47 protein-coding genes and 1 pseudogene (2 of these 48 cut by a window edge) are annotated in these 57,671 nt (G+C 62.0%); 27 read left to right on the forward strand and 21 right to left on the reverse strand.

What is annotated here, in order from left to right; all coding sequences use genetic code 11:
* On the forward strand, positions 1-499 hold the 3' portion of the coding sequence (locus VGN46_RS04510) for a LysR family transcriptional regulator (protein ID WP_331641072.1). It extends 338 nt beyond the left edge of the window; the window shows 499 of its 837 coding nt (coding positions 339-837); its start codon lies beyond the left edge, outside the window; its stop codon occupies positions 497-499.
* A gap of 9 nt (positions 500-508) precedes the next feature.
* Here VGN46_RS04510 and VGN46_RS04515 read toward each other — a convergent pair whose 3' ends face one another.
* Entirely contained in the window at positions 509-1,426 is a 918-nt protein-coding gene (locus VGN46_RS04515; protein ID WP_331641074.1) for an NADP-dependent oxidoreductase, read from the reverse strand.
* Positions 1,427-1,702: 276 nt separating this feature from the next.
* On the opposite strand from VGN46_RS04515, the gene VGN46_RS04520 reads away from it, so the two are divergent.
* Together VGN46_RS04520 and VGN46_RS20320 are read left to right on the forward strand one after the other, a co-directional pair.
* The gene (locus VGN46_RS04520; RefSeq protein ID WP_331641076.1) at positions 1,703-2,149 is read left to right on the forward strand and encodes a DUF3788 domain-containing protein; all 447 of its coding nucleotides are present in this window, start codon (positions 1,703-1,705) and stop codon (positions 2,147-2,149) included.
* Between the two features lie 232 nt (positions 2,150-2,381).
* Positions 2,382-2,687, forward strand: a complete 306-nt coding sequence (locus tag VGN46_RS20320) for a DUF6968 family protein (protein ID WP_414675217.1) — start codon at positions 2,382-2,384, stop codon at positions 2,685-2,687.
* A 272-nt stretch (positions 2,688-2,959) separates the two neighbouring features.
* Here VGN46_RS20320 and VGN46_RS04525 read toward each other — a convergent pair whose 3' ends face one another.
* Complete coding sequence (locus VGN46_RS04525) at positions 2,960-4,024, reverse strand: PA0069 family radical SAM protein (protein WP_331641078.1); 1,065 nt, start codon at positions 4,022-4,024, stop codon at positions 2,960-2,962.
* Positions 4,025-4,411: 387 nt separating this feature from the next.
* Between VGN46_RS04525 and VGN46_RS04530 the strand changes: the two are divergent.
* Positions 4,412-8,131 (forward strand): annotated as a pseudogene (locus VGN46_RS04530) (autotransporter-associated beta strand repeat-containing protein); the annotation flags it as partial.
* 1,675 nt (positions 8,132-9,806) lie between these two features.
* On the opposite strand, the gene VGN46_RS04535 reads toward VGN46_RS04530, so the two are convergent.
* The gene (locus VGN46_RS04535) at positions 9,807-10,847 is read right to left on the reverse strand and encodes an AraC family transcriptional regulator (protein ID WP_331641082.1); all 1,041 of its coding nucleotides are present in this window, start codon (positions 10,845-10,847) and stop codon (positions 9,807-9,809) included.
* 213 nt (positions 10,848-11,060) lie between these two features.
* Positions 11,061-11,633, reverse strand: coding sequence for an OsmC family protein (locus VGN46_RS04540; protein WP_331641083.1), 573 nt, complete (start codon positions 11,631-11,633; stop codon positions 11,061-11,063).
* A gap of 243 nt (positions 11,634-11,876) precedes the next feature.
* Here VGN46_RS04540 and VGN46_RS04545 point away from each other — a divergent pair, with 243 nt between their 5' ends.
* The 8 genes from VGN46_RS04545 (at position 11,877) to VGN46_RS04580 (ending at position 18,361) form a co-directional block, all read left to right on the forward strand.
* Entirely contained in the window at positions 11,877-12,929 is a 1,053-nt protein-coding gene (locus VGN46_RS04545) for a DUF1993 domain-containing protein (RefSeq protein WP_331641085.1), read from the forward strand.
* A 65-nt stretch (positions 12,930-12,994) separates the two neighbouring features.
* Positions 12,995-13,957 carry an AraC family transcriptional regulator gene (locus VGN46_RS04550; RefSeq protein WP_331641087.1) on the forward strand — a complete coding sequence of 321 codons (963 nt, stop codon included), beginning with the start codon at positions 12,995-12,997 and terminating at the stop codon, positions 13,955-13,957.
* 119 nt (positions 13,958-14,076) lie between these two features.
* Positions 14,077-14,694: a nitroreductase family protein gene (locus VGN46_RS04555; RefSeq protein ID WP_331641089.1), complete on the forward strand. Its 618-nt coding sequence runs from the start codon at positions 14,077-14,079 to the stop codon at positions 14,692-14,694.
* 38 nt (positions 14,695-14,732) lie between these two features.
* A complete protein-coding gene (locus VGN46_RS04560; protein ID WP_331641091.1) occupies positions 14,733-15,275 on the forward strand; it encodes a carboxymuconolactone decarboxylase family protein in 543 nt (180 codons plus the stop codon).
* A 27-nt stretch (positions 15,276-15,302) separates the two neighbouring features.
* Entirely contained in the window at positions 15,303-16,220 is a 918-nt protein-coding gene (locus tag VGN46_RS04565; RefSeq protein WP_331641094.1) for an NADP-dependent oxidoreductase, read from the forward strand.
* Between the two features lie 54 nt (positions 16,221-16,274).
* Entirely contained in the window at positions 16,275-16,880 is a 606-nt protein-coding gene (locus VGN46_RS04570) for a response regulator transcription factor (RefSeq protein ID WP_331641391.1), read from the forward strand.
* A gap of 66 nt (positions 16,881-16,946) precedes the next feature.
* A complete protein-coding gene (locus tag VGN46_RS04575) occupies positions 16,947-17,513 on the forward strand; it encodes a cytochrome P460 family protein (protein ID WP_331641096.1) in 567 nt (188 codons plus the stop codon).
* A 209-nt stretch (positions 17,514-17,722) separates the two neighbouring features.
* Entirely contained in the window at positions 17,723-18,361 is a 639-nt protein-coding gene (locus VGN46_RS04580; RefSeq protein WP_331641098.1) for a sensor histidine kinase, read from the forward strand.
* A gap of 103 nt (positions 18,362-18,464) precedes the next feature.
* Here the strand turns inward: VGN46_RS04580 and VGN46_RS04585 are convergent, their stop codons facing one another.
* Together VGN46_RS04585 and VGN46_RS04590 are read right to left on the reverse strand one after the other, a co-directional pair.
* A complete protein-coding gene (locus VGN46_RS04585; RefSeq protein ID WP_331641100.1) occupies positions 18,465-20,129 on the reverse strand; it encodes an MFS transporter in 1,665 nt (554 codons plus the stop codon).
* A gap of 12 nt (positions 20,130-20,141) precedes the next feature.
* A complete protein-coding gene (locus tag VGN46_RS04590) occupies positions 20,142-21,617 on the reverse strand; it encodes a hypothetical protein (protein ID WP_331641102.1) in 1,476 nt (491 codons plus the stop codon).
* Positions 21,618-21,788: 171 nt separating this feature from the next.
* Between VGN46_RS04590 and acs the strand changes: the two genes are divergently transcribed.
* Positions 21,789-23,729: an acetate--CoA ligase gene (gene acs, locus VGN46_RS04595; RefSeq protein ID WP_331641104.1), complete on the forward strand. Its 1,941-nt coding sequence runs from the start codon at positions 21,789-21,791 to the stop codon at positions 23,727-23,729.
* Complete coding sequence (locus VGN46_RS04600; protein WP_331641105.1) at positions 23,726-24,373, forward strand: response regulator transcription factor; 648 nt, start codon at positions 23,726-23,728, stop codon at positions 24,371-24,373. The genes acs and VGN46_RS04600 overlap by 4 nt, the downstream gene beginning before the upstream one ends.
* Before the next feature lie 65 nt (positions 24,374-24,438).
* Here the strand turns inward: VGN46_RS04600 and VGN46_RS04605 are convergent, their stop codons facing one another.
* Entirely contained in the window at positions 24,439-27,918 is a 3,480-nt protein-coding gene (locus VGN46_RS04605) for a PAS domain-containing hybrid sensor histidine kinase/response regulator (protein ID WP_331641107.1), read from the reverse strand.
* 45 nt (positions 27,919-27,963) lie between these two features.
* Here VGN46_RS04605 and VGN46_RS04610 point away from each other — a divergent pair, with 45 nt between their 5' ends.
* Together VGN46_RS04610 and VGN46_RS04615 are read left to right on the forward strand one after the other, a co-directional pair.
* On the forward strand, positions 27,964-28,587 hold the full coding sequence (locus VGN46_RS04610; protein ID WP_331641109.1) for a 4'-phosphopantetheinyl transferase family protein: 624 nt from the start codon (positions 27,964-27,966) through the stop codon (positions 28,585-28,587).
* Between the two features lie 141 nt (positions 28,588-28,728).
* On the forward strand, positions 28,729-29,472 hold the full coding sequence (locus VGN46_RS04615; protein ID WP_331641111.1) for a pyridoxine 5'-phosphate synthase: 744 nt from the start codon (positions 28,729-28,731) through the stop codon (positions 29,470-29,472).
* Positions 29,473-29,624: 152 nt separating this feature from the next.
* Here the strand turns inward: VGN46_RS04615 and VGN46_RS04620 are convergent, their stop codons facing one another.
* The 9 genes from VGN46_RS04620 to dnaA form a co-directional block, all read right to left on the reverse strand.
* Positions 29,625-30,032, reverse strand: coding sequence for a biopolymer transporter ExbD (locus tag VGN46_RS04620; RefSeq protein ID WP_331641113.1), 408 nt, complete (start codon positions 30,030-30,032; stop codon positions 29,625-29,627).
* A 4-nt stretch (positions 30,033-30,036) separates the two neighbouring features.
* Positions 30,037-30,450, reverse strand: coding sequence for a biopolymer transporter ExbD (locus VGN46_RS04625; RefSeq protein WP_331641115.1), 414 nt, complete (start codon positions 30,448-30,450; stop codon positions 30,037-30,039).
* Between the two features lie 19 nt (positions 30,451-30,469).
* Positions 30,470-31,216 carry a MotA/TolQ/ExbB proton channel family protein gene (locus VGN46_RS04630; RefSeq protein WP_331641117.1) on the reverse strand — a complete coding sequence of 249 codons (747 nt, stop codon included), beginning with the start codon at positions 31,214-31,216 and terminating at the stop codon, positions 30,470-30,472.
* Positions 31,217-31,270: 54 nt separating this feature from the next.
* Entirely contained in the window at positions 31,271-31,873 is a 603-nt protein-coding gene (locus VGN46_RS04635; RefSeq protein ID WP_414675219.1) for an energy transducer TonB, read from the reverse strand.
* A gap of 252 nt (positions 31,874-32,125) precedes the next feature.
* The gene (locus VGN46_RS04640; protein WP_331641121.1) at positions 32,126-33,424 is read right to left on the reverse strand and encodes a tetratricopeptide repeat protein; all 1,299 of its coding nucleotides are present in this window, start codon (positions 33,422-33,424) and stop codon (positions 32,126-32,128) included.
* Between the two features lie 287 nt (positions 33,425-33,711).
* A complete protein-coding gene (gene gyrB, locus VGN46_RS04645) occupies positions 33,712-36,153 on the reverse strand; it encodes a DNA topoisomerase (ATP-hydrolyzing) subunit B (protein WP_331641122.1) in 2,442 nt (813 codons plus the stop codon).
* 67 nt (positions 36,154-36,220) lie between these two features.
* The gene (gene recF, locus VGN46_RS04650) at positions 36,221-37,300 is read right to left on the reverse strand and encodes a DNA replication/repair protein RecF (protein ID WP_331641123.1); all 1,080 of its coding nucleotides are present in this window, start codon (positions 37,298-37,300) and stop codon (positions 36,221-36,223) included.
* Positions 37,301-37,390: 90 nt separating this feature from the next.
* Positions 37,391-38,491 (reverse strand): DNA polymerase III subunit beta, encoded by a 1,101-nt coding sequence (gene dnaN / locus VGN46_RS04655; protein ID WP_331641124.1) that lies wholly within the window; start codon positions 38,489-38,491, stop codon positions 37,391-37,393.
* A 213-nt stretch (positions 38,492-38,704) separates the two neighbouring features.
* Positions 38,705-40,075, reverse strand: coding sequence for a chromosomal replication initiator protein DnaA (gene dnaA, locus VGN46_RS04660; RefSeq protein ID WP_331641125.1), 1,371 nt, complete (start codon positions 40,073-40,075; stop codon positions 38,705-38,707).
* Positions 40,076-40,270: 195 nt separating this feature from the next.
* Between dnaA and rpmH the strand changes: the two genes are divergently transcribed.
* The 4 genes from rpmH to mnmE all read left to right on the forward strand — a co-directional run bounded on the left by rpmH (position 40,271) and on the right by mnmE (position 43,911).
* Positions 40,271-40,405, forward strand: a complete 135-nt coding sequence (gene rpmH / locus VGN46_RS04665) for a 50S ribosomal protein L34 (protein ID WP_008211413.1) — start codon at positions 40,271-40,273, stop codon at positions 40,403-40,405.
* Positions 40,406-40,419: 14 nt separating this feature from the next.
* A complete protein-coding gene (gene rnpA, locus VGN46_RS04670) occupies positions 40,420-40,800 on the forward strand; it encodes a ribonuclease P protein component (protein ID WP_331641140.1) in 381 nt (126 codons plus the stop codon).
* A 66-nt stretch (positions 40,801-40,866) separates the two neighbouring features.
* Positions 40,867-42,561: a membrane protein insertase YidC gene (gene yidC, locus VGN46_RS04675; protein ID WP_331641142.1), complete on the forward strand. Its 1,695-nt coding sequence runs from the start codon at positions 40,867-40,869 to the stop codon at positions 42,559-42,561.
* Between the two features lie 6 nt (positions 42,562-42,567).
* Positions 42,568-43,911, forward strand: coding sequence for a tRNA uridine-5-carboxymethylaminomethyl(34) synthesis GTPase MnmE (mnmE, locus tag VGN46_RS04680; RefSeq protein ID WP_331641144.1), 1,344 nt, complete (start codon positions 42,568-42,570; stop codon positions 43,909-43,911).
* Between the two features lie 62 nt (positions 43,912-43,973).
* Here the strand turns inward: mnmE and VGN46_RS04685 are convergent, their stop codons facing one another.
* The gene (locus tag VGN46_RS04685; RefSeq protein WP_331641146.1) at positions 43,974-45,200 is read right to left on the reverse strand and encodes an MFS transporter; all 1,227 of its coding nucleotides are present in this window, start codon (positions 45,198-45,200) and stop codon (positions 43,974-43,976) included.
* Positions 45,201-45,358: 158 nt separating this feature from the next.
* The gene (locus VGN46_RS04690) at positions 45,359-46,249 is read right to left on the reverse strand and encodes a LysR family transcriptional regulator (protein WP_331641148.1); all 891 of its coding nucleotides are present in this window, start codon (positions 46,247-46,249) and stop codon (positions 45,359-45,361) included.
* Positions 46,250-46,357: 108 nt separating this feature from the next.
* Here VGN46_RS04690 and VGN46_RS04695 point away from each other — a divergent pair, with 108 nt between their 5' ends.
* The 3 genes from VGN46_RS04695 to VGN46_RS04705 all read left to right on the forward strand — a co-directional run bounded on the left by VGN46_RS04695 (position 46,358) and on the right by VGN46_RS04705 (position 49,534).
* Positions 46,358-47,410 carry an NAD(P)-dependent alcohol dehydrogenase gene (locus tag VGN46_RS04695; protein WP_331641150.1) on the forward strand — a complete coding sequence of 351 codons (1,053 nt, stop codon included), beginning with the start codon at positions 46,358-46,360 and terminating at the stop codon, positions 47,408-47,410.
* 149 nt (positions 47,411-47,559) lie between these two features.
* On the forward strand, positions 47,560-48,750 hold the full coding sequence (locus VGN46_RS04700; RefSeq protein ID WP_331641152.1) for an MBL fold metallo-hydrolase: 1,191 nt from the start codon (positions 47,560-47,562) through the stop codon (positions 48,748-48,750).
* Between the two features lie 22 nt (positions 48,751-48,772).
* A complete protein-coding gene (locus tag VGN46_RS04705; protein WP_331641154.1) occupies positions 48,773-49,534 on the forward strand; it encodes a DUF6624 domain-containing protein in 762 nt (253 codons plus the stop codon).
* A 13-nt stretch (positions 49,535-49,547) separates the two neighbouring features.
* On the opposite strand, the gene rtcR is transcribed toward VGN46_RS04705, so the two are convergent.
* On the reverse strand, positions 49,548-51,140 hold the full coding sequence (gene rtcR / locus VGN46_RS04710; protein ID WP_331641157.1) for an RNA repair transcriptional activator RtcR: 1,593 nt from the start codon (positions 51,138-51,140) through the stop codon (positions 49,548-49,550).
* A gap of 269 nt (positions 51,141-51,409) precedes the next feature.
* Between rtcR and VGN46_RS04715 the strand changes: the two genes are divergently transcribed.
* Positions 51,410-52,630, forward strand: a complete 1,221-nt coding sequence (locus tag VGN46_RS04715) for an RtcB family protein (protein ID WP_331641159.1) — start codon at positions 51,410-51,412, stop codon at positions 52,628-52,630.
* A 21-nt stretch (positions 52,631-52,651) separates the two neighbouring features.
* Entirely contained in the window at positions 52,652-53,665 is a 1,014-nt protein-coding gene (rtcA, locus tag VGN46_RS04720; protein WP_331641160.1) for an RNA 3'-terminal phosphate cyclase, read from the forward strand.
* Here the strand turns inward: rtcA and VGN46_RS04725 are convergent.
* The gene (locus tag VGN46_RS04725) at positions 53,662-54,099 is read right to left on the reverse strand and encodes a helix-turn-helix domain-containing protein (protein ID WP_331641162.1); all 438 of its coding nucleotides are present in this window, start codon (positions 54,097-54,099) and stop codon (positions 53,662-53,664) included. The genes rtcA and VGN46_RS04725 overlap by 4 nt on opposite strands.
* 79 nt (positions 54,100-54,178) lie before the next feature.
* On the opposite strand from VGN46_RS04725, the gene VGN46_RS04730 reads away from it, so the two are divergent.
* Positions 54,179-54,973 (forward strand): SDR family oxidoreductase, encoded by a 795-nt coding sequence (locus tag VGN46_RS04730; RefSeq protein WP_331641165.1) that lies wholly within the window; start codon positions 54,179-54,181, stop codon positions 54,971-54,973.
* 61 nt (positions 54,974-55,034) lie between these two features.
* Positions 55,035-57,497 carry a DNA translocase FtsK gene (locus VGN46_RS04735; RefSeq protein WP_331641168.1) on the forward strand — a complete coding sequence of 821 codons (2,463 nt, stop codon included), beginning with the start codon at positions 55,035-55,037 and terminating at the stop codon, positions 57,495-57,497.
* 125 nt (positions 57,498-57,622) lie between these two features.
* Here VGN46_RS04735 and rbsB read toward each other — a convergent pair whose 3' ends face one another.
* On the reverse strand, positions 57,623-57,671 hold the final stretch of the coding sequence (gene rbsB / locus VGN46_RS04740; protein WP_331641170.1) for a ribose ABC transporter substrate-binding protein RbsB. 887 nt of this gene lie beyond the right edge of the window; 49 of the gene's 936 nt are visible here — the last part of the coding sequence; its start codon lies off the right edge, out of view; it ends in the stop codon at positions 57,623-57,625.

Raw genomic sequence — 57,671 nt, forward strand, 5'->3', positions numbered from 1 at the left:
AGGCGTACGGCACCCGGGCGTTGTCATCGAACTCATCACCGATGCGCGTCTCCTGAGCCTCGCCCGCCGCGAAGCCGACCTGGTCTTTCGCATCACACCCTTCGAAGAACCTGACATCGCGCAACGACGCCTGATGACGATGCCCTATGCGGCCTACCTGGCGGAGGGCCAGACGTCGCTCGACCGCGTGGTAACGATGGATACGGCTTTCGGTGGCATGCCCGACGTTGCGTGGTTACGACAGCGGCTGCCAGACGCCAGGGTTGCCTTCCGTAGTAACAGCCGTGAAGCGCAGGCACGTGCTTGTGCAGAGGGGATGGGTATTGCCGTGTTGCCATGCCCACTCGGGGACGCGACGCGCGGTATCGCACGGATCGATCTTGGTGAGCCGCCACCTGAGCGTGATGTGTGGCTCGGCTATCACCGCGATCTGCGCCATTTGCCGCGACTGCGTGCCTTTGTCGACGAAGTACTTGCGCTCGTTACCGGGGCAGCCTAGAGCGGTCCATCACGGAACGACACGGATGACGGTCTTTCCCTTGGGGCGCTCGGCGGCATTGAATGTGGCGATCGCATCGTCAAGAGACGCGACGCGCCCGATATTCATACGCAGGCGTCCATCGCGCACTCGCTTGACGATCTCACTCAGTTGGGTGCAGTTCGCCTCGACAACGAAGTCGATGGTCCGGCCGTTGGACGGCTGGGCCGCGATCGGCCCGGCGGCGGTTACCAGGGTTCCTCCCGATCGGATGATCCCCACGGAGCGCGCCGCAATATCACCTCCAAGGACGTCGAAAACCAGGTCAACACGACTTATTTCCTCGAGTGTGTCGCTGTCGAGGTCAAGGTACTCCTGCGCACCGAATTCAAGCGCTGCCTGGCGACCTGAAGCGCGTCCGGTACCGATCACATAGGCTCCGGCCTCGCGCGCGAGTTGCGTTGCCATGGAGCCAACCACACCGGCTGCGCCATGCACAAGGACCGTTTGCCCTGCGCGAACACGACCGTGCTCGAATAATCCCTGCCATGCGGTAAGGCCAGACATAACGAGGGCGGAACCCGTGGTAAAGTCGACATCACCCGGAAGCGGCACGAGATTGCGTGCTTCGACGGCGATGTATTCCGCTAGCGTTCCATCGCGATACCAGTCTGTAAGGCCAAACACTCTCTGCCCGATCGATACGCCCGTCGTCCCGTAGCCAAGATCCGTAACGATGCCGGCCAGCTCGTGACCAGGGATAGACGGGACTCGAGACCGTCCGGCGCGATCGGTCCAGGTCGGGGGCCACGTCAGCTCATCGGCAGTGAAGCCCGACGCGTGAACCTGCACGATGACGTCGTTAATCGCTGCCTGCGGCTGCGGACGGTCCACCAACGTCATTCCGGCCGTTCCGGCCGCCTGGTCTGTTACCACGAGTGCTTTCATTTGATGCACCTCTCGATTCACCGACCCGGGCATCGGCATCAAGCATGCCGGCGGCGATGATGACCTCTCCGTTGACACAGAGTCCTAGGCCACATCATGCGCCACCGCAGGTCTATTAATAAGGACCAGAATGTAATTTTTTCGATGGTATTAGATCGGCGAGAAGATGCGGTGTTTGGTACATCGAACGTTGTCGTTCTTGGTACTTTTTTTGCGGACCTTGGCTGGTGGAAGATCACCCGTTATTACCGTTGCTTGAACTGCCAGGAGAGTCCCATGGAACCATCATTCCAAATCGGTGACAGAATCTCCGATAAATCAGCCTCTCCCGACGAAAGCGCCGTTCATCAGTGGCTCGGTTCAAAAGCGTTTGCGCATTGGGAAGCATTGCGAAAGTGGATAGACGCGAACTATCCGGGCGTCTTTTCGCCAGAATGGCTCTATGGTGGCAAGAAGCGCGGTTGGTCCTTGCGGTACAAGAAGACCAAGGCGTTCTGCACACTGCTGCCAGAATACAAACAGCTGTCGGTGCTGGTGGTCTTCGGTGCGGCAGAACGAGCGAAGTTCGAGGAGAGGCGTTACACCTGGCGTGACACCTTGGTCGAGCAATACGACGCCGCACCGAGTTATCCCGATGGCAAGTGGCTGACCATGACCCTTTCTTCGGTGGCGGATCGTCGTGACGTGATGGAGCTTTTGGCCATGAAGCGTCCTCCGAACTGAAATCTATCGCTTGCTCTTGAAGTCGACGTATGGCTTGAGGAAGAGCTGAGCAGACAGATTCCCCGGCTGGTGACTTGGTTGAGCGTGCCTCATCCCGATCCCCGATCACAGCCCGAGCCAGCTGCGCCTCCTCGCCGCCCATTGTATGTGCCACCATTGGTACCCGCCCCAATGCCATTGCCTGCACTCACCCCGATAGTCGAACCGATCCTTGTTCCGCTGTAGAGGCTTTATGACCGAAACGTTAAACAAACCGACGATCACCTTCGAGTTCGCGAATGCCTTGGGAGCGGATGTACACCTGAAGATCGGCACACCCATTTGCGTTGGGGACGATGAATGGCGCTGTCCCTTCATGTTTACTGGCGTAAGCAACTCGAGGGTTCGGTGGACAACAGGAGCTAGCGCCGCTCAGGCCCTTGAACTTTCCCTGCGCGTGGCGAGCGATGTTTTCTCCACGCTTGAAGAGGTCGCAAACGGCGCCGTCACCTGGCTCGACGGGAGCTCGTTCGAGCTAATGCGCAGATCTGACGCGTAGGGCCGCCGGTTCAAGCGTTCGGCTTTCGCCTACGGGGCGCCGTTTGGCAGGACGCGCCTTGGGCACTGCTGTAACAAAACTCGCCGAGTACGTCTCTAAATCGCGATCGAAGTGTTCAAGGTCGCTATTGTGCGCACGGAAACACGTCCAGAGCGAAGTGTGTCATCGCTGGAGCTACCCCATCGTGACTTTTTCGCACCATGATCGTTCATCCAACAACTGAACACGAGACGGAATAACCCCAAGTAGCTCCAGTTGCGGACTCGACGTTACTAGAACAGCTCCCCCTGCGGCGAATGCACCCGAGGTGCCACGAACTTCGACGTATCCAACACCGTATCCCAGGCCCGGTGCAGCCCCGCCTTTCGCGAAGCCACCTGCGCCCGCTTCCGAATGATGTCCGCAAAGATCCTCTGCCCGCGCATCCGCGTGGCGAAGTTACTGTCGTAGTCCTTCCCACCATTCATCTGCTGGATGAGGCTGATGATGTGCGACGCCTTATCGGGATAGTGCACGTCGAGCCATTCGCGAAAGAGCTGCTTCAGTTCGTGCGGTAAACGGATACACGTGTAGCCAATCGAATTCGCACCATTGGCGGCAGCACGTTCGATAATCCCTTCCACATCCTTCTCGTTCAACGCCGGAATGATCGGCGCGACCAGCACCCCCACGGGAACGCCCGCGTCGCGCAACGCCTTCACCGCCTGCAGCCTGCGATGCGGTGCCGACGCACGCGGCTCGAGCTTCGAAGCAAGCTTGTTGTCCAGCGAGTTGATCGAGATAAACACCTGCACCAGGTTGCGCTCGGCCATCGGCGCGAGGATGTCGATATCCCGTTCGATCAACGCGTTCTTGGTAACGATGGTGCACGGGTGGTTGCACTCGTTGAGTAGCGCCAGCGCCGCGCGGGTAAGGCGCCACTGCTTCTCGATCGGCTGGTAGGGATCGGTGTTGCTCCCGATGTTGATCGGCTTGCAGGTGTAGTTCTTCTTGGCCAGTTCATCGCGGAGGATCTCGGCGAGGTTGGTCTTGGCGAAGAGCTTCGTCTCGAAGTCCAGGCCGGCCGAGAGGTTGAGGTAGCCGTGCGAGGGGCGGGCGTAGCAGTAGATGCACCCGTGCTCGCAACCCCGGTAAGGATTGATCGCCTGATCAAACCCTACATCAGGCGAGTCATTTCGTGACACGACGCTGCGGGCGACTTCCTGACTCACGGAGGTCGCTGGGCGGCGATCATCTTCCTCGCGGTACCAGCCATCGTCTTCAGTCTGGTACCGGGTCGACTCGAACCGGCCCTCCGGGTTGGAAGCGGCGCCACGGCCCTTATGCGGGCGGATCATAGAAATCGGCTGCGTCATTGTACAAATGTACAACATACCGATCTCACGACACGCGATCCAAAGCCAGGGCTTCAGTGTTCTCGCTTCGAGTCCAATACCGTCTGTTGGCATTCCCTATGGCTGAGATTTGGCCATTTCTTCATGTTGTGCCGAAAATTCATAACCGGTTTCGGTCATCACGAATGTGAACCACGTCACATTTGGCCGTCGATCGTCACCCGTCACCAGACCGATCCCTGCCTAAGCAGCTGTAACACAGTCTTCACATCTCATGGCACGGCTCTTGCTGATACGCCCTCGCTCCTGCCCCGGGCAGCTGCCATCGATCAGGGAGGACCAGAGCGATCGGCAGGGGGGCGCCTACCATTGACAGGACTTCGTACACTCATGAATAGAATTTTTCGCATCGTCTGGAACAAGACGATCGGTCAGCTCGTCGTCGTTTCCGAGAACAGCCGTTCCGCAGGTAAGGGCGGCCGCTCCGCCGCCGGTGGTTCGGTCGCGTCGGCGCTGTTGAAGCGCGCCGCGCTCGGTACCGCTATCGCGATCTGCGGTGTGCCCTTCGCGAGCGCACATACGATTTCCGTCGGCTACACGAACAGCGGTAGCGGCAACCTCACGTTCTGGTATGGCACCTACCACGATCCGTCGGAAGCCAGCACGTTCGAAGGCCAGTTCAAGCTCATGGGCCCGAATGGCTACGAGGAGCTGGTGAATTTCTCCGAGTACGCGACCTCGCAGCCGACCGGGCTCGAAGACGGCGTCAACAACTTCTACGCCGCCGCGTCGACGGGCACCACGCTCACACCGACCAACCAGACGGGCAACGGCCCGGTGCGCACCTGGGAGGGCGTTTCGTTCGCGGGCCTGGTTCCGGGGACCTACACGTATATGTACGTCCCCATCGCGAACCCCTCGCAGGCGTGGAGCCCCTGGGCACCCGTGTTGTCGAACACGCTGATCATCACCGGCGCCGACCTGAACGGCTTTCCGATGGAAAACGGCCAGACCTACACCGAGCTCGACCCGCAGCTCAACGACCCGAATTCGATCCTGTTCAATGACGGCATCTTCAAGCCGACCACCGATGTCACCAAGGGCCAGGACGTTACCGTCCGCAGCGGCGGCGGCACGGTCGATACCACGAACGGCGATGTCACCTTCACCGGCGGCGTCGACGGCAACGGCACGCTGACCAAGACCGGTGAAGGCACGCTCGTCCTCACTGGGCCAAGCACCTACACGGGCGGCACCGTCGTCAACGAAGGCACGCTGCAGGGCGATACCACCAGCCTGCAGGGCCAGATCACCAACGACGGTACCGTGGCATTCGTCCAACCGACTGACGGCACCTTTGACGGCACGATCAGCGGCACTGGCGATGTGGTGAAGGACGGTAGCGGCAAGCTGACGATCGACCAGGCCAACACCTACACCGGCACGACTTCCATTGATGACGGCACGCTTGCGCTGGACGGCAACGGCAGCATCGGCACCGGCGCCATCGTCGTCAGCGGCGGCGGTACGCTCGATACGACGGACGCAAACCATGCGACGACCGGCACCGGCCTCGCGGGTACCGGCCACGTAGAGCTCGGCGCGAACGACCTCAACCTGACCGATTCGAGCCAGTCCTTCGGCGGTACGATCAGCGGCACCAGCGGCCTGAACGTGACGGGCGGCACGCAGGCATTGACGGGCAGCAGCACCTACAGCGGCGGCACGTCCGTCAGCAACGGCGCGACCGTATCCATCACCAACGGTGTTGCGCTGGGCACAGGCGACGTGTCGCTCAACGATGGCACGTTGAATGTCGCCAACAGCATCACGTTGGACAACAACATCGACGTGACCGGCCAGGGCACCATGGACGTCAACGCAGGCCGTGGCCTCACGAACGTCGGCACGGTCAGTGGCACCGGTGATTTCATCAAGTCGGGCGATGGCCTGATGACCCAGGACGGCGTGCTGTCCCAGGCAGGCAAAACTATCGTCAATGGCGGCACCCTGGTGCTGGACGCGACTAACACCTACACGGGCGGCACCGTACTCAACGGCGGCCTGCTCCAGATCGCGAATGACGGCAATCTCGGCGATGCCTCCAGCGACCTGACGCTTAACGGTGGCACGTTGCTCACCACCGGCGCTATCGATACCTCGCGCGACGTGCACCTTGGCAATGCAGGTGGCACCATCGCGACGCTGGGTGATCCGCTCACCTTCGAGAACACGATCGATGGCGCGGGCAAGCTGAACGTTGAACAGGGCACCGTGGTGCTCAAGGGCAACAACAGCTACGACGGCGGCACGATCATCGGCGGCACGGTTCAGATCGCCGACGACAGCAACCTCGGTGCTGCGTCGGGCGGCATCACACTCGATGGCGGCACGCTGGTGACCACCGGTAACATCCAGTCGGCCCGCGACATCACGGTGACGGCGAACAACGGCGAGCTCGACACCCAGGCCAACACGGCGTTCGCGACCAGCGGCGGTGTGTCGGGCGATGGCACCATCATCAAGAATGGCGCGGGTTCCGCGCAGATCGATGGCAACGCAAACCAGCTCGGCGGCGTCACCGTCAACCAGGGCACGCTCGTGCTCAACGGTGACAACGGCTATCTCGGTACCACCATCGTCAACAGCGGTTCGACCCTGCAGGTGAACAGTGAGAAGGCACTCGGCTCCACGTCCGGCAATGGCCTGATCCTGTCGAACGGCACGCTCGCCACCACCGGCGATGTCGATACCCAGAAGAGCATCTTCATCAACACCAGCGCCACGCTCGATGTCGGCACCGGCACGACGATGACCAGCGGCGGCACGATCGCCGGCGCGGGCGCGCTCGTGAAGTCCGGCAGCGGCACGCTGGTGCTCGACCATGCCAACCAGTACGCCGGCGACACCTACATCGAAAATGGCACGCTGCAGATCGCCAACGACGCGAACCTTGGTTCCGGTGCAAACGTGATCTTCGACGGTGGCCTGCTGCACACCACCGGTAATGTCGAGTCCTCGCGCAACCTCGTCGCCAACAACGGCAACGCCTTCGTCGCCTCCGACGCGGGCACGCACATGACCACCACCGGCACGGTGACCGGCAACGGCGCCCTTGCGCAGGTCGGTCCGGGCACGCTGGAAGTGGGTGGCATCGTGTCGAACACAGGTGGCGTCGGCGTACTCGATGGCACCCTGGTGCTTACGGGTAACAACACGTACACCGGCGGCACGCACATTTATAACGGCACCGTGCAGGTCGCTTCGGACGCGAACCTCGGTAACGCCGCCGGCGGCATCGACATCAACAGTGGTACGCTGCACACCACCGCCAGCTTCGATACCGCGCGTGACATCACGCTGGGCGGTACCGGTACGTTCCATACCGATGCAGGCACCAAGCTCACCGCGACCGGCACGGTCAGCGGCATCTCGGGCCTGGTGAAGAACGGTGAAGGCACGCTTGAGATCGACGGCGTGGCCTCGCACAGCGGTGGCACCACCGTGAACGATGGCACGCTGATCCTGGGCGGCAATAACACCTACACCGGCGGCAACGTGATCAATGGTGGCACCCTCCAGGTGTCGTCCGACGCGAACCTCGGCGCGGCGGCGAACAACGTTGCGATCAACGGCGGCAACCTCACCGTCACCCAGACGATGACGACCGATCGCGAGCTCATCATCGGGTCGAAGGGTGCCAGCATCACGACGCTCAGCGGCGTCACGCTGAACCAGCAGGGCGACATGAGCGGCACCGGTGGTCTGGTCAAGCTCGGTGGCGGCACGCTCGTTGTCAGCGGCAACAATTCGTTCACGGGTGGCACGCTCATCCAGGGCGGTGTGATCCGTATCGATTCCGGCTCGTCGCTCGGTACCGGCCAGATCCTGCTGAAGGGCGGCATGCTGCAGACCGTCGCCACGCTTGGTACGGGCCAGCAGGTCATCATCAGCGGCAACTCCGGCGTAAACGTCGACACCGGCACGACCACGGTGCTCTCGGGCAACCTCACCGCCGCCGCGGGCGATGCCTGCTTCGTGAAGTCGGGTGAGGGCAAGCTGAGCCTTACCGGTTCGGCCAACCTCGGTAGCGGCACCTGCGTGCAGGGCGGCATCCTCAGCGCCAACGGCAACCTCACCAGCTCGTATGTGCAGGTGGACACGGCCGGTACACTCCGCGGCACCGGCCTGATCAACGGCCCGGTGAATGTTACAGGCCGCCTTGCGGCGGGTAATTCGCCGGGTACGCTGACTGTCGCGGGCACGGTGACCATGCAGGCGGGCGCCACGCTCCAGGTCGATATCGATGGTCAGGGCACGGGGAACGGCGCGGGTAACTACTCGCGCGTGCTGGTCACGGGTGCGGGCAACCAGTTCATCGCGAACGGTACGCTGGCTCCGACGCTTCGCGGCATCACCGGCGACGCCAGCAACACCTACACGGCAGCGATGGGCACGACCTATCGCATTGTCGAAGCCGAAGGCGGCGTCACCGGCCAGTTCACCTCGATCACTCAGCCGACCGCTGGCCTCGCTGCGAACACCCGCTTCCTCGCGTTCTACGGCGTAGAGGGTGGTCATGCGATCGACCTGCGAGTGACCCCAGTGTCGTACGCACAGCTGCTCGGTGCCTCGGCCAAGCGTAATGGCCTGGCTGCCGCGGGCGCACTCGATGGTGCCGTGCTCGCACAGGATGCCAACACCGCCACGGCGGCGCAGAGCACCTTGCTCTACGCCGTGTCTTCGCTGGGCGCCGACCAGGTCGGTACCTTGGTGAAGAGCCTTTCCGGCGAAGTGCATGCCGACGAAGCCGCCGCGGCACGCAACGCAGGCCTCGGCATGCAGCGTGACGTGGCCGACCACCTCGGTACCGACGTCGAGTCGGCCGACGCAGCTCACCGCGTCTGGGCGAACCTGACCCGTGACGGCAACCGTTCGATCGCGGATGGGCAGGGTAGCGGCTTCGAGACCGGCACCGACCGCAGCATCGTCGGTATCGATCTCTACGCCGAGAACGGGACGGTACTCGGCGTTGCCGGTACGCATCACGATACCAACGTGATCGCGCAGGGCGGTTCGGGTTCGATCCGCGGCAACTCGGGCATCGTGTACGCCCAGCAGTCGCTTGGCGGATTCGTGCTCGATGGCATGGCGGCCCGTGGCACCACCGACTGGACGACGCGTCGTGCCGATCCGATGGGTGGTTCGCAGCTGGAATCGCACACCTCGGGCAAGGACACCATGGCCAGCGCCACGCTGCGTATGCCGATGCAGACGGCGGGTGGCAATCGCATCGAACCGTATGTCACCGCCGTGTGGCAGAAGGTGGAGCGTGATGCCTCGGCCGAACGCGGCACCTCGGTCGCCGCGCTCTCGCTGGATAAGCTGTCCGAAACCGGTACGCGCGTCCTCGCAGGCGTGACGCTGGGTTCGAAGGCCGCCGATCCGCTCGCATCGACGCTGACCTGGCGCGCCGGCGTCGCGGTGGGTGCCGACTCTGGCAACCTGCTCGATCCGACCGTGCACAACACGCTGGCCGGCCAGCGTTTCGACACCGCCGCACCGGGTGTCGGTCGTGGCTTCGTGCAGCTGAGTGCCAATGGCACGATGCGCCTGGCGAAGAGCACGTACCTCTACGGCGGCATCACCGCTGAAGACGGCGCGCGGCGCTCGGCGTACGGTGTCACGGCGGGTGTTCGCGTCGCGTTCTAACGCTACTTGCGTGTGTAACGACAAAGGCCCGCCAGGATGACTGGCGGGCCTTTTTTTAGCGAGTGTGCCGCGCCTAACTGAACTCGGGCGCTACATACCTCGCAGGCGCTTCGTCCACGCAATCCACATGCAGGCCAAGCGTGGTGCTGGTCGGGGCCGTTCCGGCATCGGCCGCGCTTCGGTACTCCGACGGGTCCATGTTGAACGCTTTGCGGAATGCGCGAGCGAAGCTGCTCCGGCTCTCATAGCCTGAGTTACGCACCACTTGCTCGATCGGTATCTGGCCTGTGCGCAATTGCTCCGCGGCTTGCCGCATGCGCAGGTCACGCAAGACATTCATGGGCGGCTGGCCAACGACCTCGACGAACCGGGCCATGAACGCGGAGCGACTCAGGTACGCGTTCTGGGCCAGCGAGTTCACGGTGTGTTGCCCGCCGGGGTTGCTTGCCATTTCCGCGAACACACGCGCGATCTGGGGATCCCTGAGCAACGAAAAACGTTCAACCCAGAGATTGTTCGAGTGCAGCGAACGGCGCAGGATGTGGACGATGACCAGCTTCAATAAGGTCGCGCTCATCGCCCCCGCACCGACTTCCTGGCTGACCAGCTCGGAAAGCGCGTCGCGCAACGTCGTATCCAGGCGGTCCTGTTCGGCGAACTGTTCGACAATCGGCGCGGTCAGCGCGCCAAAAAGATCAACCGCTGAGCCATAGCATGCGTCGAAGTAACCGCAGATCAGGACGATCTCGGGCTCGCCATCGCCAGCCGAAACGTAATGGATCGTGTCCTTGGCCACCGCGACCAGATCGCCGTCGACGGTCCGCAGGTTCTGCTGACCGCGGTGGAAGCCCTCTGCCTCGATCCGAAACGCGGACTTCGGTGGCACGATGACGAGCGTGTGCGGCTTCAACTCAATCGGCGGGTGCCCCTTGATCACCAGGCGACCTGAGCCGGATATGTTGTAGTGAATCCCGGGGGCATTGACCGTGCCCATCTCGAGGCAATACCCCTCGCTCACCAGGCACTCGGAAAGGACCACGAACTTGACCTCAAGGCTGATGAGCAGCCGATTGAGGTCGGTCGGGGAGATTCGTACGGCGGGTCCGGTAACCACTGCATCACCTGCGAAAGCGTTGGGAGGCAAAAAGCGCGCGTCGGACCGTACCGATCGAGGCCCACGGATCCACGTCCGGGGCTATCGGCGGTAGCGCGACCTATTCTTAGACCGGTTCAGCCCGGCTGTCCATTAAATGGTAGCGGCCGGGCTTGGCGTGGACTAACGGACGCTTTCAGTGGACTTCTCGTCGCGCGCTCCGGTGCGACCGACCTATCCGGCCTTGCAGGCTTCAAGCATGCCGCGCATATGCGAAGCGCGGCTGACGGCGCTTTCGCTAACGTCGCTGTCATCGAGCAACCGCGTCTCCACGTCAGACCCCCGTGCCACGGTCAGGTGGATCGGACAACGCATAGCCACCTCCAGCAGCGCTGAACGCTGTAGGTTGGTCAGATCACCGACGATCTGGATCTCCTTCAGAAATTTATCGCGAGACGCGAGAGTCGGGCGATCATGGCTTACGCGTACGACCAGCCGCTCAAGGGGCCAGACGCGCTCCGTCGCGTACAAGCGCATGGTCATCAATGCGCATGAGCCAAGCGCGGCCGAAAGCAGATCGAACGGCGAAGGGCCCGCACCGAGCCCGCCCGCACCGATGGGCTCGTCGACGACGAAGGTGGAGGTGCCCGAGCGCACCATCACCTGGTGCGGCCCGTACTTGCCTTCGCTGAGGTGGATGGTCTCCGGGCCGCTACCGTGCAACGGCGTGGCTCCCGTGATGCCGGTCGATGCAGGGGCCTCAGGCAACCGGGTCGGTTCTTCTTGGTGGCTCAGGATTCTGTTCATGCCACCACCTTAATAAGGGCGAGGCCCTAAGGGGTCCGGTGACTGGGTCCAATCATCCGATGTTTTTCCAAGACCACCGTTGAGCGCCCTCTGCGGCGTTTCGACCCTTAGGACGAACGGAACCCTTTTGAGGACGTACGGGTGGTTGGGGCGGCGCAAGATGCTTAGCGAAGCCTGCCGAAGTCCCTCCACGAGTGGCAACGGTGGCGACCCTTTCACATTCCCCGACCGAGACGTCGTGCCATGACTAATACCTTTCATGCCAGCCTTATCCCCGCCCTGATGCGCGGCCTGACCGTCCTGGAGGGCTATCTAAAGAAGGCCGCTGCGTTTGCGCGCGATCGTAACGAAGGCGAGGACTACTACCTTCATGCGCGCCTGGCTCCCGATATGCTCCCTCTTTCAGCACAGGTCCGCATTGCAACAGACACGGCCAGGGCCGCGGCGGGCTGGTTGGCCAACGTACCCGTGCCCATGTACGAAGGCGACGAACTCAGCGTCAACGAACTCCATGGTCGTATCACCAAGACGATCGCGTTTGTGCGAAGCATCGCACCGGCAGAACTTGAAGGCGCCGAAGTGCGCATGATCGATCAACGCTTCAGGGGCGCGTCCTATGCGATGCAGGGTGCCGATTTCGTCAGCGGTTTCGTCCTTCCGAACTTCTATTTCCATGTAGCTATCGCACACGGGATTCTCCGGCAGCACGGCATCGAGATCGGCAAGGCTGATTATCTGGGCCATCTGAAGGGCTATTCCGTCAATGCGGATGCACAGGCGAATCCACGGGCACGCTTTCTCACTCCCGAGCAGGGTGCCGACTGGCTTTCCGCTTACGGCCTGACCCCGGACCCTGACTCGTTGCTACCAAAGAACCAGTCGCTTGGCTTCGTGACGGATACGCGCCATCTGGATTCGTCCGAGGTCATCTCGGCCTTACTTGATGACGAAGATACGTTCCGCCTTGGTGCACTTATCAGGATAACGGACTGGATCTGGGATGATGAGTACGACACCGACCCCACGGCCGCCAGCCGTGTAGCCGCGGGTGAACACCGTTCTCTTGAAGAGGTTCCGGTGACGGCCTTCGGCGCGGAGCATCGTGAGAAAGCGATACACCTGATGGACATCATTCTTGAGCACAACTGGAAGGCCGACCTTTACTTGCCTGGACTGCGGGCGACGGTTCGCTTCCTGGGTGACGGGCGCGCGGAAGTCCATACCTGCGACACGGATGCGGAAACCACCTTGCGTTTCCGTTTGATCGAGCTGGGCGCCGAATGCGAGATCGCGTGAGCCCTGTTCCGGGCCGGTGAACGAAGGTTCGAAATAGACTCCATGGAGGCTAGGCCCGGCAGCCGATGACCTTGAAACTTTCTCGAATGGCATCGAGAGGGCGCTTGCACATGAAACGATCGACTCAGGCGAACCGAATAGCCCGGGCATTCGGCGTGGAGAGCATCGCTTCGATCTCAGGCTTCACGCCACGTGGCCTGACCATGACCGCCGCGGCGATCAGTGCACCCGGTCATACCTCCGGGCATGGGACCTGCTCGTTCGCCGATGATGCCTTCCTGATACTTCTTGGTACGGAGAAGGCGCAGGATATCGCCGTTCGTGCACGCGACCGGCAGATTGCCCCCGTGCATTTGGGGGAGAACCAGGGTCTCGTCATCGACCTGGCGACGGTGTCGGATATCCATTGGCGTGGACCTCTGGACGTCCTTGTCGCCTACCTGCCGCGTCACGCGGTCTTTGAAGGTCACAGCGCCGCACTGGCGGACACCGCTATCCGCAGTGGCGTGATGCCGCAGTGTCGCTTCCTTGTGTCCATCGACACGTGCCTGCGTCATGCGCTTGCCTGTCCACGCTTTCCCTATGCGAATGCGCTGGGTCGGCAAATGCTACTCGCGCTTGCCGCGTGCATCGCCAGCAAAGAGCACCTGCGCGTGGATCGGTCCTTCGTACGCGAGGTCAGCTTATCCATAGATCAGAGGGCGCTCGCGACCAGCTATGTATCGACGCATCCCGACCTGGACATTTCCGCCTCTGATCTTGCGGACGCCTGCGGGATACCCTTCGCGACGTTCGTCCGCGCGTTCCGGCACTCGGTCGGCACCACGCCGCACGATTGGCTCATGGCGAGGCGCCTGGAACGGGCGAAGCACATGATGGCCGAGACCGAGCTTCGCCTCAGTGATATCGCCGCCACGGTGGGGTTCTGCGACCAAAGCCATTTCAATCGGGTCTTTACCCGGCACACCGGATACACGCCCGGCGAATGGCGAAAGTTGTTCGCGGCCGTTGTTGAAGTACAGGACTAATCGTCGCTTACGGTGGACTCCCGGTTGCGAGCCCGGATCTATTCTGACTGTGTCGTCTGTCCCACAACAAACGCACTTTCATTCCCCACTTTATGTCTTGTCATCGCACCGGAATACTCATGAACAACCCAGTCATTGAATGCATCCTCAGTCGTAGTTCTTCCAAGTATTACGACCCATCGGCCACTTTAAGCGATGACCAGATCAGCGAGCTGGTGCGGATCGGTACCGCTGCACCCACGTCCTTCCATATGCAGAACTGGCGCTTCATCGCGGTACGTTCGACCGAAGCGAAGGCTCGACTGAGCCCGATCGCATGGAGTCAGCCTGCGATCACCGACGCAGCAGTCACGTTCATCATCTGCGGCCAGCTAGCCGATTCCAGCGTGATTCCCGATCGCCTCGCACCGCTCGTCGAGGCGGGCATCATGCCGGCGAACATGGTCCCGGAGTGGGAGATTCCCGCGCGTGATTTGTATATGGAATTCCCGCAGCGACAGCGTGATGAGGCCGTTCGATCCGGTGCCATCGGCGCGACCGCCATGATGTATGCAGCTCGTTCGCTTGGCTTGGGCTCAACGCCGATGATCGGTTTCGATGCCGAAGCCGTTTCCCGTGAGTTCGCGCTGACCAAGGATGAAGTGCCGGTCATGTTGCTGTCCGTCGGCGCAGAGCGTCCTGGGAACTGGGCGCAGAAGCCGCGCCGCCCGGTCGCCGACGTACTCGACTTCGTATAAAAGCCGCGACATTCACTATCACATGACAGAGACCTACCATGCCAAGAATCACAGCGTTAAATCCGGAACATATTCCCGTCGACTCGAAGCCGACTCTCGACACATTCACGAAGAACATCGGGTTCACTCCAAACATGATGGCGAACTTCGCCCATAGCCCGATCGCATTCAACGCATGGAATACCTTGCGCGGCGCACTTGGAAAAGTGCTTGACGTGAAGACGCGCGACAGCATTGGCCTCGCCGTATCTGAAGTCAATGGATGCAATTACTGCCTCGGCGTTCATAGCTTCACCGCAACCATGGCCAAGCTGCCGGACGACGAAATCATACTGGCACGCCGGGGCCATGCCAGCGAGCCAAAGCGCGATGCCGCTGTCCAGTTCGCTCACAAAGTGATCCAGTCCCGCGGCCACATCCATGATGCTGATCTGGAAGCGGTGCGCTCCGCGGGCTACACCGATGCGAACATCATCGAGATCATTGCGCTGGTAGCGACGTACTCCCTGACGAACTTCCTTAATAACGTGTTCGATCCTGAGAAGGATTTTCCCGCGGTGACGCCGGCCGGCGTGATCTGAACTTACCTTTCACCGAGGAGACATTCCATGAAGGCGATCGTAGTGACAGACCAGGCGGCTGGCATGGCCGGGATGCAGCTTGTAGAGCGACCCGAGCCGCAGGCAGCGATCAATGATGTCGTTGTCCAGGTTCACGCGGCTGGTTTTGTAAAGACCGAGCTAGAGTGGGATCCGACCTGGAACGATCGCCTGGGGCGCGACCGTACGCCTTCGATTCCCGGTCATGAATTCGCCGGCGTTGTGACTTCGCTAGGCTATGGCACGACAGGTTTATCGGTTGGACAGCGCGTGTTTGGGCTCACGGACTGGACCCGCGACGGCACGCTCGCGGAGTATGCGGCGGTTGAAGCGCGGAATCTCGCACCCTTGCCAGGTGATGTCGATTTTACGGTAGGGGCGAGCTTGCCGATTTCCGGCCTCACCGCGTGGCAAGGGCTGTTCGTCCACGGACGCCTTCAGCCTGGCCAGCGCGTTCTCGTACACGGTGCAGCGGGTGCCGTCGGTTTGATGGTGACGCAGCTTGCACGTGAGTTCGGCGCCTATGTCATCGGCACCGGACGCGCCGCCGATCGTCAAAAGGCGCTTGACGCCGGCGCAAACGAGTTCGTCGATCTCGAGAACGATGTCCTGGAAGACGTTGGCGCGGTTGATCTGGTGTTCTATAGCATCGGCGGAGAGATGGGTAAGCGCTCCGCCCGCTTGATTCGCGCAGGGGGAACGCTCGTGTCCATCGTCGGGCCCAGCGAAGTGCGCCCCACTGATGGGCTCGCCATCGACTTCGTGGTCGAATCCGACCGCGCGCAATTGGGAGAGATCGTCCAGCGCGTGCGCGACGGACGGCTTCAGCCGAGCATCGGCGCCGTCGCTCCACTCGACGATGCCGTTGCGGCCTTGAACTCGACCCGGCGTATCCACGGGAAGACGATTATCCAGATTCGTCGATAACCCTTCGATCATCGGGCCGCGTCCGTCGTGTACAGCCTCGACAAAATCATTCGAATCCTGGTTGCGGACGATCACCCGATGATGCGGGCGGGCCTGTGCGCGACGCTGGAGTCGGAACGGGACATGAAAGTCGTCGGTGAAGCATCCGACGGCGCCGAGGCCGTGTCGATGTTTCATCTGCTTCGGCCGGATGTCGTCCTCATCGATCTGCAGATGCCGAGAGTGGATGGCTTGGGCGCCATAGCCCAGATCAAGGGGAGTGTGCCCACGGCGACGATCATTGTCCTTACGACCTACCCTGGCGATGCACGCGTCAACAAGGCGATGTCACTCGGCGCCATTTCCTACCTGCTGAAGGTTGCGTCGAGCGACGAAATTGTCGCCACGATCAGGGGTGCGACCCAGGGCCGACGACACGTTGCCGATGACGTTATTCAGGATGTCCATGCCCACCAAGGGATGGAGCCACTGAATGCGCGCGAGCTAAGCGTGTTACGCCTCGCTGCGCAGGGTAATAGTAACCGCTCAATCGGCAACGTCCTGAATCTCTCGGAAGAGACGATTAAAACAAGGATGAAGGCGATTCTGGCGAAGCTCAATGCGTCGGATCGCACCCATGCGGTGTCTATCGCGATCCGGCGTGGATTCCTCGACCCGTAAGCCGTTCCTCGTGGCTTGCCTCGTCCCCGGTCCATACCGGACCCCACCACCGAAGAGATCACGAGCATGACCAAGTTCACCGCTATCGCCTTCTCGATCGTTTGCCTTGCGTGCGCCACGGCGGCCACCGCAGCGCCAGCCATGAAGGGCAAAACCGAAGCCACTTCCGTAACAGACGCTAAGGGGAATCTCCATCTCCCCGCGGATTACAAGAAATCGTATGACTACCTGGGCACGTGGGCGATCGCGGCCGACAAAGGCGCGGGATCCAAACAAATGCATGAGGTGTATGCCTCGCCAGGTGCGGTTGATGGCTATAAGACGTCCGGCCAGTTTCCCGAAGGCACGGTGCTGGTCAAAGAGGTTTACGAAACAACCACCATGCCGATGACCACGGGCACGGTCAGTCGCGTTGAGACGCTGAAAGGCTGGTTCGTCATGGTCAAGGCGAGCAAGAACCCGTATCCCGACAATAAGTTGTGGGGCGATGGTTGGGGATGGGCCTGGTTTGATGCGGATAAGACGGCCATGACGACCACGAAGGACTACAAGAGCGAATGCCTCGGGTGTCACGTGCCCGCAAAGGACACGGACTGGATCTACGTTCAGGGATATCCCGTACTTAAGAAGTAGTGCTTGGCGCAAGAATCCGCGATGTGAGCCTGGGAGTCCGGGACACGGTGTCCTGGGCTACCGCAGCCCTTGGCCTGTGCGATATCTAGATGCATGCATTTCTGCGTCTCCCCAGGTGGTTCGTGTACTCGGTCAACGATATCCTGACAAACTGGGTCAAACGGCCGGTTCTCACGGTGCGGGCCAGGCCCGGCGGGCGGAGTCCGCCCGTGGCGAACAGTCCGACGCAAGCAGAGCGGGAGCGTATCGCGCGGGAGTTGCACGATACGCTCCTGCAGGGCGTCCAGGCCATCGCCTTACGTCTCAATCTATGGGCAAGGGATCCGCGCCTGTCGGCGGATTTCAGGGCGGAGATCGAGATTCTGGCGCGTCAGAGCCGAAACATCGTGATCGAAGGGCGCGACCGCATCATCCGCCTTCGCGATGAGGGCGACCCGATTGACTTCCTTGGGGCGCTCGAGGATCAGGCCACGTCGCTTGCCCAGGGCCGTGCCCAGGTCTTGCATCTGCAAACCGCGGGCAGGGAGAGGGCGCTCTCACCCCGCGTGGCGGACGAAGTACTCGCCATCATGCGCGAGGCTTTGGTCAATGCCTTCAATCATTCAAAAGGATCCAGGGTCACGTCGACCGTCAATTATGGGGCACGGCATTTCATGACCTGTGTCGCGGATGACGGCGTAGGCATCATTGCCGATACCCTGGCCCAGGGTCGCCATTCCGTTCATTTCGGGTTGATCGGCATGGGTGAGCGTGCGCGCATGTTGGGCGCGGACCTGATCGTACGTAATCGGTTGTGGAAAGGTAGCCGCGTGTGTCTGAGGATTCCTGCGGCGGTGGCCTATTTGTGAGCGTGTGGGTCGGCTACTTTGATATGTTTTCGCGGCGTGGATCGCGTGCAAGCACGCTCCTACATGCTCTTGCGGGAGTGTGCTTGCACGCGGTGGTGTTGCCTCAATGCTGCAACGGCACGTCCTTCGTCTCACGTACGAAGAACAACCCGATCACCACGGTCATCAACGATACGATCACCGGATACCAGAGCCCGTAATAGATATCCCCCTTCCACGCCACCAGCATGAAACCGATGGTCGGGACGAACCCACCAAACCAGCCGTTGCCGATGTGGTACGGCAAACTCATCGAGGTGTAACGAATGCGTGTAGGGAACATCTCGACAAGCCACGCGGCGATCGGGCCGTAGACCATGGTCACGTAGATCACCAGGATGGCTAGCAACACGATCAGCATCGGATAGTTCGACTGCGCGGGATCCGCCTTGGCCGGATAGCCCGCTGTCTTCAACTGGGCGTCCACCTTTTCGGTGAACGCCTTGCTCTGCGCGGTGAATGTCGCCTTGTCCAGGCCAGCGCCCTCGAAAGACTCAATGACCTCATCACCGACTTTCACCGTGGCCAGCGTGCCAACGGGCGCAGCCGCGTTGCTGTACGGGATACCCTTCTTCGCCAGAACGCTCTTCGCCACATCACAAGAGCTGGTGAAGGTGTGCTTGCCCACCGGATCGAACTGAAAGCTGCAAGCATTCGGGTCGGCGGTCACTACCACCGGCGCATTCGCGGCAGCGGCTTCGATCGCCGGGTTACCGAAGTGGGTCAGTCCCTTGAAGATCGGGAACAGGGTGAGCGCGGCGATCAGGCAACCCGCCAGCACGATGGCCTTGCGGCCGATCTTGTCGGAGAGCCAGCCGAAGAACACGAAGAACGGAGTACCGATAAACAGCGCGGCCGCGATCAGAAGGTTCGCTGTCGTCGCATCGATCTTCAGGCTCTGGGTGAGGAAGTACAGCGAATAGAACTGTCCCGTATACCAGACCACCGCCTGGCCGGCCGTCGCGCCGAGCAGGGCAAGGATCACGAGGCGCAGGTTCTTCCACTGGCCAAACGCTTCGGTGAGCGGCGCCTTCGATTGCTTGCCTTCCGCCTTCATCTGCTGGAAGACCGGTGACTCATGCAGCTGCATGCGGATGTAGACCGACACACCCACCAGCACCGCCGAGATCAGGAACGGGATGCGCCAACCCCAGGCGTCGAACGATTCCGAACCCATGCCGAGTCGCGTACCCAGGATAACCAGCAGTGAGAGGAACAAACCGAACGTCGCAGTGATCTGGATAAAGCTGGTGTAGAGGCCACGCTTGCCATCCGGCGCATGTTCGGCGACGTAGGTTGCGGCACCACCGTATTCACCGCCAAGTGCCAGGCCTTGCAACAGGCGTAACAAGATCAACAGTACTGGCGCCGCGACGCCTATGGTTGTGTAGCCGGGTAACACACCCACGAGGAATGTGGAGGTACCCATGATGATGATGGTGATGAGGAAGGTGTACTTGCGGCCGATAAGGTCACCGATGCGGCCAAACACGATGGCGCCGAACGGGCGAACGGCAAAACCCGCAGCGAATGCCAGCAGCGCGAAGATGAACTGGCTGGTGTCGTTGAGGCCGGTGAAGAACTGCTTGCCGATGATCGCGGCAAGCGAGCCATACAGATAGAAGTCATACCATTCGAAAACGGTACCCAGGCTCGACGCGAGGATCACGCGCCGGTGGCTGGTTCCGATAGAACCTTCGGCACGCATGCCGGATGCGGTGGTGGCCATGCATGTGCTCCGTTAGAACCGGTACATCGCGTTGAGGGTGTATTCATTGCCGGTGTCGGTCTGGCGACCGAGGCCATTGGTGGTGGTCGAATTCAGCTTCGCGTGGATCAGCTCGCCGCTGAAATCAAACGGCCCGGTGGTGTACTGAAGGCTGATCGCCTGCTGCTGGCTCTTGAGCAGGCCGGCGGTATTAGCCGCACGCCAGCGCAGCACATCCCCTTCGTTCGGCTTGCTTGCTGAGACAAAGCCGTAAAGAGTCCAGTGCTTGTCGAACTTGTAACCCGCCTGCAGCCAGCCGCCCTTGTCCTTGATATCGCCGAACTGCGAGAGGTCGCCGAACATCTGGCCGATCGCGTTGCCGGTATACACCGCGCCCTTCAGGATGAAGTTGCCTGGGGTCCACATGCCACCCAGTTCCACGGCGGTGCTCTTGATGTTGCCCTTGATCGGGGTAATCGTGTTTCCATCGACACCGTGCAGGTCCAGACGGCTGTAATGGGCGCCGAGGAAGACCTGCCAATCTTTGCCCTTGGCGGTGATGCGTGCCTGTATCTGCGGCTTGAAGCCCGTATTGCCGGCCGTAAGGAAGTTGTTGGTCGAGCCCGGACCGTTCCAGCCGCCCTCGTAGGCGCCCAGGTCGAACCGCCACTTCACCCCTTCCGAACCGTGGTTCAGATCCTGCATCCACACGATGCCGGGATAACGCCAGCCGATCAGGCCGCTGCCGTAACCCAGTGGGAAAGCGATGTGCGACAGCGACTGCGGTACGTAATCCAGTGGGAACAACAGCTGCCACATCTGGCCGATGCGGAACGTGGTGCCGGAATCGACATTGCTGATATCCATGTAGGCCTGGCGCAGGCGCTGCTCGGGCTGTGATGCCGCGTAGGCGCCGGTGCCATTGAAGCCGCCGAAGAAGTCCATCTCGATGCGGCCCGAGCCGGTCCAGTTCTCGTTGAACTTAGCCCCGGTGAAATCGAGCCAGAAGCGCGTGTTGCGGACGTCGACGCCGGTAATCGAATTGGCCTTGCCGGCGGAGCCTGGCAGCGGGTACTCGGCGTTCTGGCCGTTACCGTACTGGTAATTGCCATCCTGCTTGAAACCGCTGACGTTGATGAAACCATGCAGGGCGAGCGAGACGCCCGGTGCGGTACCTGTCGTGAAGGCCGGCTTGGCCGGTACGGCGGCGACGGTCTTCTCGACCTTGGTCACCTTTTCCTCGGTCGCCTGCGATTGCGTCTGCGCCGCCTGGGCCGTGGTCGCGGCCTGGTCGGTCGTCGCCTTCTGTTGCTGGATCATGGCCTTTAGCTCGGCCAACTGCTCTTCCAGCTGGTTGACGCGCTGTTCCAACGCGGCCTCACGGCTGGATGGCTTCTTCGACTTCGACTGCGCGTGGGCGGTGTCCGGCATGGCCGCCATGGGCAGCATAAGGGCACACGCGACGCTGAAGGCGATGGCCTTGCGGCCACCGGAATACGTGGTCTTCATCAATGGTCTCCCCAACCCTTGGCAGGCCGAGGATGTGACAGGGCGGCCCGGGCGACCATTCGCCAAAGGTCGAACCTCGACCAAAGTCGTAACCGGCCCGCATCCGGATGTTGCGCCGCGACGTTACACTCAGGGCCTACGCCCCACGAACCTTTGTACGCAGGAGCCAGCATGTCCGAGATCCACCCGGTTGACCCCGCCATCGCCGAAAAGGCGCGTGTCCGCAAGGATGATTACCAGCGCATGTACGCGGAATCGGTCCAGGATCCGGAGGGTTTCTGGAAGAAAATGAGCGAACGGCTGGACTGGGTCAAAAAACCCACGAAGATCAAGGATGTTTCGTTTGATCCGGACAACCTGCACATTCGTTGGTACGAAGACGGCCAGCTCAACGTGGCCGCCAACTGCCTGGACCGGCATCTGGCAACGCGCGGTGACAAGACGGCGATCATTTTCGAGGGCGATGACCCGAATGAATCGCGCACGCTCACGTACCGCCAGCTACACGCCGAGGTCTGCCAGTTCTCCAACACGCTGAAGAACCTCGGCGTGGCCAAGGGCGATCGCGTCATCATCTATCTGCCGATGATCCCCGAGGCGGCCGTGGCCATGCTGGCCTGCGCCCGTATCGGCGCGATCCACTCGGTGGTGTTCGGCGGCTTCTCCCCGGATTCGCTGGCCAGCCGCATCGCCGATTCCAGGGCCAAGCTCGTCGTTACCGCCGACGAAGGCTGCCGCGGAGGCAAGAAGATCCCGTTGAAGGCGAACGTGGACGAGTCGCTGTCCCGGCCGAACACGAATAGCGTCGAGACCGTGATCGTGGTGCGCCGCACCGGCGGTGCGATCAACCTCCAGTCGCCGCGCGATCGCTGGTACCACACGCTGATGGAAGGGCAGTCCACCGATTGCCCGGCCGAACCGATGAACGCGGAAGATCCGCTGTTCACGCTGTACACCTCGGGCTCGACCGGCCTGCCCAAGGGCGTGCTACATACCAGCGCCGGTTACCTCGTCTATACGAGCCTGACCCACGAGCTCACCTTCGACCTGCGTGAGGATGACATCTACTGGTGCACGGCTGATGTCGGCTGGGTCACCGGGCACAGCTATGTGGTCTATGGCCCGCTGGCCAATGGCGCGACCGTGGTGATGTTCGATGGCGTGCCGAACTATCCCGATTTCAGCCGGTTCTGGCAGGTCGTCGACAAGCACCAGGTCACACTGTTCTACACGGCGCCGACAGCGATCCGTGCGCTGATGCGCGAAGGCGATGCGCCGGTGAAGAAGACCTCGCGCAAGAGTTTGCGCATCCTCGGTACGGTCGGTGAGCCGATCAATCCGGAGGCCTGGAACTGGTACTACCGCGTCGTCGGCGAAGAACGCTGCCCCATCATGGATACCTGGTGGCAGACCGAGACGGGCGGCTTCATGATCACGCCGCTCCCGGGCGCGATCGACCTGAAGCCGGGCTCGGCGACGCTCCCGTTCTTTGGCGTGAAGCCAGCCATTGTCGATGCCGAAGGCAAGGTGCAGGAGGGGGCGTCCAGCGGCAACCTGGTCATCACCGACTCCTGGCCCGGCCAGATGCGCACGGTATACGGCGACCACCAGCGCTTCATCGATACCTACTTCAAGGCCTACCCGGGTAACTACTTCACGGGTGATGGCGCCCGCCGTGACGAGGATGGTTACTACTGGATCACCGGCCGCGTCGACGACGTGATCAACGTGTCGGGTCATCGCATCGGCACGGCAGAAGTGGAGAGTGCACTGGTCGCCCACCCCAAGGTCGCCGAAGCCGCGGTCGTCGGCTGCCACCACGATATCAAGGGCCAGGGTATTTACGCCTTTGTGACGCTCATCGCGGGCGAAGCCGGCGACGATGCGCTGAAGAAGGAGTTAATCGCCGGTGTGCGCAAAGAGATCGGCCCGATCGCGGCGCCGGATCACCTGCAATGGGCACCGGGCCTGCCAAAAACACGTTCGGGCAAGATCATGCGCCGCATCCTGCGCAAGATTGCTGAGAACGCGCCTGACCAGCTCGGCGATGTCTCGACACTCGCTGATCCGGGCGTCGTGAAAAACCTTGTGGAAGAAAGACTCATCAAGTGAGTGACGTACTCATCGCCGATGACCACCCGCTATTCCGTGACGCCCTTCAGCGCGCGGTACTGGCGGCACTGCCGGATGCCACCGTGCATACGGCGGATAGCGTGCCCGCGCTATTCGCGCTCATCGAAACCTTGCCGGATGCGGATCTGTTGCTGATGGACCTGCACATGCCGGGCGCGCGCGGGTATTCCGCGCTCGCCCATATTCGCGGGCAATACCCGGGCCTACCGACCATCGTGGTCTCTGGCCATGAGGAAGCGCAGGTGGCGCGGCGCGCGCTCGCGCATGGGGCGTCGGCGTATATACCGAAGTCCGCCGCGGTGGATGACATCGTCGAGGCCGTACGCACGGTGCTCGATGGGGATGTGTGGCTACCGCATCAGCTGATGGGTGGCACGGTCGAACTGAAGGCGGATGAAGCCGACATCGCGGCACGCATTGCCTCACTGACGCCGCAACAGTTCCGTGTGCTGAACATGATCGCCGAAGGCCTGTTGAACAAGCAGATCGCATACGACCTCGGCGTCTCGGAAGCAACGGTCAAGGCACACATGACCGCAATCATGCGCAAGCTCGGGGTATCCAACCGCACGCAAGTCGCCCTCGCAGCCTCGCATCTCGATGTAGAGAAAGAATCCCTGTAGGAGCGCGCTTGCGCGCGATGGGGTATCGCGAGCATTCATCGCGCGCAAGCGCGCTCCTACAAGTATTACGCGGCGTGGGTGCCGGCGCGCTTTGCCAGCGCGACCAGCATCGCGCGTAATGCCGCCGGTTTAACCGGCTTGTGTAGCAGCGGGTAACCCATTTCACGTGCGCGCTGTTTTAGTTCCGTGCTGCCGTCGGCCGTGACCATCGCTGCGGGTGGCATAGGTGAAACCTGGGTTGCGATGATCTGCAATGCCATCAGGCCGTCCATCGTCTCAGTGAGATGATAGTCAGCGAGGATCAGGTCGACGCGTGTTTCGCCCAGGATTGACAGTGCAGCGTCTACATCGATCGCCACGCGGCAATCCACACCCCAGCGTCCGAGCAAGGCCTTCATGCCATCGAGGATGGCTTCGTCGTTATCCAGGCACAACACGGTCAGCGGAAGTTGTTCGCCACCGGGGCGCGCAACTGCGGCGACGCGTTTGCGAGCGATCGCTTCCGCACGTGGCACCGTGATGCTGAATACGCTGCCATGGCCCACGCGCGAACGCAGGCCCAATCGATGGCCGAGGATTCCTGACAGACGATCGCAGATGGAAAGGCCCAGGCCGAGGCCTTTCTCTCCCCATGGCGAGGGCCGGTCGATCCGCTGGAACTCACCGAAGATACGTGCCCGCTGTTCCGGCGCGATGCCCGGACCACTATCCCAGACTTCGATCCGAACGTCGCCGCCCTCCCGGCGCACGCCGAGCACGGCGCCCCCAGCGCGCGTATAGCGCAACGCGTTGGAGAGAAAGTTGGCGACGATGCGCCGAAGCAACTGCGCGTCGGAGCGCACGGCCATCGTCGTCGGCACGACGTGCAGGGTGAGCCCACGCTGTTCCGCAACGACGGCAAACTGCTGCTTCAGCGAATCGAACAGATCAGCGAGGGCGAACGGTGCGACTTCCGGACGGTAACTACCGGCATCAAGTCGCGAAACATCAAGCAGTGCGTCAAGCAGGTCTTCGGCCGCGCGGAAGGAAGCATCGATGCGTTCGGCCAGTTGGGTTGCTTCACCATCCAACCCAGGATGTTGTCGCAACGCCGAGGTGAAGAGGCGGGCGGCGTTCAGTGGTTGCAGCAAATCGTGGCTGGCCGCGGCGAGAAAACGGGTTTTCGAGGCGTTCGCAGCCTCGGCCTCGCGGCGCGCGATCGCGGTGGCATCGAGTGCTTCGGAAAGTTCCGCCGTGCGATCGGCGACACGTAGCTCGAGCGTTTCATTTGCGTCGATCAGCGCGAGCTCTGCGTGCTTGTAGGCCGTGACGTCGGTAAACGTCGTGACGAAGCCACCACCGGGTAACGCACGTCCACGCATCTCGATGACGGTACCGTCGGGGCGGACGCGTTGAAACAGATGCGGTGAACCGGCACGCATGTAGCGGATGCGCTTGCCTACATGCTCATCGACTTCGCCAGGTCCGCATTCCCCGTGTTCCGCGTTCCAACGGATAAGGTCGGCGACCGGCAGGCCGACATAGACCATGCCTTCGGGGTAGTCGAAGAGTTCCAGGTAGCGGCGATTCCATGCGACGAGGCGCATGTCGCCATCGACCACGCTGATGCCCTGGGAGACATTCTCGAGCGTGGTCGAAAGCAGCTCGCGGTTGAAGCGTAGCTCCTGGGATGCTTCGTCCATAAGCGCCATGGCCTCCGCGATATCCAGGCCGGTGCCGCTGAGCGCACCCATGAGAATGCGCCGCGCGCTGGCGGCACCCACGGCGCTGGCGAGCAGCCGCTCCGTGAACTGGATCAGCGGACGGTCCGCGGCATCGGTAGGGGAGAGTGTCACACTGTGACGCTCTCCGTATTCATGGAATGCACGTTGGGTGACGCGGTCACCGACAATGCGTCCGGCGATGGTTCCAAGGTCGCGCACCGTGACGCGGCCACGCCAGTCGCCCGCGCCGGTGACGCTGCGGACGAAGGGGTCGACGAACAGCGCGGCATGCAACCGCTCAGCCACGCTGGGTCGGAAGCGCAGCGAGATGAAGACCAGGCACGAAACGTTGATCAGCAGCGACCAGAACGTACCGTGGGTGACCGGATCCCATCCGCTGAGGTGGAACAGTTCGTTCGGCTTAAGCCAGCCGAAGCCCAGCGGCCCGCGCTCCATCCATTCGCTGGGTAACCAGCCAGCGCGGGTCATCGCGGGGAGGAGGAGGGTGTATGCCCATGTCGTAAAGCCGGCGATGAGGCCCACGTAGACGCCGACGCGGCTCGCTCCGCGCCAGTACAGTGCTGAGACGATCGCCGGCGCGAACTGCGCGACAGCTGCGAACGAAAGCAGGCCGGTCGCCGCGAGATTCTCGGCACCAGCGATGACGCGGTAGTAGAGGTAGGCCATGGCCGCCAGGCCAACGATCGCAATACGCCGGATCGCGAGAACCAGTTGTGAGACATCACCACGTTGCTCGAGGCCGAGCCGGCGAATACGCAACAACGCCGGCATCACAAGGTCGTTACTGATCATCGTCGCCAGCGCAACGGCGGCGACGATCACCATACCTGTTGCTGCGGAGAATCCGCCGATGAATGCGATCAGCGCCATGCCATGGTCGCCGAGGGCGATCGGAAGGTTCAGTACCCAGGCATCCACGTGCTGACCGGTGACTGACGCATGGCCGAGACCGGCACTGACGATAGGCAACACACCGAGCGAGATGATCACCATGTAAGTGGGGAACAGCCAACGCGCCTTGCGCAGGTCGCGCGGGTCTTCGCACTCCACCACGCCGATCTGGAACTGCCGCGGCAGGCAGAACATCGCGCAGAACGCCAGCAGGGTCTGCGCGACGAAACCCGGCGGCATGCTGCCTTGCTCGATTTGCAACACCGGGGCACGAACCGTCTCGACGATGCCCGGCCCATGCAGGTATGCGTAGGCCGCTATTCCCACGAAGGCCACGAGCTTCACGAGCGATTCCACCGCGATGGCGAGCATCATGCCGTGGTGGTGTTCGGTCGCGTCAATATTGCGCGTGCCAAACAGGATCGCGAACACGGCAAGCAACGCGGCACACCATAGCGCGGTATCACCAAACCTCCAGCTGGATCCGTCACCGAGGACACTGAAAGACATGGCCACCGCTTTGAATTGCAGCGCGATGTACGGAATGATGGCCACCACGGCAATGATCGCCACCAGCGCGGCGAGACCGTGCGACTTGCCGAAACGGGCAGCGATAAAGTCAGCGATCGAGGTGATGTTGCGCTCGCGCGCCACCAGGACCAGGCGCTCGAGCAGGCCAAAGCCGAACACAAACAGTAGCAGCGGGCCGAGATAGATCGGGAGGTAAGCGAGACCGGACCGGGCGGCCGTACCGACGGCGCCATAGAAGGTCCACGACGAGCAGTAAACCGCGAGAGCAAGGCTGTACACCAGCGGCCGCAGGCGCGGCTGGCGAGGGTAAAGTGGGCGGCGGTCGCCGAGGTACGCGATCCCGAACAGCAGGCCGACGTACAACAAGGCCACCAGCAGCAAGAGCCAGCCTGCGATCACGAATAGGGGTCCCTGTCCGACACGGGCTCAGGCTAGCATGGGCGGATGAACCACGACGTTCCCGACCTTCACGACGACGAGATCCATATCTGGCGCTTGCCATGGGGCAGCGACGCCGCCGGGGCGCCACCCTTCCAGGCGTTGCTTGCAGCGTATGCCGGACCTAGGGCGCCCGAGGTGGCTCGGGGTGAGCATGGGAAACCCCATTTTCCCGGTGCGTTTGGGGCGCTGGGTTTCAGCTGGTCGCATAGTCGCGATACGGCACTATTCGCGGTCGGCCGTGGGCCGCTCGGCTTCGAGCTGGGGGTCGATGTCGAACGCGTTCGTCCACGGGCCAGGTCGCTGGAACTGGCACGACGATTCTTTGCGTCGGCTGAGACGGCGTGGCTGGAGGCATTAGCCCCAGAGGATGTCCTTGGCGGGTTCCTGGGTTTATGGACCGCCAAGGAAGCCGTGCTTAAGGCACAAGGTGGTGGCCTGTCATACGGGCTGCACCGCGTTGCCTTCGGCAACGTAGCCGGTCATCTGGTACCCGATCTGTTCGAGGGGCCCGTCGCCCCGGCAGCGTCCTGGCAAGTTCATACGCTAGACCTCGGCGAGGATCTGTTCGCCGCAGTGGCCTGGCGCGGCGAGCGGCGCAGCGTGCGCGTCTTCACATTTCCGCTTTGAACCTTTCCGCCGCGAGGTGTGTCTGAGTTGATGTGTGTGTGTGAGCCGTGGAGTGCGCCACAGGGACGTGGCGCGTTATGCTGGGACGACAGTCATTGCGCACGTCGCGCTAAGTGACGTGCGCATTTTTTTGGATCGTCGATGACCCTACTCAGCGTTAACCTGAACAAGATCGCCGTGCTGCGGAATTCGCGTGGCGGCAATGAACCCGATATCGCTACCGCGGCGAATACCTGTATCGATGCGGGCTGCGGCGGCCTTACCGTCCACCCCCGTCCCGATATGCGCCATGTCACGCCGGCCGATGTCAGGACGTTGGCCGGTCTGTTACGCGGCCGCGTCGAATACAACATCGAAGGCAATCCGTTTGCGGGTTCGCGCGGGGCCTACCCCGGCCTCATCGAACTATGCCGCGAAGTAGAGCCGACCCAGGTGACGCTCGTGCCGGATGGCGATGGGCAGATCACCTCCGATCATGGATTCGACCTGACGAAGGACATCGACACGCTTAAGCCGGTCGTCGCTGCATTCCGCGAAATCGGTTGCCGTGTAAGCGTGTTCGTCGATGCCGGCGGGGAAGGCTTTGCGGAAGCCGTTGCGATCGGCATCCAGCGCATTGAGCTTTATACCGGGCCTTACGCAGCGGCATTCCACGATGGCGATGCGCGTGCGGAGCTTGCGGCCTTCGCCGAAACGGCTCGTCGTGCACAGCGGGCGGGGCTTGCGGTCAATGCGGGACACGACCTCAGCCAGGCGAACCTGGGAACGTTCAAGGCAGCGATTCCTGGGTTGGCCGAAGTATCGATCGGCCATGCATTGATTGGCGAGGCGCTTTACCAGGGCCTGTCGAGTACGGTTCGCGCTTATCTGGATATCTTGAAGTAATACCGATCGCGCGCAAGCGCGCTCCTACAAGATCATGTAGGAGCGCGCTTGCGCGCGATACACGGTTGCCTCAACACCCGAGCAAATGAAGCACATAAAAAAAACCCCGCCGTAAGGCGGGGTTTTTAGTATTACCGGACAGACCCGATCGGTTACTGCGAATTAACGAAGCCGATCTTGGTCAGGCCCTGGCCCTTCGCGTCAGAAAGCACGCGAGCCACGACCTCGTACTGAACCGCGTCATCCGCGTCGATCTGCAGTTCCGGCTGGTTCGACTGCTGGGCGATCACCGCGATCTGGGCGCGAAGGCCCAACTCGTCAACCGGCGTGTCGTTCCAATACAGCGAGCCATCCTGGCGGATCTGCAGCCGGACGGGATCCGGCGGATTTTCTGGATTGACGATGTTCGGATTCGGCTGCGGCAGATCGATCTTGATCTTATGCGACAGCATCGGAGCCGTGATCATGAAGATGATCAGGAGCACCAGCATCACGTCGACGAGCGGCGTGACGTTGATGTCCGACATCGGGCCACCGGAATTGCCTGAACTGAATGCCATTTCGTTACTCCTTGCCAGTCGACATGAAGCCGACGTGGACCATGCCGGCGTCCTTGGCATCGCCAAGGATCTTCTTCACCACCTTATATTCGGTGGTGCGGTCGGCGCGGATCTGGAGCTCCGGCTGCGGCGACTTTGCCGCCGCAACCGCGAACTGACCCTTCAACTCAGCCTCAGTGACTTCGTTGTCATTGAGGAAGTACGTACCGTCCGGCTTAACCGCGAGATCCAGCGGCTCCACCGGGGTGTCATCCTTTACGTTCGGATTAGCCTTCGGCAGATCGATCTGGACCTTATGGGACATCAGTGGTGCCGTGATCATGAAGATGATCAGCAGAACCAGCATCACGTCGACGAGCGGCGTGACGTTGATTTCTGACATCGGCCCACCGGAGTTGCCCCCGCTGCTCATAGCCATGGGTCAATTCCTCTAACGATTACTTCGTGCCTTCGACACGGGCGCCGGTGGCGAAGAAGTCGTGCAGGTCGTGCGCGAATTCGTCGAACTGGGCGTAGGTCAGGCGGTTCGAGCGCATGAAGAAGTTGTACGCAAGCACGGCCGGGATAGCGGTGAACAGACCGAACGCGGTCATGATCAGAGCTTCACCGACGGGGCCAGCGACCTTATCCATCGAGGCCGAACCCGAAGCGGCGATGCCGATAAGTGCGTGGTAAATACCCCACACCGTACCGAGCAGACCGATGAACGGTGCCGACGAACCGACCGTGGCGAGCAGGGTCAGGCCGCCTTCGAGACGCAGGCTCTCACGAGCCACGGCCTGGCGAAGGGCGCGATCGATGAATTCCGAACGCGACAGCGACTCGGCGAGGCGACCGCCAGCAGCCTGCTGGTGGTGAGCGACGGCCGAAGCGGCATCGAGCGCGATCTTCGAGAACGGTTCGCCCTTCGGCTGCTCTTCGAGCATACGAATGGCTTCCTGCGTCGACGCCGTGTTCCAGAAGCCCTGGATCACCTTGTCGGCGCGCGAACGCACCATGCTGTTACGGATGAAGTTGGCGACGATGAAGTACCACGAGAGGATGGACATCGCGACCAGCACCACGAACACAATCCAACCGAGAAAGTCGAAGTTGTGAATGAGGTGGTCGAAGCCCATCTGCTTGAGGGCGTCGGCATTGGAGTTACCTGGCGTAGCAGGCTGAGCGGAGGTGTCTTGCAACATAACGCTACCCTTGGGAAGTCAAGCGTGAACTTAAAAGTTGTAAGCGGTGGGGGCTTACAGCTGGTTTAGGTTGAACGTAACGGGGACACGTGCATAGCCTTCGACGGCCTGACCGCCTCGCTTGCCCGGGTTGAATCGCCAGTTCCTGGCCGCATCCTGCGCTGCCTTGTCCAGTTCGCGGAAACCGCTCGACTGGTCGATCTGGATGTCTTTCGGCGTACCGTCGACAGCCACGAGAACCAGAAGAACCACCGTACCTTCATGCCGCTGGCGAACCGCCTGCGGCGGATACTTTGGCGGGTTACGCTGACGGTACGACAGATTTTCGCTCGGCGCGATATCCGCAGGCGGTGCCGGCGGCGCGGGAGGCGCCGGAGGCGGTGCCGGAACGGCATTCGTGCTCGCCTCTTCAACAGCCGGCGGCGGCGGAGCCGGCGGCGGCGGTGTCGGCGGCGGCTTCACCTGCTGAATGATCTTCGGCGGCGGCTGCTTCGGGGGTTCCGGGGGCGGCGGCGGCGGCGGGGGGGGCGGCGGCGGCGGCTCGATAAAATCGACCTGGACCACCTTATCCTTCTGCTTTTCCTGCGACTTGGGCGGCGCCATGGGCGCTACCAGCAGCAGGAAGGCGAACGAGTGCAGCGCGATGGCAACAGCCAACGCACTTGTGCGCCCCCAACTAAACGGCGCTTGGCCGGTTGATTCGTTACTTGAGGCCATCAGTCACTATCAAGAGCTAATCAAGCGGAAGTGGGCCCGCTGCTTCCCGGCGTCGGCAATATCACATGGCCTGAACGCGGGTTTTTGCAAGCGGAAAAGAAGCAAGTTACACCAGCATATGGCGTTTGTATAGCGCCTGAAGGGAAGTTTCATGGCAGGCCACAAGCCCCCCTTCCGGCACTTTACAAGGCCTTACTGATTACCTGCGGTTTTCAACCAGGCGTTAGCCTTGGCAGACGTTTCAGGATCCTGCGCCGCGAGCTTCATGTCCGCGATAGCACCCTGCTTGTTCTTCTGACCACGCTTGGCTTCCGCACGCACCATATAGGCCTGGCCTTTATGCTGCACGCCCTTGCTGATGGCGTCCGTCGCGGCCTTTTCGGCAGCGGCGTATTTGTTCTGTTGGAGATTTACACGAGCCAGCTTGAGTGCCGGTTCGCCATTGGTCGCGACCTTGACGGCTTCGTTCAACGCGGTAGTCGCGCTGCCCATGTCGTCAGCGGTGATGTACGAGTCGGAGAGCAGGTTGTAATTCTCGCCGGTCTTCTGCACGACACCCTTGTCCATGCCTTCCTTGAGGATGGCAGCAGCCTTCTGGGCATTGGCCTTCTGGCGGGAATCGTTGTTCTGGCCGTCGATCAGGTAGATCTTGGCGAAGTTCACATACTGCTTCTCGTCCTTGATGGCGCCGGCGGTGTGCGCCTTCTCCATCAGGGCGATCGCTTCCGGATACTTCTGCGCCTGGATCAGCGACGAGGTCGCATTGTTCAGCGCGGTCGCATCGTTCGGGTTCTTGGCGAGTTCATCGGAGGCCATCTGGGCGGCCTTGTCACCCTGGCCGGTTTCCGAATAGCTGGCCATCAGGATCTGGTCCCACGAGCCCTGCGGCTTCGCGTCCGGCATCGACTTCGCCTTGGTGATGGCGGCGATGGCTTCCGGGTACTTCTCGAGGCGGTAATCGATGTTGCCTTCGAGGCCGTACGACTCAGCGGTTTCCTTCTTGCCCTGGTCGCGCCACTCGTGCAGCGACTGCAGCGCCGGCGCGTACTGCTCATCGGCGACGAGGAACTGCGTGTACATGTACTTCAGCTGGAAGTAGGTGTCGTTCGGCATGACGCCGATATCGAGGGCCTGCTTGAGCGTGGTGATAGCGCCCTTAACGTCGCCATCGTTGTACTTCATGTTCGCGATGCCCTGCAGGGCGAGCGCCTGGGCGTACTTGCTGCTCGTAGCCGAACCATCGGCGAGCGGCTGCAGGATCTTGAGTGCGTTTTCCTTGTCGCCGTTGTTGGCAGCGTCGAGGCCTTCGTTGATGGCCTTCTGATCCTTCTCGGTCTTCAGGTCGAGCTTGGGTTCCGCGCGAGTGGCGTTCGGATACAGCACTTCCTTCTTGACGTCGGCAGGCTTGTCTTTTGCAACGACAGCGCCACTGGCAAGTGAAAGAGCGATCGCGGTAGCGAGCGCCATCTTGTTGAAGAAACCCTGTTTCATTGACTGACCTCGGTGGAAGGAGTCGTCGCACGCGGCGGTGCTCCGGGGGACTAGAGAGGTTAACCCGATTTGATTCCTAAGAACAAGTCGCATCGCGACAAAAAAGAAGAGTCAAAACAATGACTTGTTATAAGAACGTTGGCGCTGACGAAATTGGGGTGCTTTTTGGCCCTTGAAATCGTCTTTTCGATCCACCCTACGCCGGCGAACGTTGAGGATACGAAAACGCCCGGCCGTCTTTCGACGACCGGGCGTTTCGATCTAATTCGCCAGGTGATTGGGCGGAATCAGATATCCAGGTTGGCAACCTTCAGCGCGTTCGACTCGATGAAGTCGCGACGCGGTTCGACCGCTTCACCCATCAACATCGAGAACATCTGGTCGGCGGCGACGGCGTCTTCGACACCGACCTGGAGCATGCGGCGCGTCTCCGGGTTCACCGTGGTCTCCCACAGCTGCTCCGGGTTCATTTCACCGAGGCCCTTGAAGCGCTGGATCGTACGGCCCTTCTTCGCTTCGTCGAGCAGCCAGGTGCGCACTTCTGCAAAACGGGTCACCCCGCGGGAGCCATTGCCACGGCGAATCACGGCGCCCGGCTTCAGGCTGAGCTCGGCAAGCTGGGCGCTGATCGTCGCGATCGCGCGGAAATCGATGCCGCTGAAGAACGCCTGGTTCATGATCCAGGTGTGGCTGAGGCCGTGCTGCATGCGCTCGACTTCCACCGCCGCGCCCTGCTCGTTCAGTGCCGGGCGGAAACGCAGCGTGTAGGTAGGCTTGCCGAGGCCACTCGCGCTAAGCCGCGTGGCGATGCCGTCGAGCCAGGCCTGCATGGCCGTGGCATCGCTCCAGAAGCGCTCTTCCAGCGGTGCATGCTCGATCATCGCGGTGAGCACGGATGTATCGAAACGATGCGACATGCGCTCGATCTGGTCGAGTGCCGCCTGGTAGTCACGCAACAGCTTCTCGATCGGCTCGCCACCGATGCCCGGCGCACCCTCTTCCGGCTCGAGCGACGCATTGTCGACGGCGCTCGAAATCAGGAAGTCGTTCAGGACGGTGTCGTCCTTGATGTAAAGCTCCTGCTTGCCTTGCTTCACCTTGTACAGCGGCGGCAGGCCGATATACACGTGGCCGCGCTCGATCAGCTCGGGCATCTGGCGGTAGAAGAAGGTCAGCAGCAGGGTACGGATGTGCGAACCGTCCACGTCCGCATCGGTCATGATGATGATGCGGTGGTAGCGCAGTTTGTCGGGGTTGTACTCGTCCTTGCCGATGCCGGTGCCGAGCGCCGTGATCAGCGTGCCGACTTCGGCCGATGAGATCATCTTGTCGAAACGAGCTTTCTCGACGTTGAGGATCTTGCCCTTCAGCGGGAGCACGGCCTGGGTACGGCGATTACGGCCCTGCTTGGCCGAGCCACCTGCGGAATCGCCCTCGACCAGGAACAGTTCGGAAAGCGCGGGATCCTTTTCCTGGCAATCCGCCAGTTTGCCCGGCAGGCCGGCGATATCCAGCGCGCCCTTGCGGCGAGTCATCTCGCGCGCTTTGCGCGCAGCCTCGCGGGCGCGAGCCGCGTCGACGGCCTTCGAAGCGATGGCCTTGGCTTCGTTCGGGTTTTCCAGCAGGAACTCGGCGAGCTTGTCGTTGACGACCTGCTCCACCGCGGTTTTCACCTCGCTGGAAACGAGCTTGTCCTTGGTCTGCGAGGAGAACTTCGGGTCTGGCACCTTGACCGAGAGCACGGCGATCACGCCTTCGCGCATGTCGTCGCCGGAAAGCGCGACCTTGGCGTTCTTGGCCAGGCCTTCCTTCTCAATGTAGCTCTGCAGCGTGCGGGTCAGCGCCGCGCGGAAGCCCGTGAGGTGGGTACCGCCATCACGCTGGGGAATATTGTTGGTGAAGCAGAACATCGTCTCCTGGTAGGCATCCGTCCACTGCATGGCCAGTTCGACGGTGATGCCATCCGTAGTGGAACTGAAGTTGATGACCGAGGGGTGCAGGGCCGTCTTCAGCTGCGCCAGGTGCTGCACGAAGGACTTGATGCCGCCCTCGTACGCAAAGATGTCCTTACGATCGTTGCGCTCATCGACGAGTTCGATCGTGACGCCGGAGTTCAGGAACGCCAGCTCGCGGAGACGCTTCGCGAGGATGTCGTAGTGGAACTCATAGTTGTTGGTGAACGTGAGGCGGCTGGGCAGGAAGCGGACCATGGTGCCGCGGCGGGTGGTATCCCCGGTGGGCGCGATGGGCGCCACGGGCTCGCCGTGGGCATATTCCTGGGTCCAGGTCTTGCCGTCGCGCCAGATCGTCAGCCACAGGCTGGAGCTGAGCGCGTTGACCACGGAGACGCCGACGCCATGGAGGCCGCCAGACACCTTGTATGAGTTCGCATCGAACTTTCCGCCGGCGTGGAGCACGGTCATGACCACTTCGGCGGTGGACCTGCCCTCTTCCGGATGGGTATCCACCGGGATGCCGCGGCCGTTGTCAGACACACTGACCGAGCCGTCCTGCAGGATGGTCACCGTCACGTAGTCGCAGTAACCGGCAAGCGCTTCGTCGATGGCGTTATCCACCACCTCGAACACCATGTGGTGCAAGCCGGTGCCGTCGTCCGTATCGCCGATATACATACCGGGGCGCTTACGGACCGCGTCCAGGCCCTTGAGGACCTTGATGCTGCCGGAGTCGTAAGCGTTCGTGTTGGTCGGATCGAGAGGTTCGTTCATGCGAGGCCTGGTAATGACGCAGGAGGCCCCGGCACGCGCTAGGCGCATCACCAGGACAGTCGGTCGATTATAGCAAAACCGTCACAGCACCCTGTTCCACGTGGAACACTGTGACCGGCTGGTCGGCAAGGGCATGGGGGATCTCGGTACCCGTCACCAGCACCTGCACATCGCGGCCCATGAGCTGGGCAACCACCCACTCTTGATGGGTACGATCGAGCTCCGAAGCAAGGTCATCGAGACAGATGACCGGCCATTCGCCTCGCATTTCGGCGTGTAGCGAGGCCTGACCGAGCAGGCAGGCCAGGGCGCAGAGCTTTTCCTGGCCGCGAGAGAGGTGCTCACGCAGCGGAGCGTGCTCGAAGGCGACTGAGAAGTCAGCTCGATGCGGGCCAGCGGTCGTATGCCCCCGAGCCAGATCGCGGTGGCGGCGCTCAACCAGCGTTGTTGCCAGATCGTTGGCTTCGTCCCAGCCCGGCTTGTAGCGGACGACGAACTCGCCAAGTTCTGGAAGGACGTTGCTCATGAAACCGCAGATATGGGGAAGAAGCCGGTCAAGGTAGCCCTGACGGAAAGCGGATAGCGCCTCCCCTGACCCCGCTAGTTCAGATTCCCACGGTTCGATGAGACTAGGATCCAGAGGTGAGCCAGCGCGCAGCAACGCGTTTCTTTGCTTCAACGCCCGTTGGTAGCGGCGCCACTGATTCACAAACGCGTGTTCCACGTGGAACAAACCCCAATCGAGGAACTGTCGGCGCTCTTCCGAGCCTCCGGCGATGAGGTCGTGCGAGCCTGGCTCGAAACAGACCACGGCGCACTCCTGGACCAAGGAGCCAAGTGAGACGGTATCGCCATCCACTCTCGCCTGCCAGCGGCCGCTCTCCCGTCCCAGCCCGAGCCGCCTCGTTCGCCCGTCACCTGAGCTGACCTCAGCAAACACCGAGAGCGCCGTACTACCTCGCCTCAGTAGGATGTCCCGCGACCCCGATCGAAACGAACGCCCATGCGAGAGCAGGTAGGCGGCCTCGAGCACGCTCGTCTTTCCAGCGCCATTGGCACCTACGAAGACATTGATCCCCGGTGCCGGCGTGATCGAAACCCCTTCCAGGCAACGCAGGCCAGCGATTCGCAGCGACTCGAACTTCATTCCCCGCCTTCATCCCATGCCAAAACGAACGACGCCGGGGGTGTCGAAGACATCCCCGGCGTCGTGGCCGAACTTTACCCGGTCGTGGGGTCAGAGGCGAAGCGGCATCACCACGTGGCGAGCTTCATCGTTGCCCTCTTCCTGCAGCAGGCAGCTGGACTGGGCGTCACGAAGGTTCAGGCGAACCTTGTCACCGCGCAGTGCGCCCAGGGCATCCAGCAAATATCCGACGTTGAAGCCGACCGCGAGATCGCTGACGACTGTCTCGGCTTCGACTTCTTCCTGGGCTTCTTCCTGCTCCGGGTTGTGCGCCACGATCTTGATGTGACCGGGCTGCAGCTCGAGTTTCACGCCGCGGTACTTTTCATTGGAAAGAATCGCGGCGCGCTGCAGGGCGCTACGCAGGACATCGCGCTCGATCGTGGCGGTCTTGTCGGCACCCAGCGGGATCACCGCTTCGTAATCCGGGAAGCGACCGTCGATGAGCTTCGAGGTGAACTGCACGCCACCGCGGCGAACGCGGAGGTGATTCCGACCAAACTCGAGCTCCACCGTGCCCTCGCCCGACTCAAACAAGCCGATTAGCTCATTCACACCCTTGCGGGGGATGATGATCTGGCGACGCGCCGACACAGAGCTCTCCAGGCGGGTTTCCTTCAGTGCCAGGCGATGGCCATCGGTCGCAACGCAACGCAGCGTGTGTTCCTGTAGATCGAGCAGCATGCCGTTGAGGTAATAACGGACATCCTGATTCGCCATGGCGAATGCGGTGCGTTCCATCAGATCGCGCAGTACTTCCTCAGGCAGGGTCACGCGCTCGACCAACTCGATTTCATCGATGGTCGGGAACTCAGTCGCCGGTAGCGTCGCCAGGGTGAACCGGCTGCGGCCTGCGTTCAACGCGATGCGATCGCCGTTTAGCTTCAGATCGATCTTCGCACCATCGGGCAGTGCGCGAACGATATCGAATAGCTTGCGGGCTGGAATCGTGATCTCACCTTCCTGCACGGCGTCCGCGGCGGTGGTGGCCACCATCTCGACTTCGAGATCCGTGCCGGTAAAGGACACCTCGCTACCGGAGGCACGTACCAGCAGGTTAGCCAAGACGGGCAGCGTCTGTCGGCGTTCTACAACGCCCACGACCTGCTGCAGGGGTTTGAGCAGAACTTCCCTCTGGATGCTGAATTGCATGCGACCCCTTCTCCTGCTTTTAAGGTTTTAAAGATTTTATAGTGGTTGTTATAGGGCCGGTGGATATCTTGAAAAGTCAGATAACTCGTTCCCTTTCAACTTCTTACAGAATAATATCGACTGGCTTTGACGGGCGGTTTCATGTGGGTGCATTGTGGATAACTCTGAAGCCTGAAACCGTCCTCAGGTCGTCCACCTATTATCCACAGGTTCTCAGCCAGTCAAGATACGTATTAGCTGTTCCCAATCCTGCCGCATGCGCACGTCTTTCTCACAGAAACCGCGGATCGTGCGACAGGCGTGGAGCACCGTCGTATGGTCGCGACCGCCAAAGGCCTCGCCAATCTCCGGCAGGCTGTGCTCGGTAAGTTCCTTGGACAGGGCCATGGCGACCTGTCGCGGGCGCGCCAAGGAGCGCACACGGCGCTTGGAGAGCAGGTCGGACAGGCGCACCTGGTAGTAGTCCGCGACGGTCTTCTGGATGTTCGGTACCGTGACCGCCTGTGCATGCGTGTTAAGCAGGTCGCGAAGGGTCTCTTCCGCGAAATCCGTGGTGATGTCGCGGCGATAGAAGTTCGCGCGTGCGGCCAGCGTGTTGAGAGCGCCTTCAAGATCACGCACGTTGGAGCGGATGCGGCGTGCGAGCAGCATCGCCACGTCTTCCGATAACGCCATGTCCTTATCGGTCGCCTTGGACAGCAGGATCGCAGCGCGGGTCTCGAAGTCCGGTGGCTCGATCGCCACCGACAGACCCCAACCCAGGCGCGATTTCAGCCGTGGCTCGAGCTTGTCCAGTTCCTTGGGATAGCGATCGCAGGTAAGGATGATCTGCTGCTTTGCTTCGAACAGCGCATTGAACGTGTGGAAGAACTCTTCCTGTGTGGTGTCCTTGCCGGCGAAGAACTGGATATCGTCGATAAGCAGCGCGTCCACCGAACGGAATCGGCGCTTGAAGTCATCCATGTTCTTTTGCTGCAGCGCCTTCACCATGCCGCTGACGAACTGTTCCGAACGAAGGTAGAGCACCTTCGCGCCGGGGTTGTTCTGCACGAGCAGGTTACCGGCGGCATGCATGAGATGGGTCTTGCCGAGACCGGTGCCGCCATACAGAAGCAGCGGGTTGTAGGCGCGACCGGGGTTCATCGCGACCTGCATCGCCGCGGCCTTGCCCAACTGGTTGGATTTGCCTTCAACGAACGTCTCGAACGTGTAGTGCGGATCCAGGTTGTGCTGATGCGGCGGCTCGGGCGCGGCTTGCACATGCATCGCCGACGTGGAAGCGGCGGACGGTGCATGCATGCTTGCGGCCACGGCGGATGCGGGCCGAGCGGGCGCGGGGCGGCTGCCGTGCGAACCCACTTCGAGGCGCACGGGCAGGGGATGACCCGCCAGGTGTTCGATGATCGCTTCGATGCGGACCAGGAACTGGCTGCGGATCGTATCCAGCGAATACGGGTTTGGCGCGTACAGGTACAGGCCCGTGCCGTCTTCCCGGGCCTGCAAGGGCATGAGCCAGGTATGGACGTCTTCGGGGCTCAATTCGCCATCAAGACGCTCAAGACAGCGCCTCCAGAGATCACTCATCGGGTATTCTTTGCCACAGCGTGAAGGGGCGCTTGCGCGCAGGGTGGACGATGAAGTCTACCAGCCTTCCAGCACGGCCTCGGTGTACGCCCTGCACGGGGCATCCTGTCATCCCATAGCCAAGCGCTTGACATCCTTCGGGAATGTCCCGCATACTTTTGGGCCAATTTTGATCTTCATCCGGATGCAAGCGCCATGAAGCGTACTTTCCAGCCCAGCAAGCTCAAGCGCGCCCGTACCCACGGCTTCCGCGCCCGTATGGCCACGGCCGATGGCCGCAAGATCCTGAACGCCCGTCGCGCGAAGGGTCGTAAGCGCCTGATCCCGTAATCGGTACGCCGGTCGTGCGTGCCGCAGCCCTGCCGCGCGATGCGCGGCTACGCCGCGCCGCCGACTTCGCCGCCCTGCGAAATGTCAGCGGTCGCCTCGGCGGCCGCTGTTTTCTTTTGCGCTTCGGAAACAACACGACCGATACCGCCCGGCTTGGCCTGGCGATATCCAAGCGTTGCTCCAAGCGTGCCGTGGACAGGAACCGCATCAAGCGCCTGGCGCGTGAGGCGTTTCGCCGCGCACGGCCAGACCTGCCGCCCGTCGATATCCTCGTCATGGCTCGCGACAGCGCGGTTGAAGTCCCCGGTGACGTCCTGTTGGCGGAACTGGATGGCCTGCTCCGTCGCATCAAGCCGTTGAAGCGCGAGGGTGCCGACGGCACAATCTCGCGTTGACCTCTTTCCCGCCCGCCTGCCCGTCCTTATATCGGCCGCGGTGCCTAACGGATCTGGCTTAAGCTGATGAATCAAACGCGTACCCTTCTCTTCTTTGCGCTCGCGTTCGTGGCGTATGTGCTGTGGACGCAGTGGGAGCAGGATTACGCTCCGAAGCCGCCCGCCCAGCCCGTCGCGGCAGCGCAGGCCGATGGCAAGCCCAGCGCCGACGCCAGCGTGCCCGGTGCGGCGGTCCCCGCGAACGTGCCATCGGATACGTCGGCGACCCCGGCCGGAAAGGCCGAGCTGGTCACGCTGCAGAACGATGTGCTCCGCCTGACCATCGATACCCGCGGCGGCAGCATCATCCGCTCGGAACTCCTGTACTACCCCTCGCTGCCGGTGACCCGCAAGGACCCGACCCCGCCGCCGGCTCGCCTGCTGGATGACGACGCGAAGACCTACTTCGCCGCGCAGGATGGCCTGGTCAGCAATAACGGCGCCGCACCGGACCACCGCGCCCTCTTCCACGCCGAGAAAACCGAGGCCGTGCTCGCCGATGGCGAGAAGTCCGTCAGCCTCGACCTGACCTGGTCTGATCCCTCGGGGGTGAAGGTCACCAAGCGCTACACGCTGAAGCGCATGGACTACGTGGTCGACCTGGACCAGCGCATTGATAACGGTTCGCAGGCCACCTGGACGGGTAATGCGTACCAGCAGTTGCAGCGCGCGCCGGCCGAGAAGGCCAGCTGGTTCAAGTCGTACACCGATCCGGCACAGCACAGCTTCCTCGGCGCGGGCTTGTATGGCCCCGAGACCAAGTTTGAATCGCTGAACTTCGCCGACTTCGAAAAGAAGCCGCTGAACCGCGCTATCACTGGCGGCTGGATCAGCATGCTCCAGCATTACTTCCTGGTGGCGTGGATCCCGCCCGCTGACCAGAACGTTTCCTACAGCAGCAACATCGTCGATCCGGCCTCGCTGACGCCGCGTTACCTGGTCCGCGCGTTCGGCCCGGCGATCTCGGTCGCCCCTGGCCAGACCACGGATAGCCTGGCCCGCCTGTATGTGGGCCCGCGCCTGCAAGGCACGCTCGACGCGATCGCGCCGGGCCTGGATCTGACCGCGAACTACGGCTGGCTGACGATCATCGCCACCCCGCTGCACTGGTTGCTGTCGCAGTTGCACGCGATCAGCGGTAACTGGGGTGTCGCGATCATCCTGCTGGTGCTGTTGATCAAGACGGCGCTATACAAGCTGACCGACGCACAGTTCCGTTCGGGCGCCCGCATGCGCAAACTGCAGCCGCGTGTCCAGGCGCTCAAGGAGCGCTATGGCGACGACCGCATGAAGATGCAGCAGGCCATGATGGAGCTGTACAAGAAGGAGAAGGTGAATCCGATGGCGGGCTGCCTGCCCATCCTCATCACCTTCCCGATCTTCATCGGCCTGCTCCGCGTGCTGTCAGAATCCATCGAGCTGCGCCACGCGCCGTTCTTCGGCTGGATCCACGATCTCTCCGCGCCGGATCCCTTCTACGTCCTGCCGGTGCTGTACTTCCTGGTCACGCTGCTCACCCAGCGCATGATGCCGACTGCGGGCATGGATCCGACCCAGGCCAAGATGATGAAGGTGATGCCGCTGATCTTCGGTGTGTTCTTCGCCTTCTTCCCGTCGGGCCTGGTGCTGTACTGGACCGTCAACGGTGCGACCAGCCTGCTCCAGCAGTGGTACATCAACCGCAGCGTCGACAAGGCCCACGAAAAGGCCCGCACGGCGTAAGTCACGATGACCCACGGCGCCGACACCATCGCAGCCATCGCCACCGGCGCCGGCGCGGCGGGAGTCGGCGCCGTTCGTGTTTCCGGGCCCCTGGTTCCGGCGATCGCGGCGAGCATGCTCGGCCGGGAACCGAAACCACGGCACGCGCACTTCGCCGCGTTTCGTGACGCGGCCGGCGAACTGATTGATCGCGGGATCCTGCTCTACTTTCCCGGCCCCGCCTCCTATACCGGTGAGCACGTCCTCGAGTTGCAGGGGCACGGCAGCGCGGTGTTGCTCGACGCCCTGCTCCGCCGATGCGTCTCACTCGGCGCCCGCCTCGCCCGCCCGGGTGAATTCACCGAACGCGCGTTCCTTAATGGGAAGCTGGACCTCGCCCAGGCGGAAGCCGTTGCCGATGTCGTCAGCGCGACATCGGAAGCGGGTGCGCGAGCCGCGTTGCGTTCGATGGAAGGTGTGTTCTCAGCCCGCGTGGATGCCTTGCTCGCCGAGCTCATTGGCTTGCGCGTACACATCGAGGCTGCGATCGATTTCCCTGAAGAGGAGATCGACTTCCTCGCAGATCCGGTGATTGGCGATAAGCTCGCCGCGTTGCGCGTGAACCTGGATGCGCTGCTTGCCGAGACGCGTCGTGGTGTTCGTCTCAATGATGGCATCACCGTCGCCATCGTCGGCCGGCCTAATGCGGGTAAGTCGAGCTTGCTGAATGCGCTCGCCGGATCGGAGCGCGCGATCGTTACCGATATTGCCGGCACCACGCGCGATGTGTTGCGCGAGTCGATCCGCATCGACGGCGTGACGCTTGAGCTCGCTGACACGGCGGGGCTTCGTGAGTCCGATGATGTGGTGGAGCGTGAAGGCATCCGTCGCGCACGTGCGCAACTTGAGCGATGTGACGTCGCCATCCTGGTAACGGATGATGCGCATGTCCAAGGCGACGTGGATTTTCTTGAAGGCACACCGCCGCACGCTGCGCGGATCGTCGTCGTGAACAAGATCGACCTTGATGGTGAACGTGCTCATCATGTCCAGGCAGCCGATCACGAGAAGCTGTGGTTATCGGCGCGCACTGGCGATGGCCTTGAGGCGCTGCGCAAGACACTCCGCGCTCTCGCTACCGCAGGTGCCGGAGATGGCGCATTCAGCGCGCGCCGCCGGCATGTCGTTGCACTTGAAGGGGTCGAGGCTCATCTGGTGCGTACTTCCGAAGCACTGCACAGCGCACATGCTGGTGAACTGGCTGCCGAAGAACTTCGGCATGCGCAACTGGCACTCGGCGAAATCACAGGCGCTTACTCGTCGGATGACCTGCTCGGAGCGATCTTTAGCTCGTTCTGTATTGGCAAGTAACGATGTTCTCAAAGATCCGCTTGAAAGGCGGAAAGGAACGTGTAGGTCTGCCGTCCGTCCGATCAGCAAGCCTGGGTCGTTTCTCGCAATTCGCTGTTACGCTCCAGAGCAATAGAAACACCCCAAAGCAACAAACCACCAAGCGCCAGGCCACTTCCAACCCAACCGGGTGAGGTCCAGCCGTAGCCATGCGCGATAGCCAGGCCACCCAGGAATGGCCCGAGAGCATTCGCCGTGTTGAATGCCGAATGGTTCAGCGCAGCGGCCAACGCCTGTGCATCACCGGCGACATCCATGAGACGTGTCTGAAGCACGGTACCCAGCGCGCCGCTGATGCCGATGAAGAACACGGCGATGCCGAGCGTCCATACATTGCCCGCGGTGAACGGGAAAATCGCGAGAACGATCAGCGCCCAGAGAAGCAGCGCACCGGCCGTGCGCATCAGCGCGCGATCGGCGAACACCGGGACGATCATATTGCCGAGCGTCATGCCGACACCGAACACACCCATGATCCAAGGTACGGTCGACAGCGGCATGTGCGTGACGCTGAGCAGGATGTCGGCGAGGTAGGTATACACCGCGAACATGCCGCCGAAGCCGATCGCGCCAATGCCCAGGGTGATCCACACCTGCGAACGCTTCAGCGCACTAAGTTCGCGTAGCGGACTGGCGTTCGGGTTAGCCGGCGTGTTCGGCGCGAACGCGAACACCGCGCTCATCGTGAGGATGCCGAGCACCGCCACCAGTGCAAAACTCCAGCGCCAACCGACTAGCTGGCCGAGCCAGCTCGCCAGCGGTACGCCGGCGATCGTGGCCACCGTGAGGCCGAGGAACATCTGCCCCACCGCACGGGTACGCCGGTTAGCCGGGACGAGTGAACTCGCCACCAGCGCGGCCACGCCAAAGTAAGCGCCGTGGGGCAGGCCGGCGAGGAAGCGGAACACCAGCATCCAGTGGTAGCTCGGCGACAGGCCGGTCAGGCCATTGAACACGGTGAACATCGCCATGAGCAGCAAAAGCAGCCGGCGCCGCGGCATGCGCGCGCCGAGCACGGTAATGATCGGTGCACCGACGACGACACCGAGCGCATAGGCGCTGATGGCATGGCCGGCGGTCGGCGCATCGATGCCGAGGCCCTGCGCGAACAACGGCAGCATGCTCATCGAAGCGAATTCAGTGGTGCCAATGGCGAAGCCACCGACGGCGAGGGCGAGGATGACGAGCCCGACGTGGGGCGCGCGGACGGGCGCGGTGCCCGAATCGAGTGCGAGGGCGGCGGAGGTCATGGGAAGAGGCAACCTGGGACGTGGGCGCGCGCCGTTGTGCGGCGCAGCAATCGCGTCAGTTTACGCCTCGAGGGTGACGGGTGCTAGCGCTTGCAGCGTTGACGCGGGGCCTATCGCGCGCAAGCGCGCTCCTACAAGTTATTGGCAAGACTGGAGTTTCAGGTGTGGTCGCGGAGGTATTCGATAAAGGCGCGGAGGGCCGAGGTGACGCGGCGCTGGCGGGGGTAATAGAGCATGAAGCCGGGGTATGGCGGGCACCAGTCCTCGAGGACGCGGACGAGCTTGCCCTCGCGAACGTATTCATCCACCTGCTCGTCCATGACCAGGGTGAAGCCCACGCCTGCAATCGCAGCGTCGACCGAGACGCAGAAGTCGCCAAACGTGCAGCGGCCACGTACGTCGAGTTCCAGCTTCGTTTCGCCCTGCTCGAACTCCCATTTGTACAGCCGGCCACTGGGAAAGCGGAAGCGGATGCAGTCGTGCTGCATCAGATCGTAAGGATGCAAGGGCACGCCGTGCCTGGCGATGTACGCGGGAGAAGCCACGCAGGCACTCTTCTGCATCCCCCCAAATGGCACGGCGATCATGTCTTCGGGCACGGCCTCGTGGAAGCGGATGCCGGCGTCATAGCCCGAGGCCACGATATCGATCATCCCGTCGTCGTCCACAGCCTCCACGTGAATATCGGGGTAGGCCGCCAGGAAGCCCGGCAGGAGCGGTGGCAACAAGAGTTGGCCAGCCACGCGTGGCATGTTCATGCGGAGCGTTCCCGCCGGATGGGCCCGGAAGTCGTTCATCTCTTCCAGGGCGTCACCGACATCACGCAGGGCAGGCTGCAGGCGCTCGAGGAGCCGTTGTCCTGCTTCGGTCAGCGACACGCTGCGGGTGGTCCGGTGAAAGAGCATGACCCCCAGCCGCTCCTCCAGCCCCCGGATGGCGTAACTGATGGCCGAAGTCGACAAAGTAAGTTCAGCGCCCGCCTTACGGAAGCTGCTATGGCGGGCCACGGCCGCGAAGGCCGCCAGATGTGAAAGATTGTCTGGGCGCATGATTATGAAGAATACCTCAATGATTCGTCCGAATAATCCCGTTGGCGCGCCAGATTGTTGAGGGTTATTGTTTCCCGCTTTCCCAGACCCCTGTAGAGGATGACACCCATGTTTGAAGTCCACGGTTTTGCCGCCAAAGACGCCACGTCGCCCCTCGTCCCGTTCACGTTCAACCGCCGCGATGTGGGCGCGCACGACGTACACGTTGAGATTCTCTATAGCGGCGTGTGCCACTCCGACCTGCACCAGGCTAAGGGCGACTGGGGCAATTCGGTGTTCCCGATGGTTCCCGGCCACGAGATCGTGGGCCGCGTGAAGGCGGTCGGTTCCGCCGTGACCAAGTTGAAGGTCGGCGATTTCGCCGGCGTCGGCTGCATGGTCGATTCGTGCCGCACCTGTGAGTCGTGCAAGCAGGACCTTGAGCAGTACTGCACGGTGCATACCAGCTTCACCTACAACGGCACCGAGCAGGACAAGAAGACCGCCACGCAGGGTGGCTACTCAACCGATATCGTCACTGAAGAGCGCTTCGTGGTGAAGATTTCGGAGAAGCTGGACCTCAAGGCTGCCGCTCCGCTGCTCTGCGCCGGCATCACCACCTACTCGCCGCTGCGCCACTGGAAGGTCGGCAAGGGCCAGAAGGTCGGCGTCATCGGCCTCGGCGGTCTCGGCCACATGGGCGTGAAGTTCGCCAAGGCCATGGGTGCGCACGTCACCATGATCACCACCTCGGAAGCCAAGGGTGCCGACGCGAAGCGTCTGGGCGCTGACGAAGTGCTCGTCTCGACGGACCCGAAGCAGATGGAAGCTGCCGCTTCGAAGTTCGATTTCCTGCTGAACACCGTGCCGGTCAGCCACGACATCCTGCCGTACCTCATGCTCCTGAAGCTGGATGGCACGATGGTGCTCGTCGGCGCCCTCACCCCGCTCGACGCTTTCCCGGGTGGTGCGCTGATGCTTCCGCGTCGCGCGGTCGCTGGCTCGGCGATCGGTGGCATGGCGGAGACGCAGGAGATGATGGATTTCTGCGCCGAGCACAACATTGTCTCTGACGTCGAAATGGTCGACATGGCCTCGATCAACGAGACCTATGTGCGTCTGGCCAAGAACGATGTGCGTTATCGCTTCGTCATCGACATGGCGACGATGCCGAAGGGCTAAGCAAAAAATGTAGGAGCGCGCTTACGCGCGATAGCTCTTAGCAACGAACAGCAGATCATGTTGCTCGTTCGCGAAAGGTTATCGCGCGCAAGCGCGTTCCTACAGGGTTACGCGGTGTTATGGTGAGTCACCCTTGCGGAGCCCATGGATTGAAACGCTTTTTCAGGTATCTCGGCTACGTAGCCGCCCTCCTCGTCGTATTCCTGGTTTTTGTCGCGATTTCCGCGTGGCCGAACATCGGCACCCTGCCCAAGGGTGAATTCGTCGCGCGCAACGAGCAATCACCGGAATGGAAAGGCGATCAATTCCAGAATCCGCAAGCCATGTTCTCGAACCTGCGTGGCGGCATCCTGCAGATTTTTGAATCGCAGCCCGGCGAAGAACCCGATCACCCGGTGCCGACGGTCGACTCATCGCCGTTATACAAGGCGCCACCGGCAAGCGGCCTTCGCTTGACCTGGTTCGGCCACTCGTCAATGTTGCTAGAGATCGATGGCACGAACATCGTGATCGATCCGTTCTGGAGCGAGCGAACATCGCCGTTCGGGTGGCTAGGCCCAAAGCGCTGGTACCCACCACCGGTCTCGATCGACCATCTTCCCCGCGTCGATGTAGTGGTGATCTCGCATGATCATTACGACCACCTCGACCGCGCTTCCGTGCAGGCGTTGTATGCGCGCGGCGCACGTTTCATCGTGCCGCTTGGCGTCGCTTCGCATCTCGTCGGTTGGGGCATTCCCAGCGATCGCTTTACCCAGCTGGATTGGTGGCAGGAAGCGAAAGTCGGCGCGGTCAGCATCGTCTCCACGCCGTCGCGGCATGCGTCAGGAAGGCTTAGCGCACGTAGCAACCAGACTCTGTGGACCGGCTATGCATTAATCGGCCCCCATCACCGCGTCTTCTACTCGGGCGACACCGGCCTCAACGACAGCTTTCCCGAGGTCGGCGAGAAGTACGGCCCGTTCGATCTCAGCCTGATTGAATCCGGCCAGTACGATGCGCAATGGCCTGACTGGCACCTCGGCCCCGAACAAGCGGTGCTGGTGCACCAGGAAGTGAAGGCCCGCACCATGATTCCCGTTCACTGGGGCCTGGTGAAGCTCGCCCATCACGCATGGACTGAGCCACCGGAGCGCATACTTGCGGCGGCACACTGCGCGAATGTGGATGTGCTGATCCCCGAACCCGGTCAGGCCGTTGAACCGACGACGCATCCCGTAGTCCCACGTTGGTGGCCGTCGCAAGCCTGGTCCACGGGTTCACAGACGCCTATCGTCGCGTCGAAAGACGGCAGACCTAATCATTTATATGCCGTACCGGTTTGCCACCGGGCCGGATAGTCATTCAAGGAGGGGCACTCCCATGCCATACCCGCGTATCCGTCGAATTTCGCTGGCCACGCTTTGCCTGGCTATCTCGGGTGCCGCATTCGCTGATGCCAAGGACGATGCCGTAGCGGCGAAGTGCCCGGCCGTGGCAGCATGGACGGAGAAGATGAACAAGGCATTCCCAGCCCTCTCCGCGGATGGAGTCGAACGCGACAACAAGGCCGGCGGCTTCTCCGATCCCGACCTGCGCAATGAACTGCGCACGCGCCTCGAGCTCGATCAACGCACCCGCAACGAATGGATTGCTTCGCCCCAGGACAAGAGCCGCTACGAAGCGATGGCCAAGGTCGATAAAGACAACCTTGCCTGGATCAAGGCGCGCTTCACCAAGGATGGCTTCCCCCACGCCAACGCTGTAGGCCTTGCGGGCGTCAATGCCGCTTTCATCCTCGTGCAGCACGCGGTGGACGATGTGCCGTTCATGCAGTCGATGCTTCCGCAGGTGACCGCACGCGGTGAAGCGGGCGAACTGAAGAAAGGCGATGTCGCCATGCTCACTGATCGCGTCCTCCGCCATGAAGGCAAACCGCAGCGCTACGGCACGCAATACTCGGGTACCAACATGAAGGACCTGTCGGCGATGAAGATGGATCCGGTAGAGGATCCCGCGCACCTCGACGAGCGACGCGCCACGATGGACCTCATGCCGCACACCGATTACGAATGCGCACTGCGCATTTTCTACGCACCCGCACCCGCACCCGCACCCGCACCTGCGACGTCAGCGGCTAAGTAACCTATGCGAGGCGCTAAGCCTCGCTGACGGCATCCCAGCTGAGGTCGAAGCGCGCAAGGTACTTGCGGAGGCGATCGGCGTCGTTGGTACTTACGCGCTTTGCCCGCGATGCGGCGAAGAGCTGGCGCCCCGCATCGGAGATCGTGCGGGAGCGCCGGCAGACCTTCACTACTTCAGCCAGTTGCACGCGATCGAACAGATCGATTTCGTCGAAGGCATCGCCGAGCAATGTGCGAAGGACTTCGCCCTCACCTTCCTCGTGGCGCCACAAACGGCGTAACCGTGCGAGCTCTTCATCGACGCACGCTTCATTGATGCGCCCAGCCGGGGCAAGCGTCGCCATGCGCGTCACCGATGCGCCGAGGTCACGAAAATTTCCTGACCATGCAGCATCGCCCGATGTCGCGAACGACAAATAACGCGTCCGGGCTTCCTTGTTGAACGTGACCCGGCGATTTTCATCCCGTGCGAAGCGGTCCAGCTCGAAATCAAGATTAGGCTCGATGTCTTCCAGGCGTTCGGCAAGACCTGGCAGGTGGAATGACCAGATGTTCAACCGGGCATAGAGATCGTCGCGAAAACGTCCCTCGGTAACACGCTTGCCAAGTTCACGGTTGGTACCGGCAATCAACTGAAAATCGCTGCCCACTTCGCGATCGGCACCGACGGGGAGGAATCGCTTGTCCTCTAGCGCGCGCAACAGCATCGCCTGCTCGTCGGCACCTAGCTCGCCGATCTCATCGAGGAACAGCAGACCCTTGTCGGCGCTGCGAAGCAGGCCTGCGCGTTCTCCCGCGGCACCGGTGTAAGCCCCTTTGACGTGACCGAACAGCGCGCTCATCGCGCCATCGCCGCGTAAGGTCGCGCAGTTCACCTCGACAAAGCGCCCACTCACCTCACGGCGTGCCTGCTTGAGTTCGAATAGCCGGCGCGCGAGCTGGCTCTTGCCTGCGCCGGTCGGCCCCAACAGCAAGATCGGTGCGGTGGACCGGCTGCCGACCGTTTCGATCTGCTCGATCATCCGGTTGAACGCTGGGTTACGCGTGGCAATGCCGCTCTTCAGGTGCGTGCGATCTTCCTGCTGCTCACCCTGGAAGCGCTGGGCCAGGCGGTCGTAGCGGGACAGGTCAAGGTCAATCACGCCCAGCTCGCCCACGCTGGCCGTGGCACCCGAGTGGCGAGGTGGTGACGCCTGCAGCAGGCGACCGGGCAGATGGCGGCTCTCGGTCAGCAAGAAGAGGCAGATCTGGGCAACGTGCGTACCCGTCGTGATGTGGATGTAGTAGTCCTCGTTCTCCACATCGAAGGGATACGTACGCGCGAACGCGTAGAGCGTCTCGTAGACCGATTCGAAGTCCCAGGGATTCTCGATATAGGTGTCGTGAACCTTCACCTGGGTCTCGGGTGAAACCTGGAGGAGATCGTCCACCACCCGCTTGAGTGTGCGCGCAGCCCGGCGCCCATCCGCCAGGAGTTCGATCCGGCCAACCAGAAAGTCCTCGTGCATGCCCAGCGATACCGTTGGACGCCACCGCTCCCAGCGATCCGGCTTGTCGCCCGCATCCAGCTGGGTGCCCAGGAACCCAATCACGACCTTGGTCTTCATTGATCCATGTATCTCAAAGACGATATGCACGTATCGTACTTTGGTTCATTGCTATTCGTCGTGGCTCGCGACAAAAAAGAATAATATTTATATAAAACAGTGTATTACGGCTGATCATGCTTGGTTGGCACGCCTCCTGCTCTAACCAGTCAAGAACAAGGGCCACACCTACCCCGTTCCAACTGTTCTACTCCCGGCGGGAATGGGCCCGCCGGGAGGGTGGGTGAAGAAGCCCGGGCCTTTCCATCCGTGTTATCAGGACGAACACCATGAGTACCACTGCATACGAAGTTATCAACGAGCCGGGCGCTGTCCCGATTAAAACCTGGACGCGCGGCGTGCCGCTGGAGGACGAAGCCAGGCAGCAGCTGATCAATATCGCCAAGCTCCCGTTCGTTCACGGCTGGCTGGCCGTCATGCCCGACGTGCATCTAGGCAAGGGCGCCACGGTCGGTTCGGTCGTCCCGACTGTCGGTGCGATCGTGCCGGCGGCCGTGGGCGTCGATATCGGCTGCGGGATGATCGCCACACGTACGACGCTTAGCGCGTCAGATCTGCCGGACGACCTGCGTGGCCTGCGTCATGCGATCGAGTCCGCCGTGCCGCATGGTCGCAACCTGGGACGTCGCGACAAGGGTTCATGGGAAACCCCGCCCGAAGCCACGGTCGCCGGGTGGGGTGAGCTGGCTATGGACTTCAAGCTCATCACCGATAAGTATCCCAAGCTCGGCCGGACCAATAACCTGCATCACCTGGGAACGCTGGGCACGGGTAACCACTTCGTGGAGGTTTGCCTGGACGAAGACGACCGCGTCTGGTTCATGCTGCACTCGGGATCTCGCGGTGTAGGTAACGCCATTGGCACGCACTTCATTGAGCTCGCCAAGCAGGACATGCGCCGCTGGATGATCAACCTGCCAGACCAGGACCTTGCGTATCTGCCGGAAGGCAGCGAACACTTCGGCGATTATGTTTTCGCGGTGGATTGGGCTCAGCGTTATGCCCGCACGAACCGCGCGATCATGATGCAACACGTCGTGGACGCTGCCCGCAAGGTGATCGGAAAGCCGTTCGAGGCCTGGGCGGAGGCGGTGAACTGCCACCACAATTACGTAAGCCGCGAACGCCACCTTGGCAAGGATGTATTCGTGACCCGTAAGGGCGCCGTAAGTGCGAAGAAGGGCGAACTCGGCATCATCCCGGGCAGCATGGGAACGCGCAGTTTCATCGTGCGTGGGCTCGGTAACGAAGAGAGCTTCAACAGCTGCAGTCACGGTGCGGGTCGTGTCATGAGCCGTACCCAAGCCAAGAAGCAGATTACGCTGGAAGAGCATCGCAAGGCCACGGCGCACGTCGAATGCCGTAAGGACGCGGATGTGATCGACGAATCACCAGCGGCTTATAAGCCCATCGATGCGGTGATGAAGGCCCAGCAAGACCTTGTCGAAGTCGTCCACACGCTGCGTCAGGTCGTGTGTGTAAAGGGCTAAGGAACGTAAGGAACCAGGGACATGATCGAGATTGATGGACATGCAGGGGGAGGCCAGTTGCTGCGCACCGCGCTGGCCCTCAGCCTGTGTACGGGTGAGCCCTTTGCCATGGATGGCATCCGCGGGAAGCGCGAGCGGCCGGGCTTGCTTCGGCAGCATCTCACCGCGGTGGAAGCCGCGCGCGACATCGGCGGCGCCACGGTCGAGGGTGCGCTTCCCGGTTCGATGGCGTTGCGGTTCACGCCAGGCGGAATCAGGGGCGGTGACCACCGCTGGACGATCGGCACGGCCGGATCGACCACGCTCGTGTTGCAGACCGTCCTGCCCGCGTTATGGATGCATGGCGTAGCGGCGTCGCTCGCGATCGAAGGCGGTACGCACAATCCTCAGGCTCCTTCGGCGGACTTTATTGCCGATGCGTTCCTGCCGGTGATGGCGAAGATGGGCCTGGAGGCCTCGTTTGCCTTGGATAGCCATGGCTTCTACCCGGCGGGTGGTGGATGTATTCGCCTGGACCTGCACACGAGTTCACGGCCAGCGGCGCTTGATTTGTCTACCCGTGGTGAGATCGTCGAGAAGCATGCCCGGGCGATTGTTTCCGCCATTCCGTCGAAGATCGGCGAGCGTGAGCTGATTGTCGCGAAAGCCCGGTTGGGGCTCGTTGAAGGCGAGGCCTCGTTGCACGCTGTACATGGCGCTGTCGGCCCGGGCAATGCGTTGTCAATCCGCTTCAGGGCGGAGCACGGCACGGCTGTGTTCACGGGTTTTGGCGAGAAGCGCGTCACGGCGGAGGCTGTGGCCGAACGGGCCTGTGCCCAGGCGCGAGCATGGCTGGATGCCGGAGTGGTGGCAGATACCTATCTGGCCGATCAACTCCTGTTGCCGATGGCGCTCGCCGGAGGCGGGAGCTTCACTACGCTTACGCCGTCAGACCACGCACGCAGTAATGCGGCGCTGATCGAAAAATTTCTGCCGGTGGAGTTTGAATTCCGCGATGACGGCCGTGGCCGCTGGACAGTCGCCGTCTCGCGTTAGCCCGGCAGATCCAGGCGCATGTTCTCCGCGTGTAGTGGCTCGCCAGTCACGCGGTCGATGACGACGGGCTCCACCCGCTTCCCGGTCTGCGGATTCGTCATCTGACTAAGCTTGCCAGCGCCGTTATGGCGCCGGCCCCATTCGCCCATGGCGGCGAGGATGGGCAAGAAGTCCACGCCCGCCGGGGTCAGGATGTATTCGTCCCGCGGCGGCCGCTCGCTGTAGCGCCGGGTTTCCAGCACGCCCGCCTCCGTTAAAGCCTTGAGACGCCGCGAAAGAATGTTCGGGGCGATGCCGAGGCTTGTCCGGAACTGGTCGAACTGGGTCTTGCCCAGGCTCGCGTCCCGCAGGATCAGCGCACTCCAGGCATCCCCGACCAGGGCCAGGGCGCGGGAGATCGGGCAGGTGCCGGAAGAAAGTTTTTCGATGTCCATTGCAAAATGATAGTAGCGTCACTATCGTATGGCAACCTAGTTACTTGCACTATGCAACTTACCCATCCGGAGAGACGTCATGAGCACTGAATCCAAAGGCACCGCCCTCGTTACGGGCGCTTCGTCGGGCATCGGCGAGATCTACGCCGAGCGCCTGGCCGACCGTGGCCACGACCTGATCCTGGTCGCCCGTCGCCTCGATCGCCTGGAAGCCCTGGCGCGCAAGCTCACGGAGCGCACCGGTCGCAAGGTCGACGTGCTCCAGGCGGACCTCACACTGCGCTCAGACCTCGCCAAGGTCGAGGCACGCCTTGCCAGCGACACGTCGATCACCTTGCTGATCAACAATGCCGGTATCTCGCTCGAGGGCAGCATCCTGGAGAACAGCGCCGAAAAGATCGAAAAGATCCTGGCCATCAATACAGTGGCTCCGAGCGTGCTGAGCGCCGTGGCGGCGCAGCACTTCGTCGCCCGCAACAACGGCGGCATCATCAACATCGCATCCGTGCTGGCGTTCGCCCCAGAAATGATGGATGGCATCTACAGTGGTACCAAGGCCCACCTGCTCAACCTCACGCTGGGCCTTGCGTCGAAGCTGCAGGGCACGCACGTCCGCGCACAGGCCGTGCTACCGGGCGCGACCAAGACCGAGATCTGGGAAAACTCGGGCAAGGATCCGGAAGCGCTGCTTCCCGGCATGGTCATGGAAACCGCCGACCTGGTCGACGCCGCCCTCCTCGGTTACGACCGTGGTGAAGTGGTGACCATCCCGCCGCTGCACGACGAATCCCAGTACGAGGCGTACAACAACGCCCGCATCGCCATGGGTCCGAACCTCTCGCGCAAAGATGTCGCCCCGCGCTACCGCGCGTAAGCACGGCCGGGAAGTAACGGTGACAGGGGCTTAGCCGACCTTTCACTCACGCAACGTACGAATGCACGCTAAACTGCGGCATTCGTTACGTTACTTGCGGTCAGGCATGCTCTCGTTCGTGTTCAGCGCCTTCGGGCTCTCCACTCTCTGGCTGCTTCCCCTGCTCTGGCGTGTCGTCGCTGCCCTCGTCCGGCGGCGGCGTTCGCCGACGGTCGGGCCAGGCGCCATTCGATTCTGGGCTGGGTTTGTCCTGGTGCTGCTTGCGAGCAGCCTGCTGGAAGGCCTGGTCATCACCCACTTCACGGACGATCCCGCCGTGGGCGGTGTCGTGTGCCGGTGGCTTGGAAGCATGGCAGGTCCCGCTACGCCGATCGCGGCGGCTGTAGCGATCGTGCTGATCCTCATCGCCCTGCCCTGGTATGTCGGTGTGCCCTGGTCGCAGGCGATCGGTGGGCTCAACGGGATCCTTGAACCGATGGGGGCCCTCGCTATCGAGGGCATGAGCCGTCTGTTCCGGCGTAGCGCCTCGCGCGCGACCGGGCGCAAGCCATCGGCCGCAGTTCGTCGGGCGGATCGTGCGCCTGCGCGTCGTAGCGCATCCAAACCTGCGGTGAAGACCACAAACAAGCATACGGCCCCGCCGGCGGCCCGCGTGAGCATGTCGCCCCCTGAGCCGCTGCCGCCGGATCCGGTGCGGCCGTCGGTGACGACACCGGTTATCCCGCGTCACAGGACCAAGCCGGATACCGTGATTCGCGAGCCTTGGCTGGCGCCGCGGGCGATGCAGTCGCAGGTTGACCCCGGGCAGACGATCGCGGGTGAGGTTGCGGCGGTAGCCGTGGAGGTGGTCGATACGCCTGCGGTAGCGCCGATGGAAGCGAAACCGGTGATCGTCACGCCTGAGCCCGCATTGCCGGTCGTAGCGCCTTCGCCCGTCAAGCCGGTATCGCGGTTCGCCATTGCGGCGAATGACTCGTCGCCAACCGAGCAGGTTCCGATCACCCATATCCCGGCGCCGCGTCCATTGCGTACGGTGAACCATGGCGCGATCAGCTTGCCACCGCTTACCTTGCTCGCTGCCGCGTCTCAGAATGCGCTCGGTGTCAGCGACGATGAGCTCGCCGAAACCGGTGAATTGATCGAGCAGCGCCTCGCTGAGTTCAAGGTGCCCGTTCAAGTGGTCGGCGCTTCGGCAGGCCCGGTGATTACGCGATACGAAATCGAACCTGCGACCGGCGTGCGCGGTAATCAGATCGTCGCGTTGATGAAGGACTTGGCGCGTGGCCTGGGTCGCACGTCGATCCGCGTCGTTGAAACCATCCCCGGCAAGATGTGCATGGGACTCGAGCTGCCAAATGAGCAGCGCCAGATGATCGCCTTGTCGGAGATCCTGGATTCAAGCGAATACCGCGAAAGCGACTCGCTGCTGACGATGGCTATGGGCAAAGGCATCACCGGTGAGCCGGTGGTCGCCGACCTGGCGAAAGCGCCGCACATGCTTGTCGCGGGTACGACCGGCTCAGGTAAATCGGTGGCGGTGAACGCCATGATCCTGTCCATGCTCTATAAAGCCACGCCGGAAGACGTGCGCATGATCATGATTGACCCGAAGATGCTTGAGCTTTCGGTCTACGAAGGCATCCCGCACTTGCTGGCACCGGTGGTCACCGACATGAAACTGGCGGCGAACGCGCTGAACTGGTGCGTCGCGGAAATGGAAAACCGCTACAAGGTCATGTCCGACCTGCGCGTGCGTAACCTTGCCGGTTATAACCAGAAGGTGCGCGAAGCACGCGCCGCAGGTAAGCCGTTATTCAACCCGTTTCCCAAGCATCCGGAGGTGCCGGAGCACCTCGACACGATGCCGATGATCGTTGTGGTCATCGACGAGCTGGCCGACCTGATGATGGTAGCCGGCAAGAAGATCGAAGAATTGATTGCGCGCCTCGCGCAGAAGGCACGTGCTGCAGGTATTCATTTGATCCTTGCGACGCAGCGTCCATCGGTCGACGTGATCACCGGTTTGATCAAGGCGAATATCCCGACGCGTGTGGCATTCCAGGTGTCGTCGAAGATCGACTCACGCACCATTCTTGACCAGATGGGCGCCGAGAGTTTGCTCGGTGCGGGCGACATGTTGTTCCTGCCGCCCGGCACCGGTTATCCACAGCGTATCCACGGTGCGTTTGTGGGTGATGAGGAAGTACACCGCATTGTCGCGTGGCTGAAGCAGTTCGGCGAGCCCGATTACAAGGATGAAATCCTGCAGGGTCCGCCAAGCGAAGCAGCCGAAGCCGAAGGCGGCGAGGACGGCGTCGATGCGGAACTTGATCCGCTCTACGATGAAGCGGCGGCCTTCGTGCTGCGCACGCGCCGTGCTTCCATTTCGTTCGTGCAGCGGCAGTTCCGGATTGGATATAACCGCGCCGCGCGCCTGGTGGAAGCGATGGAGAGCGCAGGGATCGTTTCGTCGATGGGGATCAACGGGCAGCGCGATGTCATAGCGCCCGTACCGCAAGATTGATCGCGCGCAAGCGCGCTCCTACAAGGTCGTAGCAACCCTGTAGGAGCGCGCTTGCGCGCGATCGCCGCGTAGCGGCCAAAAAAAACGGGCCGTGAGGCCCGTTTTTGTATCACCCTTCGCGAGGCTTATTCCTTGGTCAGGAGCTTGAGCGGCACGGCGATGGACTTATCCACC

The organism is Luteibacter sp. (assembly GCF_036500425.1).
Classification (GTDB): Bacteria; Pseudomonadota; Gammaproteobacteria; order Xanthomonadales; family Rhodanobacteraceae; genus Luteibacter.

Coding starts and splice junctions, on each gene's coding strand:
- VGN46_RS04515 (WP_331641074.1), bottom strand. CDS start 1,426: ATGAAAGCACTCGTGGTAACAGACCAGGCGGCCGGAACGGCCGGAATG.
- VGN46_RS04520 (WP_331641076.1), top strand. CDS start 1,703: ATGGAACCATCATTCCAAATCGGTGACAGAATCTCCGATAAATCAGCC.
- VGN46_RS20320 (WP_414675217.1), top strand. CDS start 2,382: ATGACCGAAACGTTAAACAAACCGACGATCACCTTCGAGTTCGCGAAT.
- VGN46_RS04525 (WP_331641078.1), bottom strand. CDS start 4,024: ATGATCCGCCCGCATAAGGGCCGTGGCGCCGCTTCCAACCCGGAGGGC.
- VGN46_RS04540 (WP_331641083.1), bottom strand. CDS start 11,633: ATGAACAGAATCCTGAGCCACCAAGAAGAACCGACCCGGTTGCCTGAG.
- VGN46_RS04545 (WP_331641085.1), top strand. CDS start 11,877: ATGACTAATACCTTTCATGCCAGCCTTATCCCCGCCCTGATGCGCGGC.
- VGN46_RS04550 (WP_331641087.1), top strand. CDS start 12,995: ATGACCTTGAAACTTTCTCGAATGGCATCGAGAGGGCGCTTGCACATG.
- VGN46_RS04555 (WP_331641089.1), top strand. CDS start 14,077: ATGAACAACCCAGTCATTGAATGCATCCTCAGTCGTAGTTCTTCCAAG.
- VGN46_RS04560 (WP_331641091.1), top strand. CDS start 14,733: ATGCCAAGAATCACAGCGTTAAATCCGGAACATATTCCCGTCGACTCG.
- VGN46_RS04565 (WP_331641094.1), top strand. CDS start 15,303: ATGAAGGCGATCGTAGTGACAGACCAGGCGGCTGGCATGGCCGGGATG.
- VGN46_RS04575 (WP_331641096.1), top strand. CDS start 16,947: ATGACCAAGTTCACCGCTATCGCCTTCTCGATCGTTTGCCTTGCGTGC.
- VGN46_RS04585 (WP_331641100.1), bottom strand. CDS start 20,129: ATGGCCACCACCGCATCCGGCATGCGTGCCGAAGGTTCTATCGGAACC.
- VGN46_RS04590 (WP_331641102.1), bottom strand. CDS start 21,617: ATGAAGACCACGTATTCCGGTGGCCGCAAGGCCATCGCCTTCAGCGTC.
- acs (WP_331641104.1), top strand. CDS start 21,789: ATGTCCGAGATCCACCCGGTTGACCCCGCCATCGCCGAAAAGGCGCGT.
- VGN46_RS04610 (WP_331641109.1), top strand. CDS start 27,964: ATGAACCACGACGTTCCCGACCTTCACGACGACGAGATCCATATCTGG.
- VGN46_RS04615 (WP_331641111.1), top strand. CDS start 28,729: ATGACCCTACTCAGCGTTAACCTGAACAAGATCGCCGTGCTGCGGAAT.
- VGN46_RS04620 (WP_331641113.1), bottom strand. CDS start 30,032: ATGGCATTCAGTTCAGGCAATTCCGGTGGCCCGATGTCGGACATCAAC.
- VGN46_RS04625 (WP_331641115.1), bottom strand. CDS start 30,450: ATGGCTATGAGCAGCGGGGGCAACTCCGGTGGGCCGATGTCAGAAATC.
- VGN46_RS04630 (WP_331641117.1), bottom strand. CDS start 31,216: ATGTTGCAAGACACCTCCGCTCAGCCTGCTACGCCAGGTAACTCCAAT.
- VGN46_RS04640 (WP_331641121.1), bottom strand. CDS start 33,424: ATGAAACAGGGTTTCTTCAACAAGATGGCGCTCGCTACCGCGATCGCT.
- gyrB (WP_331641122.1), bottom strand. CDS start 36,153: ATGAACGAACCTCTCGATCCGACCAACACGAACGCTTACGACTCCGGC.
- recF (WP_331641123.1), bottom strand. CDS start 37,300: ATGAAGTTCGAGTCGCTGCGAATCGCTGGCCTGCGTTGCCTGGAAGGG.
- dnaN (WP_331641124.1), bottom strand. CDS start 38,491: ATGCAATTCAGCATCCAGAGGGAAGTTCTGCTCAAACCCCTGCAGCAG.
- dnaA (WP_331641125.1), bottom strand. CDS start 40,075: ATGAGTGATCTCTGGAGGCGCTGTCTTGAGCGTCTTGATGGCGAATTG.
- rpmH (WP_008211413.1), top strand. CDS start 40,271: ATGAAGCGTACTTTCCAGCCCAGCAAGCTCAAGCGCGCCCGTACCCAC.
- yidC (WP_331641142.1), top strand. CDS start 40,867: ATGAATCAAACGCGTACCCTTCTCTTCTTTGCGCTCGCGTTCGTGGCG.
- mnmE (WP_331641144.1), top strand. CDS start 42,568: ATGACCCACGGCGCCGACACCATCGCAGCCATCGCCACCGGCGCCGGC.
- VGN46_RS04685 (WP_331641146.1), bottom strand. CDS start 45,200: ATGACCTCCGCCGCCCTCGCACTCGATTCGGGCACCGCGCCCGTCCGC.
- VGN46_RS04690 (WP_331641148.1), bottom strand. CDS start 46,249: ATGCGCCCAGACAATCTTTCACATCTGGCGGCCTTCGCGGCCGTGGCC.
- VGN46_RS04695 (WP_331641150.1), top strand. CDS start 46,358: ATGTTTGAAGTCCACGGTTTTGCCGCCAAAGACGCCACGTCGCCCCTC.
- VGN46_RS04705 (WP_331641154.1), top strand. CDS start 48,773: ATGCCATACCCGCGTATCCGTCGAATTTCGCTGGCCACGCTTTGCCTG.
- rtcR (WP_331641157.1), bottom strand. CDS start 51,140: ATGAAGACCAAGGTCGTGATTGGGTTCCTGGGCACCCAGCTGGATGCG.
- VGN46_RS04715 (WP_331641159.1), top strand. CDS start 51,410: ATGAGTACCACTGCATACGAAGTTATCAACGAGCCGGGCGCTGTCCCG.
- rtcA (WP_331641160.1), top strand. CDS start 52,652: ATGATCGAGATTGATGGACATGCAGGGGGAGGCCAGTTGCTGCGCACC.
- VGN46_RS04725 (WP_331641162.1), bottom strand. CDS start 54,099: ATGGACATCGAAAAACTTTCTTCCGGCACCTGCCCGATCTCCCGCGCC.
- VGN46_RS04730 (WP_331641165.1), top strand. CDS start 54,179: ATGAGCACTGAATCCAAAGGCACCGCCCTCGTTACGGGCGCTTCGTCG.
- VGN46_RS04735 (WP_331641168.1), top strand. CDS start 55,035: ATGCACGCTAAACTGCGGCATTCGTTACGTTACTTGCGGTCAGGCATG.